This window comes from Paraburkholderia sp. (assembly GCF_036488795.1).
GTDB lineage: Bacteria > Pseudomonadota > Gammaproteobacteria > Burkholderiales > Burkholderiaceae > Paraburkholderia.
In genome coordinates this window covers 1-57,413 of the sequence record NZ_DASXHA010000036.1, presented here as the reverse complement: position 1 = coordinate 57,413, position 57,413 = coordinate 1, and the positions used below count along the sequence as shown (strand labels likewise).

Annotated in this window: 51 protein-coding genes and 2 pseudogenes (1 of these 53 running past the window's edge); 30 read left to right on the top strand and 23 right to left on the bottom strand. The window is 63.7% G+C overall.

Annotated features, from left to right (window positions below):
- On the bottom strand, positions 1-121 hold the start of the coding sequence (locus VGH41_RS04475; protein ID WP_331596133.1) for a PspA/IM30 family protein. Its footprint begins 560 nt before the window's first position; 121 of the gene's 681 nt are visible here — the first part of the coding sequence; it begins with the start codon at positions 119-121; the stop codon falls past the left edge of the window.
- 575 nt (positions 122-696) lie between these two features.
- Positions 697-1,284, bottom strand: coding sequence for a plasmid mobilization protein (locus VGH41_RS04470; RefSeq protein WP_331596132.1), 588 nt, complete (start codon positions 1,282-1,284; stop codon positions 697-699).
- A gap of 483 nt (positions 1,285-1,767) precedes the next feature.
- Between VGH41_RS04470 and VGH41_RS04465 the strand changes: the two genes are divergently transcribed.
- Positions 1,768-4,260, top strand: coding sequence for a penicillin-binding protein 1A (locus tag VGH41_RS04465; RefSeq protein ID WP_331596131.1), 2,493 nt, complete (start codon positions 1,768-1,770; stop codon positions 4,258-4,260).
- A gap of 417 nt (positions 4,261-4,677) precedes the next feature.
- A complete protein-coding gene (locus VGH41_RS04460) occupies positions 4,678-5,556 on the top strand; it encodes a lipid A biosynthesis lauroyl acyltransferase (protein ID WP_331596130.1) in 879 nt (292 codons plus the stop codon).
- A gap of 83 nt (positions 5,557-5,639) precedes the next feature.
- Here the strand turns inward: VGH41_RS04460 and VGH41_RS04455 are convergent, their stop codons facing one another.
- The 3 genes from VGH41_RS04455 to VGH41_RS04445 all read right to left on the bottom strand — a co-directional run bounded on the left by VGH41_RS04455 (position 5,640) and on the right by VGH41_RS04445 (position 11,475).
- Positions 5,640-7,124, bottom strand: coding sequence for an efflux transporter outer membrane subunit (locus VGH41_RS04455; protein WP_331596138.1), 1,485 nt, complete (start codon positions 7,122-7,124; stop codon positions 5,640-5,642).
- Between the two features lie 98 nt (positions 7,125-7,222).
- Complete coding sequence (locus VGH41_RS04450; protein ID WP_331596129.1) at positions 7,223-10,348, bottom strand: efflux RND transporter permease subunit; 3,126 nt, start codon at positions 10,346-10,348, stop codon at positions 7,223-7,225.
- Positions 10,345-11,475 (bottom strand): efflux RND transporter periplasmic adaptor subunit, encoded by a 1,131-nt coding sequence (locus VGH41_RS04445; protein ID WP_331596128.1) that lies wholly within the window; start codon positions 11,473-11,475, stop codon positions 10,345-10,347. The genes VGH41_RS04450 and VGH41_RS04445 overlap by 4 nt, the downstream gene beginning before the upstream one ends.
- Positions 11,476-11,686: 211 nt before the next feature.
- On the opposite strand from VGH41_RS04445, the gene VGH41_RS04440 reads away from it, so the two are divergent.
- Positions 11,687-12,307, top strand: coding sequence for a TetR/AcrR family transcriptional regulator (locus VGH41_RS04440; protein ID WP_331596127.1), 621 nt, complete (start codon positions 11,687-11,689; stop codon positions 12,305-12,307).
- Positions 12,308-12,377: 70 nt separating this feature from the next.
- Here the strand turns inward: VGH41_RS04440 and VGH41_RS04435 are convergent, their stop codons facing one another.
- Complete coding sequence (locus VGH41_RS04435; protein ID WP_331596126.1) at positions 12,378-12,590, bottom strand: hypothetical protein; 213 nt, start codon at positions 12,588-12,590, stop codon at positions 12,378-12,380.
- Between the two features lie 401 nt (positions 12,591-12,991).
- Between VGH41_RS04435 and VGH41_RS04430 the strand changes: the two are divergent.
- Both VGH41_RS04430 and VGH41_RS04425 read left to right on the top strand, forming a co-directional pair.
- Positions 12,992-13,936: pseudogene (locus VGH41_RS04430) on the top strand (LysR family transcriptional regulator); the annotation flags it as partial.
- 294 nt (positions 13,937-14,230) lie between these two features.
- Positions 14,231-14,683 (top strand): GNAT family N-acetyltransferase, encoded by a 453-nt coding sequence (locus VGH41_RS04425; protein WP_331596125.1) that lies wholly within the window; start codon positions 14,231-14,233, stop codon positions 14,681-14,683.
- Positions 14,684-14,728: 45 nt separating this feature from the next.
- On the opposite strand, the gene VGH41_RS04420 is transcribed toward VGH41_RS04425, so the two are convergent.
- The 7 genes from VGH41_RS04420 to VGH41_RS04390 form a co-directional block, all read right to left on the bottom strand.
- Positions 14,729-15,604 carry an AraC family transcriptional regulator gene (locus tag VGH41_RS04420; RefSeq protein ID WP_331596124.1) on the bottom strand — a complete coding sequence of 292 codons (876 nt, stop codon included), beginning with the start codon at positions 15,602-15,604 and terminating at the stop codon, positions 14,729-14,731.
- A 31-nt stretch (positions 15,605-15,635) separates the two neighbouring features.
- Complete coding sequence (locus tag VGH41_RS04415) at positions 15,636-15,866, bottom strand: DUF2795 domain-containing protein (protein ID WP_331596123.1); 231 nt, start codon at positions 15,864-15,866, stop codon at positions 15,636-15,638.
- 83 nt (positions 15,867-15,949) lie between these two features.
- Positions 15,950-16,201 (bottom strand): hypothetical protein, encoded by a 252-nt coding sequence (locus tag VGH41_RS04410; protein ID WP_331596122.1) that lies wholly within the window; start codon positions 16,199-16,201, stop codon positions 15,950-15,952.
- Positions 16,202-16,485: 284 nt separating this feature from the next.
- Complete coding sequence (locus tag VGH41_RS04405; RefSeq protein ID WP_331596121.1) at positions 16,486-17,823, bottom strand: C45 family peptidase; 1,338 nt, start codon at positions 17,821-17,823, stop codon at positions 16,486-16,488.
- A gap of 190 nt (positions 17,824-18,013) precedes the next feature.
- The gene (locus VGH41_RS04400) at positions 18,014-19,750 is read right to left on the bottom strand and encodes a ClcB-like voltage-gated chloride channel protein (RefSeq protein ID WP_331596120.1); all 1,737 of its coding nucleotides are present in this window, start codon (positions 19,748-19,750) and stop codon (positions 18,014-18,016) included.
- A gap of 154 nt (positions 19,751-19,904) precedes the next feature.
- On the bottom strand, positions 19,905-20,642 hold the full coding sequence (locus VGH41_RS04395) for a glutathione S-transferase (protein ID WP_331596119.1): 738 nt from the start codon (positions 20,640-20,642) through the stop codon (positions 19,905-19,907).
- Positions 20,643-20,850: 208 nt separating this feature from the next.
- Entirely contained in the window at positions 20,851-21,924 is a 1,074-nt protein-coding gene (locus VGH41_RS04390) for a YeiH family protein (RefSeq protein WP_331596118.1), read from the bottom strand.
- A 115-nt stretch (positions 21,925-22,039) separates the two neighbouring features.
- Here VGH41_RS04390 and VGH41_RS04385 point away from each other — a divergent pair, with 115 nt between their 5' ends.
- From VGH41_RS04385 to VGH41_RS04360, 6 genes are all read left to right on the top strand, one after another.
- The gene (locus VGH41_RS04385) at positions 22,040-22,963 is read left to right on the top strand and encodes a LysR family transcriptional regulator (RefSeq protein WP_331596117.1); all 924 of its coding nucleotides are present in this window, start codon (positions 22,040-22,042) and stop codon (positions 22,961-22,963) included.
- Between the two features lie 211 nt (positions 22,964-23,174).
- Complete coding sequence (locus VGH41_RS04380; protein WP_331596116.1) at positions 23,175-24,200, top strand: sugar kinase; 1,026 nt, start codon at positions 23,175-23,177, stop codon at positions 24,198-24,200.
- 58 nt (positions 24,201-24,258) lie between these two features.
- Entirely contained in the window at positions 24,259-25,224 is a 966-nt protein-coding gene (locus tag VGH41_RS04375; RefSeq protein ID WP_331596115.1) for a D-glycerate dehydrogenase, read from the top strand.
- Between the two features lie 7 nt (positions 25,225-25,231).
- The gene (locus VGH41_RS04370; protein WP_331596114.1) at positions 25,232-26,299 is read left to right on the top strand and encodes a LacI family DNA-binding transcriptional regulator; all 1,068 of its coding nucleotides are present in this window, start codon (positions 25,232-25,234) and stop codon (positions 26,297-26,299) included.
- A 73-nt stretch (positions 26,300-26,372) separates the two neighbouring features.
- Positions 26,373-27,272, top strand: coding sequence for a YhfC family intramembrane metalloprotease (locus tag VGH41_RS04365; RefSeq protein ID WP_331596113.1), 900 nt, complete (start codon positions 26,373-26,375; stop codon positions 27,270-27,272).
- A 77-nt stretch (positions 27,273-27,349) separates the two neighbouring features.
- On the top strand, positions 27,350-27,715 hold the full coding sequence (locus VGH41_RS04360; protein WP_331596112.1) for a DUF3022 domain-containing protein: 366 nt from the start codon (positions 27,350-27,352) through the stop codon (positions 27,713-27,715).
- A gap of 28 nt (positions 27,716-27,743) precedes the next feature.
- Here VGH41_RS04360 and VGH41_RS04355 read toward each other — a convergent pair whose 3' ends face one another.
- The 3 genes from VGH41_RS04355 to VGH41_RS04345 all read right to left on the bottom strand — a co-directional run bounded on the left by VGH41_RS04355 (position 27,744) and on the right by VGH41_RS04345 (position 29,257).
- The gene (locus VGH41_RS04355; RefSeq protein WP_331596111.1) at positions 27,744-28,181 is read right to left on the bottom strand and encodes a PGDYG domain-containing protein; all 438 of its coding nucleotides are present in this window, start codon (positions 28,179-28,181) and stop codon (positions 27,744-27,746) included.
- A gap of 209 nt (positions 28,182-28,390) precedes the next feature.
- Positions 28,391-28,861, bottom strand: a complete 471-nt coding sequence (locus VGH41_RS04350) for a Spy/CpxP family protein refolding chaperone (protein WP_331596110.1) — start codon at positions 28,859-28,861, stop codon at positions 28,391-28,393.
- Positions 28,862-29,050: 189 nt separating this feature from the next.
- Positions 29,051-29,257: a hypothetical protein gene (locus VGH41_RS04345; RefSeq protein WP_331596109.1), complete on the bottom strand. Its 207-nt coding sequence runs from the start codon at positions 29,255-29,257 to the stop codon at positions 29,051-29,053.
- A gap of 2 nt (positions 29,258-29,259) precedes the next feature.
- Between VGH41_RS04345 and VGH41_RS04340 the strand changes: the two genes are divergently transcribed.
- Both VGH41_RS04340 and VGH41_RS04335 read left to right on the top strand, forming a co-directional pair.
- Positions 29,260-29,724, top strand: coding sequence for an Lrp/AsnC family transcriptional regulator (locus tag VGH41_RS04340; protein ID WP_331596108.1), 465 nt, complete (start codon positions 29,260-29,262; stop codon positions 29,722-29,724).
- Positions 29,725-29,967: 243 nt separating this feature from the next.
- Complete coding sequence (locus VGH41_RS04335) at positions 29,968-31,065, top strand: saccharopine dehydrogenase family protein (RefSeq protein ID WP_331596107.1); 1,098 nt, start codon at positions 29,968-29,970, stop codon at positions 31,063-31,065.
- Between the two features lie 185 nt (positions 31,066-31,250).
- Here the strand turns inward: VGH41_RS04335 and VGH41_RS04330 are convergent, their stop codons facing one another.
- Both VGH41_RS04330 and cydX read right to left on the bottom strand, forming a co-directional pair.
- Positions 31,251-31,871: an ATP-binding protein gene (locus tag VGH41_RS04330; RefSeq protein ID WP_331596106.1), complete on the bottom strand. Its 621-nt coding sequence runs from the start codon at positions 31,869-31,871 to the stop codon at positions 31,251-31,253.
- On the bottom strand, positions 31,871-32,026 hold the full coding sequence (gene cydX / locus VGH41_RS04325) for a cytochrome bd-I oxidase subunit CydX (RefSeq protein ID WP_331596105.1): 156 nt from the start codon (positions 32,024-32,026) through the stop codon (positions 31,871-31,873). Before cydX ends, VGH41_RS04330 begins: the two co-directional genes overlap by 1 nt.
- 358 nt (positions 32,027-32,384) lie before the next feature.
- Here cydX and VGH41_RS04320 point away from each other — a divergent pair, with 358 nt between their 5' ends.
- From VGH41_RS04320 to VGH41_RS04265, 12 genes are all read left to right on the top strand, one after another.
- Positions 32,385-32,825 (top strand): hypothetical protein, encoded by a 441-nt coding sequence (locus VGH41_RS04320; protein ID WP_331596104.1) that lies wholly within the window; start codon positions 32,385-32,387, stop codon positions 32,823-32,825.
- 188 nt (positions 32,826-33,013) lie between these two features.
- A complete protein-coding gene (gene corA / locus VGH41_RS04315; RefSeq protein WP_331596103.1) occupies positions 33,014-33,991 on the top strand; it encodes a magnesium/cobalt transporter CorA in 978 nt (325 codons plus the stop codon).
- A 423-nt stretch (positions 33,992-34,414) separates the two neighbouring features.
- The gene (locus tag VGH41_RS04310; protein WP_331596102.1) at positions 34,415-35,371 is read left to right on the top strand and encodes a sugar ABC transporter substrate-binding protein; all 957 of its coding nucleotides are present in this window, start codon (positions 34,415-34,417) and stop codon (positions 35,369-35,371) included.
- Between the two features lie 315 nt (positions 35,372-35,686).
- Positions 35,687-37,300, top strand: a complete 1,614-nt coding sequence (locus VGH41_RS04305; protein WP_331596101.1) for a sugar ABC transporter ATP-binding protein — start codon at positions 35,687-35,689, stop codon at positions 37,298-37,300.
- Entirely contained in the window at positions 37,297-38,358 is a 1,062-nt protein-coding gene (locus tag VGH41_RS04300) for an ABC transporter permease (RefSeq protein ID WP_331596100.1), read from the top strand. Before VGH41_RS04305 ends, VGH41_RS04300 begins: the two co-directional genes overlap by 4 nt.
- A 158-nt stretch (positions 38,359-38,516) precedes the next feature.
- The gene (locus VGH41_RS04295; RefSeq protein WP_331596099.1) at positions 38,517-39,560 is read left to right on the top strand and encodes a LacI family DNA-binding transcriptional regulator; all 1,044 of its coding nucleotides are present in this window, start codon (positions 38,517-38,519) and stop codon (positions 39,558-39,560) included.
- 279 nt (positions 39,561-39,839) lie between these two features.
- Positions 39,840-40,802, top strand: a complete 963-nt coding sequence (rbsK, locus tag VGH41_RS04290) for a ribokinase (RefSeq protein ID WP_331596098.1) — start codon at positions 39,840-39,842, stop codon at positions 40,800-40,802.
- Between the two features lie 220 nt (positions 40,803-41,022).
- The gene (locus tag VGH41_RS04285; protein WP_331596097.1) at positions 41,023-42,786 is read left to right on the top strand and encodes a methyl-accepting chemotaxis protein; all 1,764 of its coding nucleotides are present in this window, start codon (positions 41,023-41,025) and stop codon (positions 42,784-42,786) included.
- A gap of 250 nt (positions 42,787-43,036) precedes the next feature.
- Complete coding sequence (locus VGH41_RS04280; RefSeq protein WP_331596096.1) at positions 43,037-43,858, top strand: hydratase; 822 nt, start codon at positions 43,037-43,039, stop codon at positions 43,856-43,858.
- A 745-nt stretch (positions 43,859-44,603) separates the two neighbouring features.
- A complete protein-coding gene (locus VGH41_RS04275) occupies positions 44,604-46,526 on the top strand; it encodes a PrkA family serine protein kinase (protein ID WP_331596095.1) in 1,923 nt (640 codons plus the stop codon).
- A 351-nt stretch (positions 46,527-46,877) separates the two neighbouring features.
- Entirely contained in the window at positions 46,878-48,149 is a 1,272-nt protein-coding gene (locus tag VGH41_RS04270; protein ID WP_331596094.1) for a YeaH/YhbH family protein, read from the top strand.
- Positions 48,146-49,867, top strand: a complete 1,722-nt coding sequence (locus tag VGH41_RS04265; RefSeq protein ID WP_331596093.1) for a SpoVR family protein — start codon at positions 48,146-48,148, stop codon at positions 49,865-49,867. The genes VGH41_RS04270 and VGH41_RS04265 overlap by 4 nt, the downstream gene beginning before the upstream one ends.
- Positions 49,868-50,174: 307 nt before the next feature.
- On the opposite strand, the gene VGH41_RS04260 is transcribed toward VGH41_RS04265, so the two are convergent.
- The 3 genes from VGH41_RS04260 to VGH41_RS04250 all read right to left on the bottom strand — a co-directional run bounded on the left by VGH41_RS04260 (position 50,175) and on the right by VGH41_RS04250 (position 51,556).
- Entirely contained in the window at positions 50,175-50,468 is a 294-nt protein-coding gene (locus VGH41_RS04260; protein ID WP_331596092.1) for a DUF4148 domain-containing protein, read from the bottom strand.
- A 70-nt stretch (positions 50,469-50,538) separates the two neighbouring features.
- Positions 50,539-50,808 (bottom strand): hypothetical protein, encoded by a 270-nt coding sequence (locus VGH41_RS04255; protein WP_331596091.1) that lies wholly within the window; start codon positions 50,806-50,808, stop codon positions 50,539-50,541.
- A gap of 526 nt (positions 50,809-51,334) precedes the next feature.
- Positions 51,335-51,556: a hypothetical protein gene (locus VGH41_RS04250; protein WP_331596090.1), complete on the bottom strand. Its 222-nt coding sequence runs from the start codon at positions 51,554-51,556 to the stop codon at positions 51,335-51,337.
- Positions 51,557-51,800: 244 nt separating this feature from the next.
- On the opposite strand from VGH41_RS04250, the gene VGH41_RS04245 reads away from it, so the two are divergent.
- From VGH41_RS04245 to VGH41_RS04235, 3 genes are read left to right on the top strand one after another with little or no spacing between them, the layout of a single operon-like run.
- Entirely contained in the window at positions 51,801-52,613 is an 813-nt protein-coding gene (locus tag VGH41_RS04245) for an ABC transporter substrate-binding protein (protein ID WP_331596089.1), read from the top strand.
- A 43-nt stretch (positions 52,614-52,656) separates the two neighbouring features.
- Positions 52,657-53,382, top strand: coding sequence for an amino acid ABC transporter permease (locus tag VGH41_RS04240; RefSeq protein ID WP_331596088.1), 726 nt, complete (start codon positions 52,657-52,659; stop codon positions 53,380-53,382).
- A 2-nt stretch (positions 53,383-53,384) separates the two neighbouring features.
- Positions 53,385-54,110: an amino acid ABC transporter permease gene (locus VGH41_RS04235; RefSeq protein ID WP_331596137.1), complete on the top strand. Its 726-nt coding sequence runs from the start codon at positions 53,385-53,387 to the stop codon at positions 54,108-54,110.
- Between the two features lie 38 nt (positions 54,111-54,148).
- Here the strand turns inward: VGH41_RS04235 and VGH41_RS04230 are convergent, their stop codons facing one another.
- On the bottom strand, positions 54,149-55,579 hold the full coding sequence (locus VGH41_RS04230) for an ATP-binding protein (protein ID WP_331596087.1): 1,431 nt from the start codon (positions 55,577-55,579) through the stop codon (positions 54,149-54,151).
- Complete coding sequence (locus tag VGH41_RS04225; RefSeq protein WP_331596086.1) at positions 55,579-56,238, bottom strand: response regulator; 660 nt, start codon at positions 56,236-56,238, stop codon at positions 55,579-55,581. Before VGH41_RS04225 ends, VGH41_RS04230 begins: the two co-directional genes overlap by 1 nt.
- Before the next feature lie 262 nt (positions 56,239-56,500).
- Between VGH41_RS04225 and VGH41_RS04220 the strand changes: the two genes are divergently transcribed.
- Both VGH41_RS04220 and VGH41_RS04215 read left to right on the top strand, forming a co-directional pair.
- The gene (locus tag VGH41_RS04220; protein WP_331596085.1) at positions 56,501-56,854 is read left to right on the top strand and encodes a hypothetical protein; all 354 of its coding nucleotides are present in this window, start codon (positions 56,501-56,503) and stop codon (positions 56,852-56,854) included.
- 158 nt (positions 56,855-57,012) lie between these two features.
- Positions 57,013-57,413 (top strand): annotated as a pseudogene (locus tag VGH41_RS04215) (hopanoid biosynthesis associated radical SAM protein HpnJ); the annotation flags it as partial.

Below are 57,413 nucleotides of genomic sequence, written 5' to 3'. Positions count from 1 at the left end.
CGATGCTTTCGTCGAGTTCGCGTACGATCTGGCGCGAGTCGCGCGACGGATCCTGTACCGAATCGGCCGCGTCGTTCAGGAGACCTTTGAGCGTGCGCGAGATGCTGTCAAATAGCGACATGAATACCTCCGTAGAATGAAATCGGCGCTGAGTACCTGGCGCACTTAACCGCGTGTGACCACTAGTTTACGCCGCTGCGTGCTGCATTGCCCAGGTAACCGGTGCGCAAATCGGGGCACGCTTGCCAATTGCAAGAGCGGCGCCGCAAATTGTCCGGCTGCCAGATGACGTTCGGAGGTCCGCGCGCAAAGCGGGCAGCCAGGGCCTCAGTTGCTGGCGGATATTACACCACGGCATCTCTTAAAAACGTCTTAAGGGTGTGCTTCCTGAGCGTTTCAAGCGGCAGGTGTGCCGATTGGCTCGCGCAATATTTCAAGCTTCGTGAACAGCGGCGCGCAATGCGTCCAAGCGGATGAAACTGCGGCGACGAGGCGTGCCTGCGTGCATGTTTCGCAAATGCACGCACGCACCGCGCCGATGGATCGGGAAAGGCACAGGGCCTTCATTGCAGCCGTGCGCGAATGTGTCGCACGCAGCATGTTGCGCGGCCGTTGGTATGCGCGTGACCTTTCAATGCCGAAAGCGTCGTGCGCGGTTGATGCGTGCGCAACCTGTCGCGCGGCTGCTGCACGCCGTCAAGCGAAGCGTCCATCCTCAGCGGTCGGATCGCTGCGCGAGTCGTCTTCATCGCGCGGGGTGTCGATACGCACGCGCCGCCGCAGCACGGGCTGGATGGCGGGCAGTTCTGCATCTTTTGTGGCTTTTGCGTTGCCGGCGTCGGCCGAGCGCGCAAATGTCGCGGCCTCGGCCGCGGTGACGCGCGCGACCACTTCGGCTTCGGCAATCGCTTCCTCTTCTTCGGGCGTGCGCACGAGTGCGGCGAGCACGTCGGCGGGTAGCAGGGGTTCGCTTGCCGGCCGGGCGTCCGCGGGCTTTGCCGCAGCCGCGTTTTTCTTCGCTACGGCGGGAAGTGCGGCCGGGGCATGGCGCGTGCCGTTCGCCACCCGTTGCAGCGCTTCGTTGAGCGCGTCCGGCTCGCGCGGGGCGCGCAGCCGGTCGACGATGCTCGCCGCTTTAACCGGTTCGCTGGTGGCGCCGAAGCTCAGCACCGCGCGCCGCATCAGTTCGCTGACGCTGATGCCGAGTTGTTCCGCGCTCGCGGCAATGGCGCGTTTCTGGGCGGGTGTCACGAAGACGACGATGCGTTCGCTGGGCTTGTTCATTGTCTGCTCGCGTACTTGTTGGCGTCGAACGGCTGATTATGGCGCGCGGCCGCGCCGAATCGCGGCGCGACAGTCCATCATAAGGCGAGTTGCGCCGCTGCGAAACGGGCGCCGCATGAAAATCCCGTGACATCAAAGGCTTGTCGGCTTTACGGGGGGCTTGTCCACAGGCCTTTCAACATCTTCTGTTGATAACTAGGGCACGCCATGTAATGGGGCTTTCGCACCGGTCAGGGAACCATTTCGAGGGAATTCTTACAAAAAAACTGCCTTGGGCCGCGCTTGATTTCTTTAAAATGCGCTGTTACGTTGCGCGGGGCGCCCTTTGTGCGGGGCGCTCTCTGCGCGGGGCATCTTCCCTCTGGCCGGCCCCGTCCAGGCTGCACCCTCCCGGGCGCGCCGAGTGGCCGCCGGGGCGTCGGGCCGCGTGGTGGAATTCGCCGCCTGCAGACAGGCGTGGAGTGATGCGCCAATTATTCGAGTATGCCAATCATCAAACGACCGCAATCCTCAAGTTCTCCGGGTGGTGAAGACCGGGACCCTTATCACCGCAATCCAGGACGCAATGACGCTGCGCGCGAAAGCGCCGGCCGTTCGCTCGGTGCGCGCATTGCGCTCACCTTCGTCGGCCTGATCGCGACCATTCTGGTCGTCGGCGCGCTGATCCTCGGTTATGCGCTGGTCGTGATGGGGCCGCAATTGCCGTCGCTCGACGCGCTCACGGACTACCGTCCGAAGGTGCCGTTGCGCGTTTACACGGCGGATCACGTGCTGATCGGCGAATTCGGCGAAGAGCGCCGCAATCTCGTGCGCTTCCAGGACATTCCGGACCAGATGAAGAAGGCCGTGCTCGCGATCGAAGACTATCGCTTCTATGAGCATGGCGGCGTCGACTTCGTCGGCATTCTGCGGGCCGGCTCGGCCGACCTGCTGCACGGCGGCGCTTCGCAAGGGGCGAGCACCATCACCATGCAGGTGGCGCGCAACTTCTTCCTGTCAAGCGAAAAGACCTACACGCGTAAAGTCTATGAAATGCTACTCGCGTACAAGATCGAACGCGCGCTGACCAAGGATCAGATTCTCGAGCTGTACATGAATCAGATCTATCTGGGCGAGCGCGCGTACGGCTTCTCCGCCGCGGCACGGGTGTATTTCGGCAAGGATCTGAAGGACCTGTCGCTCGCGGAATGCGCGATGCTGGCCGGCTTGCCGAAGGCGCCGTCCGCGTATAACCCGGTCGTCAATCCGAAGCGCGCGAAGATCCGTCAGGAATACATCCTGAAGCGCATGCTCGATCTGAGGTACATCTCGCAGGATCAGTACGACGCGGCCGTCAAGGAAGAGATTCACACCAAGAATCCGGGCAACGAGTACAGCGTGCACGCTGAATACGTCGCGGAAATGGTCCGTCAGATGATGTACGCGCAATACAAGGACGAGACGTATACGCGCGGCCTGAACGTGATCACCACGATCGATTCCGCGGATCAGGACGCCGCGTATCACTCGGTGCGCAAGGGCGTGATGGATTACGAGCGCCGTCACGGCTATCGCGGACCGGAAGGTTTCGTGGAATTGCCGGCGCCCGGCGACGATCGCGACCAGGCCATCGACGACGCGCTGACCGATCACCCGGACAACGGCGAAATCGTCGCGGCGGTGGTGACCTCGGCGAGTCCGAAAGAGGTGCAGGCACAGTTCGTCGACGGCACGCAGGCCACCATCAGCGGCGACGGCTTGCGCTTCGTCGCCACCGCGCTGAGCCCGCGCGCCACCGCGGCGCAGCGCATCAAGCCGGGTTCGATCATCCGCCTTGCGGCCGACGACCAGGGCAACTGGCAGATCACGCAATTGCCGCAGGTGGAGGGCGCGCTGGTGTCGCTCACGCCGCAGGACGGCGCGATTCGCGCGCTGATCGGCGGCTTCGACTTCAACAAGAACAAGTTCAACCACGTGACGCAAGCGTGGCGTCAGCCGGGTTCGAGCTTCAAGCCGTTCATCTATTCGGCCGCGCTCGACAAGGGCCTCGGACCGGCGACGATCATCAACGACGCGCCGCTTTATTTCCCGCCGAGCACGCCGGGCGGCGACGCCTGGGAGCCGAAGGACGACGACCAGCCGGACGGTCCGATGCCGATGCGCCTCGCGCTGCAGAAGTCGAAGAATCTCGTGTCGATCCGGATCCTGTCGTTCATCGGCACCAGATACGCCCAGGATTTCGTGACGCAGCGCTTCGGTTTCGACGCCGATAAGACGCCGCCGTATCTGCCGATGGCGCTGGGTGCGGGACTGGTGACGCCGCTGCAATCGGCCGGGGCGTATTCGGTCTTTGCCAACGGCGGCTACCGGATCAATCCTTACCTGATCAGCGAAGTGACCGACGCGCACGGCCAGCCGATTTCGAAAGCCCAGCCGTTGACGGCGGGGCGCGATGCACCGCGCACCATCGACCCGCGCAACGCCTACATCATGAACAGCCTGTTGCACTCGGTGGCGACGGCGGGCACGGGCGCGGGCACCAACGTGCTGCATCGTTCCGACCTGCAGGGCAAGACGGGTACCACGAACGACGCCAAGGACGGCTGGTTTGCGGGGTATCAGCAGTCGCTCGTGGCGGTCGCGTGGATGGGCTACGACCAGCCGAAGAGCCTCGGCAGCCGTGAATTCGGCGCGCAGCTTGCGTTGCCGATCTGGGTGGACTACATGCAGCGCGCCTTGCGTGGCGTGCCGCAGGCCGAACCCGACATGCCCGACACCGTGACCCAGGTCGACGGCGAGCTGTTTTACAAGGACGTGACGCCGGGTAACGGCTTCGTCGCCAGCATCGGCCTCGACTCGGCCAATCCGCTGGCGGGCGCCAGCGACGCGGTGGGCGGTGTGGGTCCCGCGGGCATGACGCCGCCGGCGCCGCCGCCGAACGTTTCGTCGGGCGAGAAGCAGCAGATCATGGACCTCTTCGAATCGAACAAGCCGTAATGCTGCGGGCGCGTCCCGGGTCGCAACGACCGGGACGCGCCGCTTCTGCTGTTTGAGGCGTTTCTGCCGCGTCTCCCGGTGGTCTTCCATAAGCGCCCGCGCTCGATCCCGCCATCTTCGCGCGCTTCTGTAAAAGCGCGCGCCATCTATTTCACACCGCTTCAGCTTCCCCTCAGTTACGGTGTGATCAAATGTAATGATGTTGCTTTTACCGGTCGGGCCTCATCAGGTAAAAGCGGTATAAGATTCCAGCCGGCCTCACTCACCCCTCCATCTCGCGCGTATCGCGAGCGGGCCTGTTTCCCGTCTTAAGCGCAGCGCGCTACCCGGTTTCGACGCGCGCGCCAGTCACTTCGTCCATCTGTTCATGGGAGCAGCGGCGAAGGATTTGCCACACAGCACTCAACCGGGATTTCCGTGAAAAGTCGAATACTCATCTGTCTGATGACAGGACTGCTGCGCGTCTTCGCATTCCTGCCGTACGGCGTCGTCGCGCGCTTCGGCAGCGGGCTGGGCGCGCTGTTGTACCGCATTCCCAGCTCGCGGCGCCGGGTCGTGCATACCAATCTGAAGCTGTGCTTCCCCGACATGAGCGACGACGATCGCGAGCGGCTCGCGCGCGCGCATTTCTGCCATGTGATTCGTAGCTACGTCGAGCGTGGGCCGCAATGGTTCGGTAATGCAAGTGCGATCTCGCGGCTGGTGGAAGTGGAGAGCGCAATCGATCTCAGCGAGGCCAATACCCAGCCGACGATTTTCGTCGGCTTTCACTTTGTCGGGATCGAAGCCGGCTGCATGATGTATTCGACGCGACATCCGGTTGCGTCGTTGTACACGCCCATGTCGAACGCGTTGATGGATGCGATGGCGCGGCGCCAGCGCGCCCGCTTCGGCACCGAGATGATTCCGCGCGGCGACAGCGTGCGGCGTGCGTTGCGCGTGCTGCGCGACGGCAAGCCGGTGATGCTGGCGGCGGACATGGATTTCGGTTTGCGTGACTCGGTGTTCGTGCCGTTTTTTGGTGTGCCCGCGTGCACGCTTACTTCGGTCTCGCGCCTCGCAAAGGCGAGCAACGCGCGCGTGGTGCCGTTCATCACCGAAGTCCTGCCGGACTATCGTGGCTACAAGCTGACTATCTTCGAACAGCTAAGCAACTTTCCGTCCAACGATGTATCGAGCGACGCACTTCGCATTACCGAATTTCTCGAGGCGCAGGTGCGGCGAATTCCGGCGCAATATTACTGGGTGCATAAGCGCTTCAAGCATCGGCCGGTGGGTGAGCCGGCGGTGTATTGAGGCGGGGGCAGAGCGTCTCGAAGCACCAGCGGGCGCCCGGCTAGTGCGGGCGGGCGCCGTGGTCGCGGCTTCTGGCCTGACTCTCATTGTGCCTGCTGGTCGCGCGTGACGCCGTCTGTCTGCGCAGTGACGGACGACGCAGTGTCAGAAGCTCCAGCCGAACCCGTCGTCTTGTCAGCCACCGGCGGCGTGCCCATGGCCTGAAACAACGCCGCCGTATCCGTAAGCCGCGCACTCGTATAGCGGATCTCGTCGAGCTGCGCATTGCGGAACTGCTGCTCGCTCGAGCGCGCCGCCGAAACCGGCACCGCGCCCAGCCGGTACCGCGCCGCGGTCTCATCCGAAATTCCTTGCGCGGCGCGCGCAGCGACATTCGACGCATCCAGCGCTTGCGCGTCATGTTCGAGGGCCGCGAGCGAATCGGCCACATTCTGAAACGCCGTCAGCACCGTCTGCTTGTACTGCTCGGTGGCGGCATCGTAGGTCGCAAGCGCGGCGCGGCGTTGCGCGAGCAGCGCGCCGCCATGGAAGATCGGCTGCGATAGCGAACCGGCAATCGACCAGATCGCGCCCGCGCCGGAGAGGGCTGCCGGCCAGCTAAAACCGCCTTGCCCCATCGACGCGCTCAGCGACAGGCTCGGATACATCTGCGCCGTCGCCACGCCCACCTCGGCGGCCGCCGCCTTGAGCGCCGCATCAGCGGCCTGGATATCGGGGCGCGCGCGCAGCAGTTCCGACGGCACCACCACCGGCACCTGCTCGGGCACATGAAGTTGCGCCAGATCGAGGTCTGCGGGCGCGGCATCGGGCGTGCGGCCCATCAGGACCGCGAGCGCATGACGCGTGGTGGCCCACTGCTGCCGCAACCCGGGCAGACTGGCTGACAGCGACGCTGCGCTTTGTTGTGCGCTCAACACATCCGCGTGCGAGACCGCACCGAGCTCGAAGCGGCGGGACGTGTCGCGCGCCTGATCGTTGGCCAGCGCGACGAGCCGTTCAGTGGTGTCGATTTGCGCATGCAGCGCCGCCGCCGTGAGCGCCGCCGTGACGATATTCGCCGCCAGCGCGCGGCGCGCCGATTCCAGCTGATACACCTGCACGTTCACGCGCGAGGCGAGCGCCGCATTGGCGAGGCGCGACGCGCCGAACAGGTCGATCGTGTATTGCGCCTGCAGTTGCCCGACGAACGTGTTGTATAGAAACGTGTTCGGCCCGATTTCGGGAATCGCGAGCGCGCGTTGCCGCGCAGCCTGGCCGCCGGCGTCGATGCTGGGCAGCATCGAACTGCCGATCTGCGCCCGCAATTGCTCGCGGGCGGCCGTCAGGCTCTTGTCCGTGGCGGCGAGCGTCGGACTGTTGCGCAATCCTTCGTCAACCAGCGCATTCAGGGCATCGGACTGGTAGAGACGCCACCACGTCGGCACCGGTTGCGCATGCGCCACGAATTGCTGCGTGACGCCCTGCGCGGGCACCGTCTGCGCGGGTTGTGGCTCGGCGCCGTAGTGAGCCGGTTCGGGCATCGCCGGCGGCTTGCCGTTCGGGCCGAATGAGCAGGCAGCGAGCAGCATGGCGGTGCCGCTGATCGTGATGGCCGCGGCAAACCGCTCGCGCCGCGTACGGGGAGCACGCTTCGCGTGTTCGAAGACAGACAAAGAAGTCGCCATGATCAATTCCCCGAATGCGGCGCTTGCAACGCCTGCGCGGGCGGTTCGCGTTCATCGCCGCGCACCCGGAAGGACACTGCGTACAGCGCCGGCAGATAGAACAGCGTCAGCACGGTCGCGCTCGTGATGCCGCCCATCAGCGCGGTCGCCATCGGTCCGAAAAAATTCGAGCGCAACAGCGGAATCAGCGCCAGCACCGCCGCCGCCGCGGTCAGCGTGATAGGGCGAAAGCGCCGCACGGTGGCGCCGACGATCGCATCAAAACGTTTGTGCCCGCCGGCGATGTCCTGCTCGATCTGGTCGACCAGAATCACCGAGTTGCGCATGATGATGCCGAACATCGCGATCACGCCGAGCATCGCGACAAAGCCGAACGGCTGGCCGAAAAGAAGCAACGTGGCCACGACACCGATCAAGCCGAGCGGTGCGGTCAGCACCACCATCAGGACACGCGCAAAGCTTTGCAGCTGGATCATCAGGAGCGTGAGCACGGCGATGACCATGATCGGCATCTGGGCGTTGATCGACGTCTGACCCTTGCCGCTTTCTTCCACGGAACCGCCCACCTCGATCCGGTAGCCGACCGGCAAGCTGGCGCGGATCTGGCTCAATGCCTTGTCGACGCTATGGGTCACGTCGATGCCCTGGGCGTTGGCGGTGACGTCCGACTGCACGGTGATGGTCGGTTGCCGGTCGCGTTCCCAGATCACGCCGTATTCGAGGTCGTAGCGCACATGGCCTAGCGTGCCGAGCGGCACCGGACCGTTCGGCGTGGGCATCGCCAGCGTGATGAGTTGCGCGGGGTCGACGCGTTCCGTTTTCGGCGCGCGCAGATCGACGCTGATCAGTTTGTCGCGCTCGCGGTATTGCGTGACGGTGTAGCCGGACAATGTCATGGCGAGGAAGCTCGACACGTCGTCCGAGCTCACGCCCAGCTCGCGCGCCTTCTTCTGATCGATCTCGAAGCGCACCGAACGTTCGGCGGGCTCGTCCCAATCGAACTGGACATTGGTGGTGCGGCGGTCTGCCCGCATCGTCGCGGCGACACGCTCGGCAATGGAGCGCACGGTGGTGATATCGTCGCCGCTCACGCGAAACTGCACGGGGTAGCCAACCGGCGGCCCGTTTTCGAGGCGTGACAAACGCGTGCGGATCGCCGGGAACTGATTGCGCAATTCCGGCTCGAGCCACTGGGCGAGTTTTTCGCGCTCCTTGACCGACTTCGCGGTGATCACGAACTGCGCGAAATTCGGCTGCTGCAATTGCTGATCCAGCGGCAGGTAAAAGCGCGGCGCGCCGGTGCCGACGAAGTCCACGGAGTGATCGATCTCCGGGCGGCCAAGCAGCGCCTTTTCGAGCCGCTGCACTTGCCGCAGCGTAGCGTCGAACGACGCGCCTTCGGGTAGCCGCACGTCGACCAGCAGCTCAGGCCGGTCCGAGCTCGGAAAGAACTGCTGCGGCACCAGCGTGAAGCCGAGCAGCGACACCACGAAAAGCGCAACGGTGATGGCGAGCACGACGAAGCGCCGCTCGACACACCAGCTGATCCAGCCGCGCAGCCGCTGATAGAAACGCGTGTCGTAGATGTCATGCTCGTAGTCGTGCGCCTCATGTTGCTGGCGCTTGCGCTCGGGGAGCATGTGATAGCCGAGCAGCGGAATCAGCACGACAGCGGCCAGCCACGAGGCGATCAGGGCAATCGCCGACACTTCGAAAATGGAGCGCGTGTATTCGCCGGTGCTCGATTTGGCGAGAGCGATCGGCAGGAAGCCCGACACGGTGACGAGCGTGCCGGTGAGCATCGGAAACGCCGTGCTGGTGTAGGCATAGGCGGCCGCGCGCGTGCGGTTCCAGCCCTGTTCGAGCTTCACCGACATCATCTCGACCGCGATGATCGCGTCGTCCACGAGGAGCCCGAGCGCCAGCACCAGCGTGCCGAGCGACACCTTGTGCAGGCCGATATCGAACAGATACATGCACAGCGCCGTGACCGCGAGCACCACCGGAATCGCAATCACGACCACCATGCCGGTGCGCACGCCCAACGATACGAGGCTCACCACCAGCACGATGGCAATCGCTTCGGCAACCGCTTCGAGAAAGTCGTCGACCGACTTCGCCACCGCATGCGGCATGCTCGAGACTTCGACGAGCTGCAAACCTGCCGGCAAATACGAGCGCAGCACGGCGGACTGCTGGTCGAGGGCCTTGCCGAGCTGGATCACGTCGCCGCCGGGCTGCATGGTCACGCCAATCCCGAGCACCGCCTTGCCGCCGTAGCGCATCTGCGTGGCCACCGGATCGTCGTAGCCACGCCTGATAGTGGCGATATCGCCGAGCCGGAACGAGCGGCCGTTGATGCGGATCAGCGTGTCGGCGAGCGCGTTGACGTCCTTGAACTGGCCGGTCGGGCGCACGAAGACGCGGTCGTCCAGCGTGGTCAGCGTGCCGGCCGGCGACACGCTGTTCTGCGAGTTGATGGCCTGCGCGATCTGCTGCGGCGAGACGTTCAGCCGCGTCAATTGCGTATTGGCAATTTCAATGTAGATGTGCTGGTCGGGGTCGCCGAAATAATCCACCTTGGCCACGCCCGGCACACGCAGCAGCACCGTGCGCAGTTCGTCCGCGTAGTCGTGCAGTTGCGCGGCAGAAAAGCCATCGCCTTCGAGCGTGTAGATGTTGGTGTAGACATCGCCGAACTCGTCGTTGAAGTACGGCCCTTGAATGCCTTGCGGCAAGGTGGCGGTGATGTCGCCCACTTTCTTGCGCACCTGGTACCAGGTTTGCGGCACCTCCTTGACGGGCGCCGAGTCCTTCATCGTAAAGAACATCAGTGATTCGCCGGGCCGTGAATAGCTGCGCACGAAGTCGATGTACGGGGTTTCCTGCAGTTTGCGGCCAATCCGGTCGGTCACCTCCTCCTGCACCTGACGCGCGGTGGCGCCTGGCCAGAAGGTGCGGATCACCATCACGCGGAACGTGAACGGCGGATCTTCGGACTGCGCGAGCTTCGTGTAGGCGAGGATGCCGAACGCGGTCGCGAGAGCGATCAGAAACACCACCAGCGCCTGATGCCGCAGCGCCCACGCGGACAGGTTGAAGCGTCCTTCTTCGTGGGTCGTGCTCATGAAGCGAAATCCTCGGGATGCAGCGGCGCGATGGCGTGCACCTTTTCGCCGTTGGTGACGGTGTGGACGCCTTGCAGCACGACGCGCTCGCCGTCCTTCAGGCCCGCGGAGAGGGCGACCGTCCTTTCGCCGTAGCGGGCGACCTGCACGCGGCGCAGTTCGAGCACGTCGTCGCCGGGACGCACGACCCAGACGGCGGGTTCCGGGCCGTCGTGAAAGAGGGCGGTAGCGGGCAGCGTGAACGACGTCGCGGCTGCAGTCGCCGAATTGCCCGGGGTGAGCGCGACATCCGCGGTCATACCGAGGCGCACGTCGGGGCCGGCATTGAGCAGCGTGAGATTGGCCCGATAGGTGCGGCTCTGCGGATCGGCCGCCGGCGACAGTTCGCGCACGCGGGCGGTGAACGTGCGGCCGGGCAGCGCCGCCATCGTGACCCGGGCAGTCTGGCCGACGCCCAGCGCGGCCAGACTGCTCTCCGGTACGTCGACGACCACGTCGATATCGCCGCTCCACGCGAGGTTGTAGACCGCTTGTCCCGCCGACACGTTCTGCCCGGTCTGCGCCTGTTCGGCGGTGATCACGCCCGCGTGATCGGCGGCCAGGTCGGTGTACTGCAGCTGGTTCTTCGCCAGCGCCAGCTGTTGCACGGCCTGATCGCGCTGTGCCGCGGCGGACGCGTACGTGTTGGTGGTCTGTTCGAGTTGCGCGGCCGAGATCAGATTTTCACGTGCCTGCGCCTGATCGCGATCCAGTTGCTGCTTTGCATAGACGAGACCGTGCTGCACGGCATCGAGTTGTGCCTGGGCGCTGGCGGCGTTCTTTTGCGCGTCGGCCGGGTCGAGACGGGCGACGATCTGGCCGATCTTCACGGTGTCGCCGAGCCGCACGCGCCGCTCGATGATCTTGCCGGCGATCCGGAACGACAGCGGCGTCGAATAGCGCGCCTCCACTTCGCCCGGCAAGCTGGCCGAGAGGGCGTTGCCGTCCGCATGCACGACGCTGGCGACCACTGGACGAGGCGCCGGCGCTGCTGCGGGGTGCTGATGACAGGCAGCCAGCAGCACGCTGCTGGCGAGCGCAACAACGAGTGCCGCGCGGCGCGCACGCTGATGAGACTGTTTGCGCATCACTTGCGATGCGCGACAACCGGGACGATTCACGATGACCCCAATCAGGAAACGGCAAACGATCGTGGCAAGCAACAGCGGCCGGCCGACGCAGGACATGGCAACGAAGACCACAACAGACCGTTGCTTCAAATGATGAGTTGCATTCTAATACACACCTGTATCTGAATGTGTAGTTGTATCAGAATTTCCGGGTGCTAAACTTGCCGCCATGAAACGCCAACGACTGACACGCGAACAGAGCAAAGACCAGACGCGCCTGCGTCTGCTCGATGCCGCGCAAGCGATTTTTATGAAGAAAGGGTTCGTGGCGGCCAGTGTCGAAGACATTGCCGCGGCGGCCGGGTACACGCGCGGCGCGTTCTATTCGAACTTCCGCAGCAAGCCGGAGCTGTTTCTCGAATTGCTGCGCCGCGATCACGAAACCATGCAGGCGGGGCTACAGGCCATCTTCGAAGAGGGAGGTACGCGCGAGGCGATGGAAGCGCGCGTGCTGGCCTACTACAGCCAGTTGCACCGCGAGAACAAATGCTTCCTGCTATGGGTGGAGGCGAAACTGCTGGCGGTGCGCGACGGCCGCTTCCGGGTGCGCTTCAACGCGTTCCTCCACGAGAAGCTGGAACAGCTGGCCGCCTATATTCGCCAGTTTTCGGAGCTGGTGGGCACGCCGCTGCCGCTGCCGGCGGAAACGCTGGCGATGGGTTTGATGGGACTGTGCGACGGCGTGCAGTTCTTTTACACGGTCGATCCGCAGAACGTCTCGAGCGAGGCGGCGGAGTCGGTGCTGGAGGGGTTTTTCGCGCGCGTGGTGTTCGGGCGCGATCCGCGCTAGGCGGGCTGCGTGCGGCTGACCGGCTGGGTCGACAGCCGCCCGGGTATCTGAGCGGGCGGCTGCCAGCCGATCAGTCCATCGGGAAATTGGCGCAGGTATTGGCGGCCGGCGAGGCGCAGGCGAACGAATATTCGCCGCTCCATTGCATGGCGGTCTTGCCGGCTTGCAGCACGATCTTGACGTCGGGGTCACGCTCGTACGCGATAAATCCGGAGCACGCAACTGCGGACATTACGACTAGCGAGAACGCGATTTTTTCGAAAACCTGAAAACGTTGTGGCATGGCGATATCTTCCTTTCGCCTGCAATGATATCTTATATTAGGGTTTTCACCTAGGCCTCCAGGCGCAAAATTGTTGCGTCGCAGCGCGGCAGTTTGCGCGCCATTCATCCGACGTCGTCCCGGCGTCCATCCTCCCGGTCCGGCTTCCATTCCGTCTGAATAGCAAAACTGACCGTTTTGCCATCTTCGGGTCAGGATTGGGCCATGAGCGCTCTATAGAATCGATTCCGTTGGGCAAGCCTTGGTGCGAGCGACTTGCAGCGCGGGTTTCGGGCGCGCAGTCCGTCGTCACTGTGCGATGTCACCCGCTTGTAGTCATTGGCTTGCGTAGTCGCCGGAGTGCGAGGGGTGTTGTCGCGCGGGCGTTCGTTGGCTTAGCAGGAACAGGCAGGAGTGGCTCCATGAATCATTTGCAGTCGATGAGAGTGTTCGTCAAAGTGGCGGACCTCGGCAGCTTCGCCCGCACTGCCGGCGCGATGGGTATTTCCACCGCAGTCGTCACCCGGCACGTTGCCGACCTCGAAGAGCGCCTCGGCACGCGGTTGCTCAACCGGACCACCCGCAGCCAGTCGCTGACGGAGTCGGGCCGCGTCTACCTCGAGCGCGTGCGCCCGATTCTCGACGACCTCGAAGGTGTCGAGCAGATGGTGGTAGCGCGCAATCATGAACCGGTCGGTACCCTGCGCATCGTCGCGCCCGTGGTGTTCGGGCTGCACAATTTCGCGCCGGTGCTGCAATCGTATGCACAGCGGTATCCGAACGTCGTGCCGGACGTCACGCTGGTCGATCGCCATGTCGATCTCGTCGAAGAAGGGTTCGACGTCGGCGTGCTGATTGCACGCCAGATGCGCAGCGCGAGCATCGTCACGCGGCGCCTGACCACCGGCCATATGACGGTGTGCGCCACGCCGGCTTATCTGGCAAGGCACGGCGCGCCCAGCCGCCCCGAACAGTTGCAGGATCATCCGAGTCTGTCGCTGCCGTCCGAATATGGCGGCGACGAGCGCGTGTTCACCGCGCTCGACGGCAAAAGCGAAGTGCGCGTGCGGCCGGTCAACGCGATCGTCGCGAACAATACGGAAATGCTGCGGCAGTTCGCCTTGCTCGGGATGGGCATCGCCATCCTGCCGAGCTATCTGATCAATGGCGACCTGGAGAGCGGCCGGCTGATGCGCCTGCTCGGCGACTACCGTCTGCCGCAGGTCGAAGTCACGATTGCGTATCCGAGCCGGCATCATCTGCCGGCCAAGGTGCGCACTTTCATCGACCATCTGGTCGAGCATTTCAGTCAGCATGCGGGCCCGGGCGCTCCGGACGAGTCGCTGAATCGCCAGGGTGCCGCCCAGGCCAAGCGTGCGATGACCGCGAACGAATCGGCCCCAGCCACCTACGACGAGGTCGAAACGACCACGGCGACGCTGCTGCGCGGCAAACCGTCCGCGTCGAGTTCGCGCAAGGTGACCCGCTCGCGGGTGACGGAACAGCCTTCGGCGGTCTGATGCCGTCGGTGGTTGGCATGGCTGGATGGGCCCCTTGAGTGTGAACAGGCGTTAAGGCGATACTGCGAACCGGCGTGCACGCATCACAGCGCAACGTCGGCTCGCGGGCAAGCCGCCCACACTCTTCGGGAGCATGACACGTTGCAAGTAAGCTTCGCGCCCGCCACCGCTGACGACGTCGAAGCGCTCGTGCAGATACGCATCGAGGCGATGCGCGAGAGCCTGCAGCGCATCGGCCGGTTCGATCCTGCACGCGCCCGTGAGCGCTTTCTCGCGTCGTTCGACGCAAAATTCTGCCGCTATATCCTGGTCGACGGCGCGCCGGCCGGCTTCGTGCTGGTCAGGCCCGCCGCTGACCATCTGCTTCTCGATCATTTGTATGTCGTGCCCGCGCAGCAGGGCAAGGGCGTCGGTGCCGTCACGCTGGCCGCGGTAATCGCCGACGCGGACAGGCAGTCATTGGCGGTGCGGGTCGGCGCGCTGCGCGAGAGCGACTCGAACCGCTTTTATCAGCGCCACGGCTTTGTCAAAACGGCCGAGAGCGAGTGGGACATCTATTACGTCCGTGAGCCGTTCCCTCCGCGCCCGGCGTAGCGAGGTTCCGATCCACGCTCGCTGGGCGCAGTGCGCCCGCTTTGTTCAGCGCCGATGCGCGCCCGGCGACGGGCGCGGGAGTTCCAGCGGCCCGAGCATCTTCAGCCACCTTGCCGGTGACACGCCCCACGTACTGGTGAAGTGCCGCGTCATATGACTCTGGTCGGCGAAACCGGCGGCAGCCGACGCATCCGCGAGCGGCACTCCCTGGGCGGCCAGTTCGCGTACCCGATCCAGCCGGCGCATCGTCATATAGCGATGCGGGCTGGTGCCGAACAAGGCCCTGAAATCGCGCGACAGACTCCATTTGTCGCGGCCGCTGAGTGCAGCCAGTTCGTCGAGCGTCACCGCCTCGTCCGGCGAATCATGGAGGTACTGGCGGGCCTGCTCGGCGGCACGATAGTCGGCAACGCGCACGCGCGAAGCGTGGCCCGCGACGGCATCGAGCGCGAGCGCCAGATCGAAAATGGCGTCGTCCTGTTCGAGCGGATCGAGACGATGATCGACCGTCTGCAAGAGCGACTCGGTTGCGGCAACGAGGCGTGGATCCGTCGACAGTCCGCCTTCGATAAACGGCAGCGGCTTGCCGCCTAGCGCTTGCTGGAACAGCGCCGGTTCGATATACACCATCCGGTAGCGGAAGCCTTCATCGGTGCCGGCCTGACCGTCGTGCGCTTCGTCTGGATGCAGCACCATCGTCATGCCCGGCACACTGTTGCGGATGCCGCGACGGTAGTGAAAGCACTGCACGCCGGCGAGCGTGCGGCCGATCGCATAGGTATCGTGCCGGTGCAGGTCGTATGCGGTGTGATGAAAGAAGGCTTCGATGCGTTCGATGCCGCCCGTTGGCGGCGCGCGCTCGATCCAGTCCGCGTCCGCGCTGCGAGGCGAACGCGCGTGTCCCGTTTCGACGCGGTTCATGCGCATAGATCCGCTGAGCGTTGCAAGCCGCTCAAGCCCCGAGGCCCGGCCCGAAGTTGCTGCCGATCAGCCGCGTCACCGACGCGACATCCGCGTAGTCCTGTTCGGGCAGACCGTCCAGCATGGCGAGAACTTCGTTGCTCGCGCCGGCGTCGCGCGCGGCGTCGACGAGGCCGTCCTTGTTGATCGGATAGGTGACTTCACGCAAGACGTCGGCAATTTGCATGTCGATTGATTCGCCAGGGATAGCCGAGCCGGCCATGCGCGCGCTCCTTGAGGGTCATGTGAAATATTCGCGGCGGTCGCCGGTGCCGTGGCGGCCCGTGCGGCCTTCAGCGCACGGCGTTACGTTTGCAGATGTTCGTTCTGCGCGGTGAAGCCGCGCTCCAGATGTCTCGATTTGGGAAGCGCAATGTGCTCCCAGTGCTGCGGGCGATTTTCGTCGATCACGTGCACTTCAGGCGCCGCGGGCGCCACCGGCGCCGCATTGGCGCGTTCGACGGCGGCCTCGCGCGTGCTGTCGAGCGCGGTATGAACCGGCGCGGCAAAGCACGAAGCGGACAGCGTCACCATGACCATCAGTGTCGAGGTTTTCATCACCCGACCTCCTTTCCTCATGCAGCGCAATGACTGCAGCAAGCGCTATGCCACTCCTGCGGCCGCAGGGCAGGCATACGCCTCGTGCAGCCGCGCTCGCCGCGCGCCGCACTTCTTCCATCTTAGACGGCAAATCTTGCAAGCGCCTGCATAAAAGCGACAAACGCGCGACCAACGGATGCCATCCAGTCACGATCATGGCAGAAAAAAACCATTCGCGTCGCGAACGGTCGTGCCGCAGGACGGTGGGTCTCCGGAGCGCCCGCAAGGCGGTTCCGTGCGCCTTAGCGCAACGCGTCAAAGCGCGTCCATGGCCACGACGGCCGGTCCTGCATATAGCCGTTGAGCCAGTTCCACTGCGGATGGCGCTTCATGAACGCCTGCGCGTCGAACGGGCGTCCGCACGGGTGGCCCCAGCGCGCGCTGAACGCCATGTCGCGGGCCATTTCGCTGTCCACGACCTTGCCGTCGTTGGCGCCCCACGGGTTGAACGGACCGTGGTCCGATCCGCCAAAGCGCGCGTCGTCGAGTTCGAGGTGCCCGCAGATGGTTCGCGAGCATGGGTTGTCGCTGCGGTCCAGATAGACATCGTGATGGTCGGCAATCATCTGACGGGCCAGTTCCACGTCGATCTTGCCGTGATGCAGTTCCGCCAGTTGCATGAAGCGCAGGCGCCGCGCGCCGTTCTTGCGCACATCCGTATAGTCGTCGCCTTCGCCGAGGCATTCCTGGTTGCGAATCTTCAGATCCGTGGCGGTGTTGTAGCCGCTGTAAAAGCCGTCCCTGGTGCTTTCGAAGCCGGAGTAGTGAAGCCCCAGTTCGTAGCGGGCAATCTCGCCGGTCTTGGTGTCGCCGAGCAGCCAGCTATTGGCGTAGCCGCCGTTATTCCCCTGGGCGAACATCTCACACCATTCGCCGATGCTATTGGCGTACTGCGTCGCGCGCCGCGAGCGATAGAACTCTGGCGCGCCGCCCGCGTTGTAGCCGACGAAGCTCGAAATGGTGGTTTCGGTCACCATCAGGCCGGCGGCGGTGATCCAGAAGTCGGTGAGGCTGGAAATGCAGCCGGGCAGCCCTTGCATCAGGATGCGGTGGCCGGTGTCGGGCACGATGTCGAACACGACGTTGAAGGCGTCGCCCGCCGCATAGCGGTCCCACGAGTTGTGCGCCATCACAATGCGGCCGTCGCGCGTCGCATTGCCGGTGGCGATAAAGGCGCTGCAGTGATGGCCGCGCCGGCCGCGCCAGGGTTTGACGCCCAGACGCGGCTGCTGCGTGGCCACATGATTCGGCCACCAGCTTTGCAGCAGATCCATATAGCCGTTCCACGCCAGGACTTCGGCGAACGGCAGTTTGGCGCCGTCGGCGATGCCTTGGATCTCGTCGGCGAATTCGGTGTCGAGTTTGGGTGCGAACTGCGAGACAGCGGCATCGACGAAGGTGTCGAAGTCTTCGCCGGTGTCCCACTTCGCGAGGTAGCGCGCGGTACGGATGGCGTTCTGGATTTCGCTGGCAAGCAACTGTCCGTGCTGTTCACCGCGATCGTACGGCTCGCCTTCGATATGCACGAAAATCCAGCCCGCTTCGTCGCGGCGCATCGCGTCGGTGAAGGGTTCGCTCATTTTCGCTCCGGGTCGAAGGCGCGGGCATCTGTCGACAGCGCCCGGCGCAGCGTGGTGTCAGCGCGCAGCGCGCGCACGGGTGGGCTACGTGCGCCGCGTATGCTGCATTTTCATTGTAATGAGTCTGTGAGGGTTTGCCACGCGCCGTCTGTGCTGTATCGCGCTATCGGTACGCGCGGCGCGCGGTCGTTCAGTGCGACGGATTCATGCGGAAATAGGCGTCGAGCAGCGAGGTCTTATAGACGACCCCGGCGAGCTTCGGACACGCCGCGCTTTCGATGACCGGCAGCCGTTCGCCCTGGAACGCCAGAAAGTGCTGCAGGGCAACGCCCAGCGGCATATCCGGGGTCAGCACGTCGAAGTGCGGCTGCAGATAGTCGGCTGCCGTTCTGGCGGAGGTGTCGCGCCTGTCGAGCAGGTCGGACGTAATGTCCTTCAGCGCGACCACGCCGAGAAAGCAGCCGCTCGCGTCGGCCACGTACAGATACTTGACCGGATATTCGAGGAACACCCGTGTCATCTCCTGCACGGTTGCCTGCGGAGTGACGACGGTTTCAGCGGGACGGATCAGCTCGCGCATCTGGGTGGCGCGCAGGCGTGAGCGTTCCTGTTCCTCGCGGTTGCGGTGCAGGGTGATTTCGTACATCGAGGTCTTGCCGATCGCACGCGCGACGAAATATGCCACCACGCACGAGAGCATCAGCGGCAAGACAACCTGATAGCTGAGCGTCATTTCGAAGATCATCAGGATCGCCATCAGCGGCGCCTGGGTGGCGCCGGCGAGAAAGGCGCCCATGCCCACCATCGCATACGCATACGATGGCGCCGACGTGGCATGCGGCCACAGCGCATGCATACCCTGACCGAACAGCGAACCGACGACCGCGCCGACGAATAGCGTCGGCGTGAAAATACCGCCTACCGCGCCGGAGCCGGTGGTCGCGGCCGTCGCGATCACCTTGAACACCAGCACGAGGACGAGCGCGCTCCACGTCCACGGTGAATGCAGGATGGAGTTGACGACGCTGTAGCCGTTGCCCCATACCTCGGGTGACCACACCGACAGAATACCCACCACGAAGCCGCCCAGCGCGAGCCTCACGGGCAGCGGCACCGGCAGCTTGCGAAAGCCGGCTTTCGACAGGTCGAGCATGCGCAGAAACTGCGGCGCAGCGGCGCCGCACAACACCCCGAGCGCGACGAACAGCAGCACTTCGAGACCCGCCACCGGGGGAAACGCGGGCATTTCGTAAGGCGGCTGATAGCGCGTGAATTCGCGCATGGTGATGTTCGCCACCACGGCGGCCACGACCACCGGCCCGAAGCTGTCCATCGCGATCGAGCCGAGCACGATCTCGGTGACGAAGAACGCGCCGGCAATCGGCGCGCTGTACGCGGAGGTGATGCCGGCCGCCGCGCCGCACGCTACCAGCAGACGCAGGCGTGCCGGATCGAAATGCACCCAGCGTCCGATCAGCGAGCCGCTCAGCGCCGCCAGCTGCACCATCGGACCTTCGCGGCCAATCGAGCCGCCGCTTGCAATCGTGAACAGCGACGACACGCTGCGCCAGAAACTCAGACGCACCGGCACGACGCCGTCGCCGATCGCCACCGCTTCCATGTAGTCGGTATGCGCGTGCTTATCCGCGTGACGCCGCGCGATCAACAGCAGAAAGCCCGCGACCAGACCGCCTGCGGCCGGCATCCAGATGCGCTCGGTCCACGGCATGTGCCGCGCCATTTCGACGAAACTGCCCGAGCCGCCCGAAATGGCCCGTTGCAGCAGCGCGATGCACTCGCGAAATGCAATGGTGGCGAACGCCCCTGCGATACCGACCACCACCGACCACACCAGCATCGTATGGGCTTCCGACAGTCGAAACAGTTTTTGCGCGCGGGTGCGCAGCCTCAGCAGGAATGAAAGCACGTGGGCAGCAGAAGAGTTAAGGAGTGGAAAGGAACCGCGCGCAAGAATAGCACTGCGCCCGCCGCGTGTGAGGCGCGCGACGGGCGGGAGTGCCGCGGATTGACAGCGCGCCGCGAGCGGGTGTCCGGTGCCGCGTGAAGCGGACGCAATGGGCTCATCGCGCGGCCTTGTCGAGTTCGGGGTAGTGTCGGAAGATGCCCGTTTCGTTATACGCAAGGCGCCGCTTCGATGTCAGATAAGCGGCAAGGTTGGGCCGCTCCGCCACCGCGTCGTGCAGCGCCGCGAGTCTCGGGTAGTGCTCGCCGAAACGCTTCATCGCGCGTGGAAACGCGTAGTGCAGGCCGTCGATCAGCTGGAACATCGACAGGTCCACGTAGGTCAGCGCGCCGCTCACCATATGCTGGTCGCCGTCCGGGTTTTGTTTGAGCACGCGCTCGAAGTAACGCATGAACTTTGGGATGCGGTTGTCGATGAAATCGTGCGCGCGGATTTTTGCGGCGTCTTTCTGGTCCTCGTAATAGAGGCCGGTTGCGAGCGGATGATGCGTGTCGTGCACTTCGGTGACCATATCCGCGACGGTCAATTGCAGGCCGTTTGCCACGTAGCGCAAGCCTTCGTCACGCGGTGCGAGACCGAGCTTCGGGCCGAGGTAAAACAGGATGTTGGCGGTTTGCGGAATCAGCAGGTCGCCGTCCCTGAGAAACGGCGGCGCGTAAGGCGGATGCGGCTCGCTCTTGCTGCCCAGCACGTCCATCATCGCGCCGATGCCCAGCCCCGCGCTTTCACTGCCGCGACAGACTTCGACGTAGTCGGCCCGCGCTTCTTCCAGCGCCAGCCGCACAAACTCGCCGCGTCCCTGCAAACCGTCCCAATAGTAGAGTTGATAGCTCATCGATCGATCCTTGTCCGGTTGATCCACACCACGGGTTGACCCGCCCGCACTCGCTTCGATGCTGATTGTTTCGGCATGTGCCGCCCTATACCGAGCTCAGACACCTTGCACAGGCGTAGCAGGCAGTATGCCGCGCGCGGCCGCCGCGTTGTGCCCGCAGATGAGCATAAAACCCCGCGCGCGGGGGGCGAGGCGAAGGCGCGGCACCTTAGCCGGGCAGCCGTTGCACCAGCCACGTGATTCCCAGCCCGCCGGCCGTCAGCCATACATACAGGATCAGCCCGGTGGTCAGCGCGCGCGGACCGGCCTCGCGGATCTGCGAAATGCGGGTTTCGATACCAAGCGCGGTCATGGCCATCGTCAGGGCGAACGTGTCGAGCGTATTGAGGGTTTGGGTGGCCGCGGCAGGCAGCACGTGCAGCGAATTCACCACGACGAAGCCGAGAAAACCGAGCGCGAACCAGGGGATGGCCAGCTTGCGCGGCGCATGCCGGGCGCCGCTTGCGGTTGCGTTGGCCGGGCGGTTGACCCACCAACCGACCACCAGCAGCACCGGCACCAGCAGCATCACGCGCGTCATCTTGACGATGGTGGCAACGTGCGTGGCTTCCGGGCTGACATTGCTGGCCGCGCCGACCACCTGGGCCACTTCGTGAATCGTGCCGCCGAAGAAGAGGCCGGCGCCGACCGTATCGAGATGCAGCCAGCCTGCCTTGAACAGCAGCGGGTAGAGGAACATCGAGAGCGTGCCGAACAGCACCACGCTGCCGACCGCCATTGCGCTCTTGTGCGGCTTCGATTGCAGCGTGGACTCGAAGGCGAGCACGGCGGCGGCACCGCAGATGGCGCTGCCGGCGGCCGTCAGCAGCGCCGTGTCGCGATCCAGTTTCATCAGCTTCATGCCGGCCCACGTGCCGATCACCAGGGTGCTGACCACCACCAGCACCGATTCCGCCAGTCCCGGCAAACCCACCTGAGCGATCTCCTGCAAGCTCACGCGCAAACCGAAGCACGCCACCGCGATGCGCAGCAGCTTGCGCGCCGAGAAGTTGACGCCGGCCGCCCAGCTGGCCGGCATGCCGTCGCGCAGCGCATTCCCGTAGATCGCACCCGCGACGATGCCGACGATCAGCGGGCTCAGGCCCAGTCCCGCGATGGCGGGGACGGCCGCGATGCGCGTGACCGCCGCCGCGAACAGGGCGACGAAGAGAATGCCGTTGAGCTGGCCGCGGGTGGCTGACGCGGCGTGCTCGGGAACGGCGTGGACATGGACGGTGGACATGATGGTTGCCTTCGTGGCGGGCTGATTTTGACGGTCCAATCCTAATTTAGATATATCGATATGAAAAATCGTCATTTGTGACATAAACTATCGCCTCAAACGATAGTTGAGCGCCATGACCCCTGACCAGCTTATAACTTTCGCCGCCGTCGCCGAGCATCGCAACATCAGCCGGGCCGCGGTCGCGTTGCATCTGTCGCAGCCGGCGGTGTCCGGCCAGTTGCGTCAGTTGCAGGACGAATTCGGCGAGCCGCTCTATCAGCGCGACGGGCGCGGCGTGCGCCTCACGCCCGCGGGCGAACAGCTCGCCAGCTATGCGGCGCGTCTGCGCGACACGTGGCGGCAGGCGCACGCCTATCGCGACGCGCTGCGCGGACTGGAGCGCGGCACCCTGCGCATCGGTGCGAGTACGACGCCCGCCAGCTACCTGCTGCCATACCTGATCGCCGAGTTTCACCGGCGCTATCCCGACGTGAGCTTGCATACCGTGGATGGCAACACGGCGGATATCGTCGGCACGCTGGTTTCGCTGGATATTGCGTTGGTCGAAGGGCCGGTCGGCACGGATCTGCCGCCGGACACCGCGGTGCAGCCGTGGCGCGAGGACGAGATCGTCGCCATCATGCCGCGCACCCATCCGCTCGCGCAGGCGGCGGGCGCCGACCCGGCGCGCTATGGGCCCATTGATCTGCAGGCGCTGGGTGCCCATCCGCTGGTGCTGCGCGAAGCCGGTTCGGGCGTACGGCAGATGGTCGAGCGGGCGTTCGCGCGCGCCGCCGTGCCGATGCGGGTGGCGCTGGAGATCGCCGGTGTCGAAGGGGTGAAGGAAGCGGTGCGGGCGGGCATGGGAATCGGCTTTGTCTCGGCCATGTCGATGCGCCACGAGAGCGGCGCGCTGTGCCTGTTCTCGCTTAGTCCGGAGCCGCTGAAGCGGCGCTTCTCCATCCTGATTCCGCATGCGAGCGCGCCGTCGCGGGTGGTGGAGCGGTTTTTGGCTTTGACTATGGGTGAGGGCGACTGGGCGCGCGAAGCGCCATGATCCCGCGCGGGCCGTTTAGGGATTTCCACAATGGTGCGCCTGGACGCTCAAGGCGCACTATCCGGTCCATCAGGCGCCAGGCGCTTTTTTTCGGTGTGCAGATGGAACCGGTTCCATTTATGCAGCCGTCGAGCGTGGCTGAACGGAAGGCCATGGCGCACGAGGCCAGGCGAAACGAAGCAGCACGCTCAGCGATCAGGAGACATCCGCAATGAATCCGAGGCTCGACGTCATCACCTACGGCGAAGCAATGGCGATGTTCGTCGCCGCCGAAACCGGTCCGCTCGCCGGCGTCGGGCAATTCACGAAGCGCATTGCCGGCGCCGATCTGAACGTGGCGATCGGCTTGTCGCGGCTCGGCTTCAAGGTGGGCTGGATGAGCCGCGTCGGCGCCGATTCGTTCGGTCAGTATGTGCGCGACACGTTGAGCCGCGAAGGGATCGACCAGCAATGCGTAACGACCGATCCGCGCTATCCGACGGGTTTTCAGCTCAAGTCGAAAACCGGCGACGGCAGCGATCCTGCGATCGAATACTTCCGCAAAGGTTCGGCCGCGAGTCATCTGTCGACGGCCGACTATGCGTCGTCTTACGTGTTGCCGGCGCGCCATTTGCATCTGACGGGCGTGGCCCCGGCCATCTCCGCGTCGTCGCGTGAACTGGCCTTTCTGCTAGCCCACGAGATGCGCGCAGCGGGCAAGACGATCTCGTTCGATCCGAATTTGCGCCCGACGCTGTGGCCGTCGCGCGAGGCAATGGTGGACGGGTTGAACGCCCTGGCGGAACTCGCTGACTGGGTGCTGCCGGGCATCGGCGAGGGCGAGATTCTCACCGGCTATACGAAACCGGAAGATATCGCGCGTTTCTATCTGGATCGAGGCGCGCGCGGCGTCGTCATCAAGCTCGGCGCACGCGGCGCGTATTTCCGCACGGCGGACGACGCCGGCGTGGTGGCCGCGCAGCGCGTCGAGCAGGTGATCGACACGGTCGGCGCAGGCGATGGTTTCGCGGTCGGCGTGATCAGCGGCTTGCTGGAACGGCTCGAGTTGCCGGAAGCGGTGGCGCGCGGCAATCGGATTGGGGCGCTGGCGATTCAGGTGATCGGCGATTCCGAGGGACTGCCGACCCGCGCCGAACTCGATGCACTGGAACGGGCTACCGGTTGCGTATCCGGTGCTACCGTCAAACACGATGAGCATGGCATTGCTTGTCACGCTACTGTTGACGCGCGCCGTTAAACCGCGGCCGCTGAATCCGCCCGGGCGCGTCGCCCCACACTGCAAGGAAAATAAGCCGATGAAGAAAATTGTCGCCTACAAGCCGTTGCCCGACGACGTGCTCGCCTATCTGCGTCAGCATGCCGAGGTGGTGCAGGTCGACGCCACGCAGCACGAGGCCCTGGCCGCCGCGCTGAAAGACGCGGACGGGGCGATCGGCTCGAGCGTGAAGATCACGCCCCGGATGCTGGAGGGCGCGACGAAGCTGAAGGCGCTGTCGACTGTCTCGGTCGGCTTCGATCAGTTCGACGTCGCCGATCTCACGCGGCGCGGCATCGTGCTCGCGCATACGCCGGACGTGCTGACCGAATCCACTGCCGACACGGTGTTCTCGCTGATGCTCGCCAGTGCGCGCCGGGTGGTCGAACTGGCCGACTGGGTCAGGGCCGGTCAATGGCGCAGCGGCATTGGCCCGGCGCACTATGGCGTCGATGTGCAGGGCAAGATGCTCGGCATCGTGGGCCTGGGGCGGATTGGCGGCGCAGTGGCGCGACGCGCGGCGCTCGGCTTCAACATGAAGGTGCAATACACCAATCGCAGCCCGAATCTGCAAGCGGAGCAGGCATACGGCGCACGGCGCGTGGAACTAGGCGAACTGCTGGCCACCTCGGATTTCGTGTGTCTGCAGGTGCCGCTTACGCCCGAGACCCGGCATCTGATCGGCGCCGACCAGCTGCGCGCGATGAAGAAGAGTGCGATCCTGATTAACGCCTCACGCGGCGCGACCGTCGACGAAGCGGCGCTGATCGAGGCGCTGCAGTCCGGCACGATCCACGCGGCAGGGCTCGACGTGTTCGAAACCGAACCGCTGGCCGCCGACTCGCCGCTCCTGAAGATGCCCAACGTGGTCGCATTGCCGCATATCGGCTCGGCGACGCACGAGACGCGCCACGCCATGGCGCGCAATGCGGCAGAGAATCTCGTGGCCGCGCTGGATGGCACGCTGACCACCCACATCGTCAATCGCGACGTTCTGCACAAGTGAGACTTCGGTGAACCTTCCATACACCGTCGCGCCGCCGCGCCGCGCGACCATCAGCGACGTGGCCCGCGAAGCCGGCACCGGCAAGACCAGCATCTCGCGCTATCTGAACGGCGAGCTGAGCGTGTTGTCGCCCGAACTGCGCGCGCGGATCGAGGCCGCGATCGAACGGCTCGACTATCAGCCCAATCAGATGGCGCGCGGCCTCAAGCGTGGCCGCAATCGCCTCGTCGGCATGCTGGTCGCGGACCTGACGAACCCGTACTCGGTGGAAGTGCTGCAAGGCGTCGAGGCGGCCTGTCACGCGCTCGGCTATATGCCGCTGATCTGCCATGCCGCCAACGAAGTGGAAATGGAGCGGCGCTATCTGCAACTGTTGACCACTTACCGTGTGGAAGGTGTGATCGTCAACGCGGTCGGCGTGCGCGAAGAGACGCTCAGACCGGTGGGCGACGGCGGGATTCCGGCCGTGCTGGTGGACCGAACGGTGGATGGACTGGTCGCGGACCGGGTCGGGCTCGACAACACGGCTGCGGCTGAACTTGGCACGCGTCATCTGCTCGAGCAGGGTTTCGACGACCTCTGGTTTGTCGTGCAGCCGTTCGAGCGCGTCAGTTCGCGGCGCTTACGCGAGGCGGCGTTTCACGCGGTGCTGGGCGGGCAGACCCGTGCACGCGGGCACACGGTGGTGCTGGATCTCGGTGATGCGGCCGTCGTGGAGCAGACCCTGGCGGAACTGGATCAGGCGCTGGACGCCGCGCTGGCCAGGCACGCCGCCCCGGCGAACACCCGCGGCCGCATTGCGTTGTTCGCGGCGAATGCGCCGGTCGCGCTGAGCCTCGCACGGCATCTGAACGCGCGTCATGGTGCGCGCTGGCAGGAGCTCGTCGCGCTGCTGTCCATCGACGACCCCGAATGGGCCGAATTGACCGGCATCACGACGATCCGCCAGCCGACCTATCAGATCGGCTGGCGCGCGGTGGAATTCCTGCATGAGCGCATCGCCGGGGGCGCAGCGGACGCGCGCGACTGCCTGCTGAGAGGCGAGCTGGTCGTGCGCGCTTCAACTTCGCGCTGAACTTCGCGCCGAATCTGCGATCATTCGGGCTGCGGCGCGCAGCGGGTGCGCGCCGGACATCGCAAGGAAACCCATGGTTGTTGCACCGCTGACTCTCACCTGCGTCGCGCTCGCGACGTTGTTCGTTGCTCTTTTGCCCATTGTCCTGTATCGACGCCTGCGCCGCCCGCTGGGCCTGTCCTCGCGCGATGCGATTGCCGGTATCGCCGTGTTCGCGTTGTTCGCGATGGTGATCGAGCGCGCGCTCAACGGCTATGTGCTGCATCAGAACGAGACGACCGCTGGGTGGCTGTCGAACCCGCTGGTGTTCGTGATCTATGGTGCGCTGGCCGCGGGAGTGTGCGAGGAAGGAGGGCGTTTCATCGCCATGAAGCTGATGTGGCGACGGCTGACGACGCGTCACGCGGCCGGTGCGACTCTCGCGACTTCCGAGACTTCCGCGGCAGAGGGCGGTTCCACGGCTGCGACGCAGGTGGTGGCAAAACCTGCGACCCAAACCGCGGTCCCGAGCGGCGACGGCAGCGCGCTCGCTTACGGCCTCGGTCACGGCGGCGCGGAGGCCTGGATGGTCGGCGTGCTGGTGCAGATCCAGTGGATCGTGTTTGCCGTGATCGAAAATCGTGGCGAACTCGACACTTATCTGGGCAACGTGCCGCCCGACTCGCTGATGCGCCTGCATCTGGTCCTCGCCAGTCTGTCACCGCAGTCGGCCGGTATTTTCCTGCTCGAACGGGTCGCGGCGCTGGTGTTCCAGATCGGCATGTCCGTCTTGATGTGGCGCGGCGTGCGTGCTGGCTGGCGCGGTATCCTGCCGTTGGCCATCTTCGCCCATGCGCTCGTCGACGTGCCCGCCACGCTGTTTCAGGCACGGGTGCTGCCGCTGTTCGCGGTGGACGCCATTTATGCGCTGGCGGCGGTGATCGTCACGGGCGTGCTGATGAAGCTGTTCAGGCAGCCGGCGCGCGCCATCTGAATGCCTGATTGAATGTACGAGCGCGCGCCGGTCTGCACGCGGCGCGCCGGCAACTTCGCAACCTTTGGCCTGTAAAAATGGAAGCCTATCAATACGACTGCGCGAGCCCCGACTTCGAAGAACTCGCGCGGGTCATCAGCGACCTGTTCCCGGAACAGACCCAGTTCAGCGAGCGCCCCGCCGAAGACGGCACGCCGACGCTGGTGGTCCATTGGGTCGCCATGCGCTTCGGCGCGGCGGCGCGCCGCATCACGCTCAGTGTGGTGATGACGCCGGTGGTGCTGGCGCGCTATCGCGCATTGCCGGTACGGCTGCGGGGCCGTAGCTTCGCGGTGCTGCGCGCGTATGTCGAGGCGACCATCGGCTCGCTCGAAGAGCAGTATGCAAACGGTGAAGCGGTGCCGCGTGAGGTCACCGTCGAGCTCGACGAACAGTTCGCGTAAGCGCGGCGTTTGCGGTTCGCCGCACGCGCTAATCCGCCGTGCGATAAACCTTGGCAAAACGCGCCGCCTGAACGACGCCATAATCGCCGGGCGCATATTGCATGACCCAGTCGCCGGCGTTGCCGTGCAGCACGTCGCCGCCCGCCGCCGAGCGCGCGAGAGCAAACGGCTCGTTCATCTGCAAGGCCAGCACGATGGCCGGGCGGTTGCGGTAAGCGCCCGCGTCGCCGTGCGCGAGCGCCGCATCGGCGGGGACGTATTTCGCATCGAAACGATCGCGTGAGACGACCCAGCGGTCGCCGGTCGAACCCGTGATGAGCGCGTCGCCGCGTGCATAGCGGTTCGGACCTTCGAGGCTCATCAGTTCGCCAGCGCCGGCGGCAAATTCGACGGTGACGGTTTCTTGCTTGACGACGCGCTGTGCGGCGGCGTCGGAACGCAGGTCGAGGTTCTTGAGTTCGATCATGAAGCAGATGGCCGGTAAGATGAAACGCAGGTAAGCAACAGGAAGCGGGCGAAGCACAGCTAAAACCCACCGGTAACGCGACGCAATGCACGGCGCACGGCAAGCGATCCACACACGCCGTCAGCTCGCGCACCCGCATGATGCCAGAAGCATAAAAGCACAACGCCCGCCGATGAGGGCGGGCGTTGTGTGTTCAACGGCTTTTAGGCTTACTTGGCGGCCTTGCCGTGCTTCTTGCCGCCTTGGGGCGGCTCGTGACGGAAGGTCGTGTCGGCGAGCGTCTTCTGCTCCGCCGAGAAGCTGCTGTATAGCGGCTCGAATGCGTCGACCAGCCGCTTCATGCCGTCGGCGTGGGCCTGGGCGATGGTGGCGTATTGCTTCATGTCGTCGAGCGCGGACAGGTTGGTCGCCGCCCTGCGTTCCTGGAACAGCTGGCTCATGGTCTGGCCGTTGCTGCGCATCACGTCGGCAAAGGCGTTCCATTGCGTTTCCTGCGCGGGCGTGATCTTCAGTTGCGAGTGCAGGTAGGCAATGCGGTCTTCGACATTGCGCTCGTGTTTGCCCCCCGGTGCGGACGCTGCCATGGCGTTTGCAACGGGTGCCGAAGCGGGTGCTGCGGTTTGTGCGAAGGCACCGCTCATGGCGAGCGTGGAGGCGAGGATTACCAGTGCTTTTTTCATCGAAACTCCTGATGGTCGTTCGTATTCGGGTAGCGCGTGTACGGCGCGGGCAGCCTGGATAGCGCGATGGTAGCGCCGGCTGCAAAGCCTGCTTTGCCAAGCCCGCTATTAGTAACACGATATTCCTGCAATGCGACTACGCTGCGACAAACGCTTACAACCGAAACGAACAGGAAATAGCGGCGTGCATCAAGCTGTCGGCATGAAAACCGGGGTGGCCGCGATCGAGGCGGTCAGTCTGACGGCGATAGTCGTCAGTACTGCGACAGTGCCGGCGAATTCTGACGGACGAAGCGGGCGAGCTTCGTCGCCTTCATGATCGAATGCTTCGGCGTTTGACAGCGCGCGGGAGATAATCCGCTGCATCGTGTTCAACCGACTTTCACTGATAACCACCGATGAGACCTCCGCGCCTCGATCAACTCGACGAGCTCGACCGTAATCTGGTCGCGCTGCTGCAAGCCAACGCCCGCGAAAGCGTCGCCGATCTCGCCCGCCAGCTCGGCGTGGCGCGCACCACAGTGATTGCGCGCATCGCGCGGCTCGAACGTACCAATGTGATTGCCGGCTACAGCGTGCGGCTCGGCCAGGATGTGCTCGATGCGAGCATCTACGCTTATGTCGGCATCATCATTGCACCGAAGCACGGGCCGGACGTGCAGAAGCGGCTCGGCAGGATGCCCGAGGTGCAACTGCTGTGCGCGGTGAGCGGCGAGTTCGATTACGTCGCGTGGCTGCGCGCGGATTCGCCCGACCGGCTCAACGACCTGCTGGATCAGATCGGCGCGCTGGAGGGGGTCGAGCGGACCACGACTTCGATCATTCTGGCCCGCAAGATCGATCGGGGCATGATTGGGGGCTGAAGGCGCGAGTCCGGCATGCGCCGCCGTTTACACGATTTTTATACGTTTTCGTCGAATCGTCGTACTTTCTCGTCATAACGTCGAAATAGCTGGTCAGAGCGCAGCATTTTGTGCCTATGATCTGTTTTTGCTTCTCCCTAAACTGTGTTGCAAGGGTTCGGCCCGCAGCGCGCAGCGCCTGAGCGCAGCGCACTTTCGAAGCTGGAAACAGCATACAAGCAGACACAGAACAAGGAGAAGCGCATGAAAGTTGCCATCGTTGGCGCAGGTTTGATCGGCCACACCATTGCCCATATGCTGCGTGAGACCGGCGACTACGAAGTGGTCGCCTTCGACCGCGACCAGCAAGCGCTCGACAAGCTCGCCGAACAGGGTATTCCGACGCGCCGTGTGGACTCCGCCGACGCCTCCGCACTGCGCGCCGCCGTGCAAGGCTTCGATGCGCTCGTCAACGCATTGCCCTACTACCTTGCCGTGAATGTCGCGTCCGCCGCCAAGGGCGCCGGCGTCCATTACTTCGATCTGACCGAAGACGTGCGTGCCACCAGCGCGATCCGCGCGATTGCCGACGACGCCGACCACGCGTTCATGCCGCAGTGCGGCCTCGCGCCTGGCTTTATCGGCATTGCGGCGCACGAACTGGCGAACCGCTTCAGCGAAATCCGTGACGTCAAGATGCGCGTCGGCGCTCTGCCGGAGTTTCCGACCAACGCGCTGAAGTACAACCTGACGTGGAGCGTCGACGGCCTCATCAACGAATATTGCCAGCCTTGCGAAGCGATCCGCGACAGTCGTACGCAGTGGGTGCAGCCGCTCGAAGGCCTCGAACACTTCTCGCTCGACGGTACCGAATATGAAGCCTTCAACACCTCCGGCGGCCTCGGTACGCTGTGCGAGACGCTGTCGGGCCGGGTCGAGACGCTCGACTACAAGTCAGTGCGTTATCCGGGCCATCGCGACCTGATGCAATTCCTGCTGGAGGACCTGCGCCTCGCCACGGATCGCGACACACTGAAGTCGATCATGCGCCGTTCGGTGCCCTCGACGGCACAGGACGTCGTGTTGATCTTCATCACGGTAACGGGCATGCGCGATGGCCAACTGGTGCAAGAGGTCTTCACACGCAAGATCTTCGCGAAGACCGTGTGCGGCGTGCCGATGAGCGCAATCCAGATTACGACCGCGGGCGCGATGTGCGCCGTGCTCGATCTGTTCCGCGAGAAGAAGCTGCCGCAAAGCGGGTTTGTGCGCCAGGAGCAGGTGTCGCTGCGCGAGTTCCTCGGCAATCGCTTCGGTCAGTTGTATGAAGGCAAATCGCTCGACGCAATGGCGACGGTTTGAGCTCAGTCGTCAGATAGCCCGAAAGCGGCTTGCCGAGGGCCGTGAGCAGGCGTTGCAGCACAAGGTGACAGGCCACTCAGAGGGCCGTTTCAGCGCCCCCGGTTACCTGGGGGCGTTGTGCTGTCTGGACCTGCCAGCTTGACTGTTTCCGGGTAACCGCACACGGGTGGCACGCGTCTTTGCCGCTATGCGGGAACCGGCGGCATGATCACCGGCGACGCCGGCCGGCCACCGACAATCCGCGCGAGCAGCGCCTCGTAGTCCGCCGCCGCGGGCGCGGTATTGTCGAACATCAGCAGTTCTGCACAGGTCGCCTCGTCCGGCGTGAAGCGGCGCTGCCGGTATTCATCCCAATGCGCGAGCTTGTAGGCGTCGTTCGGGTCCGCCCGTGCGACGATCCGCTGCCGCGCCGTCTCCTCCGACGTGTGCACCCACACGACGTGAATCTCGACGTCGTCGCCCACCCCAAGCCACGCCCGATCGAACAGGCGCCGCTCGCGCACTTCACGCGAAAGCGGGCCGACCACCAGCGCACCGATACCAAGCTCGAGATTCTCCCGGGCAGTGCCGATCAGGCCGCGATATTCCGGATCGCGCAGATGCTGCAGAAAAAGCGGGCTGTCGCGATCGTTGGGGTCGTTGTTCAGCAGCGCCATTGCGGCGGCACTGTAGCCGCCGTAGAGCGTGTCCTTGTCGAGCAGGCAGAAGCCATGACGGGTGGTTCGCATCAGCGGGCCGATCAACCTTTTGGCGAGCGTCGTCTTACCGGTGCCTGCATGACCGCAGAAGAAAACCAGATGGGCCACTACGATTCGTCCTGCGCAAAGGCGGCTGGGTCGTCTTGCGCTTCGCCCGGTGCCGGGTCGCGCGCGAACTTGCCATTGGCTTCGAGCCACATCACGTTGATGATGCCAAAACCTAGTGCCACGCCGATACCGAGAATCCAGCTGAAATACCACATGGCGGTCTCCTTGATCGAAGTCGCTGGGCGGCCGTTGTGGGAGCACAAGGCCGCCATGCCGTTCGTCTCTGCAGATCATGACCAAGTAGCGCGCGCCGCGCAAGAGGCGAACCATAGGCCGTTCGGCCAGATGGCGAAACGGCCTTGCATTGCTATCATGCATGGCAGTGTGAATATGTGTCGGGGCAAGACATGGCAGATCATTCGTTCGTGATGTTGACTAAAAGCGGGTGAGCGCCTCGCCGCGGGAGCGGCAGCTCGTGTGCGCCGGCGAGGAGAGTTCGCGGCCCGGGCCAATTCTATTGACACCAACTGCGCCCGCAGCATCACACCACAACAACGACTTCGGAGACCGTTCATGCCAACCCGCCCGCTGCTGCACTGGAAGGCCGCGCTGCTTGCAGCGGTGTTGTTATGCCTGGCGGCCTGCGCGTCTACGCCGGCCGAGCCCGTGTCATTCAAACCGGTGCCCCCGGCGCGCATCGTCAAGGCGGGCTACACCGCGCCTGGCGAGGGGCTCGTTGCTGTGGACGTGCGGCGGGAGCGCTCGCGCGACCTGATCGTCCGCTTTCGCGACGCACTCGTGTACGTGGATGGCATGCAGGTCACGGACCTGATGAACGGCGAACACGTGGTCTTTTATCTGAGTCCCGGCATGCACCGCATCGGCGTATCGACGCAGTTCGATCCGGTCGTCGAACTGGGCTTCATCGTGACCGCCGACACCCGTTATTCGAACCGCGCGTCGGTGAGCTTCAATGCGGACCACCGCATCGAGCTGCACCGGGTCGTTCAGTGATTCACGCCTGCTGTTCAGCATGCTGTCACGACGCCGTCCGGCTGAAGCCGTGACAATTGCTGGACACCTGGAATCCGCAAAGCCCGTAACATGGCAGCTCACATTGGTTCGAACGCGCAGGTTCGGTGCCGCCCTAACGTAGTGCGGCCCTGGCGCTGCCTGCCTCCGCATTCAAGGTAATTCACATCATGCTGATCAATTGCGCGGCTTACCAGGATGGCCGCAAGCTTGCCGACATCCCGATCGAAGACATCAGCGAGTATGTCGCGCGCCCCGAATGCTTCGTCTGGGTCGCGCTCAAAGACGCGAGCCCCGACGAACTCGCGGTGATGAAGGCGGAATTCAGTCTGCATGAACTGGCCATCGAGGACGCCCAGCAGGGGCATCAACGGCCCAAGATCGAAGAGTACGGCGAGTCGCTGTTCGCGGTGATGCACACGGTGGAGATGGACGACGACAACGAGCTGCTGATCGGCGAGGTGGACGTGTTCGTCGGCACGAATTACGTACTCTCCGTACGTCATCGCACCCGGTTCGGCTTCAGCGACGTGCGGGCCCGCTGCGAGCGCGAACCGAAGCTGCTCAGGGAGGGCGCCGCCTTCGTGCTGTACGCGCTGGCTGACGATATTGTCGATCGCTATTTCCCGGTCATCGAGGCGCTCAGCGCCGAAATCGAAGAGGTCGAAGACCGCATCTTCAACAAGAACAATCTGGCGGCTTCGCGCGCCATCATTGAAGACCTGTATTCGCTGAAGCGCCGCCTCGTCACGCTGCAGCATCATATTGCGCCGCTGCAGGAGGCGATCAGCAAGCTGAGCGGCGGCCGCGTTCCGCAAATCTGCGCGGGCATGGAAGCGTATTTCCGCGACGTGTACGACCATCTCGAACGGATCGTGCACATCATCGACGGGCGCCGCGAATTGATCGTCACCGCCATCCAGGTGAATCTCGGCATGATCTCTCTGGCCGAGAGCGAAGTGACCAAACGGCTCGGCTCGTTTGCAGCGCTGTTCGCCGTGCCGACCATGATTGCCGGCATCTACGGCATGAACTTCCAGTCCATCCCCGAGCTGCATTACAAGTATGGCTACCCCATCTGCCTGAGCGTCATGCTCGCCGTGGACCTGTTCCTGTGGTGGCGTTTCCGCAAGGCCGGCTGGCTCTGAACGTGGCCGTTGAAAGTGCCCGTTGAAAGTGGCCGTTGATCCCGGTCGTTCAGCGGCGTGCAAATCGCACCGCGCACAGGCCGGCCAGGCGGCCACTTTCTCGCGCCCATGGCCGCCCCTGAAGGTTCTCCCGGCTTGCGCCGCACGCAATAACGGTACAGCATAGGCGGCCACTCCCACGTAAAAGCATGCGGGGGAGCGACAAAGCCGCACGCGTAAGCCGAGCGGGGGACCCTTTCCATCAATCCGTTTCGACGACGGCCCGCAGGCCCGCCACACGAAACGCAGCGCCTGTGCAGTGCAACATTGCAATTCGTTGACACTTTGCACGGGCTCTGGTGAAAATGGACCTCGCAAACGTTTGCGTGTAGTCAAAAACACGGCTCTCCCTGAGTCGAATAAACCATAAATCTGGAGATATGCATGAACCACCGCATTCGCCGCCGCGTTCTGGCGGCCGCTGTCATGCTCACTGCTTCTGTTGCGCTGCCTTTTTCTTCCGCTCATGCGCAGGCTGCCAAAAAGCCCAAGGTGGCGCTCGTCATGAAGTCGCTCGCCAATGAGTTTTTCCTCACCATGGAAAACGGCGCGAAGGACTACCAGAAACACAACCCGAGCCAGTTCGATCTGATCACCAACGGCATCAAGAATGAAACGGATACCACGGCGCAGATCCAGATCGTCGAGCAGATGATCGTCTCGAAGGTCGATGCAATCGTGCTGGCGCCGGCCGATTCGAAGGCGCTGGTACCCGTCGTCAAGAAGGCGGTGGATGCGGGCATCATCGTCGTGAACATCGACAACCGGCTCGATCCGGACGTGCTCAAGTCGAAGGACCTGAACGTACCGTTCGTCGGCCCTGACAACGCCAAGGGCGCGGAGAAGGTGGGCGACTACCTGGCCAGGAAGCTCAAGGCCGGGGACGAGGTCGGCATCATCGAAGGCGTGTCGACCACCACCAATGCCCAGCAGCGCACGGCGGGCTTCAAGACGGCCATGCAGAAGGTCCCGGCGAAGATCGACTCGGTGCAGTCGGGCGAGTGGGAAATCGACAAGGGCAATGCCGTCGCCTCCGCGATGCTCAATGAATATCCCAACCTGAAGGCGCTGCTCGCCGGTAACGACAACATGGCGATCGGCGCCGTGTCCGCGGTGCGTGCGGCCGGCAAGCAAGGCAAGGTGTACGTGGTCGGCTACGACAACATCGACGCCATCAAGCCCATGCTGAAAGATGGCCGGGTACTCGCCACAGCGGACCAGTACGCGGCCAAGCAGGCTGTGTTCGGAATCGACACTGCGTTGAAGGCCTTGAGCGAGCACAAGAAGCAGTCTGAACTGTCCGGCGTGGTCGAAACGCCGGTGGATCTGGTGACGAAATAAACCGGGGCGGCGCCCGGCAAACGGCGCGCGGGCGGCTCAAACGCCGCATGACGGTTTCCGGCCTGGTTTCAGAGTCCGGAGCCGTTTCCCGCCGCCGCGCCGGGTCAATTCAATAAACGCTCAAGAAAGCTGTAGCGGCGCCGTTATTCCAGAGACAAGCGTGATGTCGGCGGATGCGCGGCGGGAGAGGAGTGCGGGAAACTTAGCGCACTGCGCGCCTTGAGCCGACATGACACGTGGTTGCCCGTCGCGGGCTCGAGCCGGTTCGCCATCCGGTTGAAGCCCGCGCGCGGCGGCCCCGGAACCAGGATCGCGATGGATTTGACCGCCCACGACGCATTGCCTGCCGTACTGTCCGTGACCGGAATCGGTAAGACGTATGCCGAACCGGTGCTCGCCGACGTCGCTCTCTCGCTCTTTGCGGGCGAGGTGTTGGCGCTGACCGGCGAAAACGGCGCGGGCAAGAGCACGCTTTCGAAGATCATCGGCGGCCTGGTCGAGCCGACGGCCGGCTCGATGCGTCTCGCCGACGCGCCTTACGCGCCCGCGAGCCGCACCGCGGCCGAGGCGCTCGGCGTGCGCATGGTGATGCAGGAGCTGAATCTGCTGCCTACCTTGTCGGTGGCGGAGAACCTGTTTCTCAATCACCTGCCGCAGGCCGGTCCGCTGCGCCTCGGCTGGATCGACCGGCGGCGCTTGCGTGAGGATGCGCGCGCGGCGATGGCGCAGGTGGGGCTGGAGGCGATCGACCCGGACACGCTGGTGGGCGAACTCGGCATCGGCCATCAGCAGATGGTCGAGATCGCGCGCAACCTGATTGGCGATTGCCGGGTGCTGATCCTCGACGAGCCGACCGCGATGCTGACCGCGCGCGAAGTCGACCTGCTGTTCGAGCAGATCGAACGGCTCAAGTCGCGCGGCGTCGCGCTGGTCTACATCTCGCACCGGCTCGAGGAACTGGCGAAGGTCGCCGAGCGCATCGCGGTACTGCGCGACGGGCGGCTGGTACGGGTCGACGCCATGAACGCGCTGACCAGCGACCAGATTGTCACGCTGATGGTGGGCCGCGAGCTGGGCGAGCGGATCGATCTGGGCGTGCGCAAGATTGGTGCGCCGCTGCTGAAGGTCGAAGGCCTGACGCGCGGCAAGATTGTGAATGACGTGTCGTTCGAAGTGCGGGCCGGCGAGATTTTCGGCATCAGCGGCCTGATCGGCGCGGGCCGCACGGAACTGATGCGCCTGATTTACGGCGCCGATCAGAGCGAGAGCGGCACGGTGTCGCTGGCGCAAACGCCGGGTGCGGCGCCTACGCCGGTGCGGATTACCTCGCCGGCCGACGCGGTGCGCGAAGGGATTGCGCTGATCACCGAAGATCGCAAGGGCGAGGGGCTGCTGCTGCCGCAGCCGATTGCGGCCAACGTGTCGCTCGGCAACCTCGGCAGCGTGGCGCGCTACGGTCTCATCGACGCGAAGCGGGAAAACGCGCTTGCGCAGGAGCAGATCGCGGCGATGCGGATTCGCAGCTCGGGGCCGGCGCAGATTGTCGGCGAGCTGTCGGGCGGCAATCAGCAGAAGGTCGTGATCGGCCGGTGGCTGGCGCGCGATTGCCGCGTGCTGTTATTCGACGAACCTACGCGCGGCATCGATGTCGGCGCGAAGTTCGATATTTATGGCTTGATGGGCGCACTGGCTCGCGAGGGCCGCGCGCTCGTCGTGGTGTCGAGTGACCTGCGTGAACTGATGCTGATCTGCGACCGGATCGGCGTGATGTCGGCGGGGCGCATGACGGGCATGTTCGAGCGCGATGACTGGTCGCAGGACGCGTTGCTGGCCGCCGCGTTCGCCGGCTACCGCGCCCGCGAAACGTTGCTGCACGCTCCGGCTACGCCCGACACCCACGACACGCACGAAACAGGGAGTCTGTCATGACGAATCGACCGGTGGCGGACGGTGGCGCGCAAGGCGGGACCCAGAGCGGTGCCAGTGCGGGCGCGGGGGCCGCGCCCACGGCCGACCCGTCCGCGCCGCTCGCAAGCGGCAAGCCGGTTGGTACACGGCTCGGCTTTTCGAACTACCTGGGTCTGGCTGGCGCGTTGCTGGCGATGATCGTGCTGTTTTCGCTGCTCAGTTCGCACTTTCTGACGTACGACACGTTCAGCACGATTGCCAACCAGATTCCGGATCTGGTCGTGATGGCGGTGGGCATGACCTTCGTGCTGATCATCGCCGGGATCGATCTGTCGGTGGGCTCGGTGCTGGCGCTCGGCGCGTCGGTGGTCAGCGTGGCGGCCCTGAAGTGGCACTGGCCGCCGCTGCCGGCCGCGGTGCTCGGCGTGGCCGCGGCGGCGCTGACCGGCACGGTGACGGGCGCGGTGACGGTGGGCTGGCGGATTCCGTCGTTCATCGTGTCGCTGGGCGTGCTCGAGGCGGCGCGGGGCCTCGCGTATCAGATGACGAATTCGCGCACGGCGTATATCGGCGACGCCTTCGACGTGCTGTCGAACCCGATCGCGTTCGGCATTTCGCCGGCGTTCCTGATCGCGGTGGCGGTGATGGTGATCGCGCACCTGGTGCTCACGCGTACGGTGTTCGGCCGTTACCTGGTCGGCATCGGCACGAATGAAGAGGCGGTGCGGCTCGCGGGCGTCAATCCGCGACCCTACAAGGTGATCGTGTTCGCGCTGATGGGCGCGTTTGCCGGGCTGGCTGCGCTGTTCCAGATCTCGCGGCTCGAAGCGGCAGACCCGAACGCGGGCGTCGGCCTGGAACTGCAGGTGATTGCCGCCGTGGTGATTGGCGGAACCAGCCTGATGGGTGGACGCGGTTCGGTGATCAGCACGTTCTTTGGCGTGTTGATCATCTCGGTGCTGGCGGCCGGCCTCGCGCAGATCGGCGCGAACGAGCCGACCAAACGCATCATCACCGGCGCGGTGATCGTCGTCGCAGTCGTGCTGGATACGTATCGCAGCCGGCGCAGGCGGGTCTGAACGGCAACAGGTAAAGAAGGTGTCAGGCGTCTCAGGTATCAGTGGTGGGAGTGAGGGGAATTCAAGACTCGTGGAGTCGATCTGTCATTGATGCAAACGCCCGGCCGGCCGCAACTGGCGTCGGCCGGCGGGAAAAACAGGCAGGAGAGCAAGAAGTTATGGCGACCATCAAGGATGTAGCGGCCGTGGCAGGCGTGTCGTTCACGACGGTTTCACACGTCGTGAACAATTCGCGTCCGGTGTCGGCCGATGTGCGCGCAAAAGTCGAGCATGCGATCCGGCAACTCCACTATGTGCCGTCCGCGGTCGCACGCTCGCTCAAGGCGCGCGCGACGGCGACGATCGGTCTGGTGGTACCCAACAGTACGAATCCGTATTTCGCGGAACTGGCGCGCGGCATCGAGGACGGTTGCGCCCGCAACGGTTACTGCGTGTTTTTCTGCAACTCGGACGACGATCCCGCCAAGCAGCGCAACTACCTGCGGGTGCTGCAGGAAAAGCGTATCGACGGCCTGATCGTGGCCTCGGCCGGCGACGATGCGGTGCTCGCCCAGGCGCTCGCCGATGCGCACGAGCCGCTGGTGGTGGTGGACCGCAATATCGAGGGTCTCGCCGCCGATCTGGTGCAGATCGACCATGAAAAAGGCGCGTACCTGGCGACGCGCCATCTGCTCGAACTCGGGCATGTGAAGATTGGCTGCATCACCGGGCCGGTGGCGACTGCCGTGAGCGCCATGCGCGTGCACGGCTTCATTCGCGCGATGGCCGAGCGCGGCATCGAGATTTCGCCGGGCGCGATCGTCGAAAGCGATTTTTCCGGCACGGGCGGCTATCGGGCGGCCAGCCAGCTGTTCGATACGGTGATGCCGTCGGCCATCTTTGCCTGCAACGACATGATGGGCATCGGTGCCTTGCGGGCCGCCGCGGAGCGCAACATCAGCGTGCCGCGCGACTGCTCGGTGATCGGTTTCGACGATATCGAGCTGGGCCGCTTTACGTATCCGGCGCTCTCCACGGTCGGCCAGTCGGTGCGCGCGCTCGGCGAGATGGCGGCGCAGACGCTGATCGAGCGGATCGCCGGCACCGCGCGCGGTGCGCAAGGCGCGGCGGCGCGCCGCCGCGTGCTGGCGCCGCGGCTGATCGTGCGCGAATCGACTGCCACCTGGCTCGGCGCGGCTGACCAGGACGGGTTGGCAGCGTAAGCTGGGCAGCACGGCGGAACTGGATGGCTTCGGTTGAGCCGCCAGGCAGGTCAGGCCGAGGCCGGTCGTGCCTGAGGCGGTTGTGCGTGAGGTGGCCGCGTCCCAGACCGGACGCGCCCAAAACCGGGCGTGTTCAAGGACGGCCTCACCTGTAGCCGACCTCACTTATAGCCGGCCCATCTATAGCCGACCCATCTATAGCCGGCCGCGCCGCACATCCAACACGGCTGTCGGCACAAGTCCCGTGGTCGGGCGCGAGCGGTTCGAAGGAGTGTTGACATGACAGGCAACGCGGCAACCCAGGCGAACGACTTCGTACCCGCTCACGAACCGCACGGCCGCGTGGCCGTGGTCGGCAGCCTGAACATGGACCTGGTGGCCCGCGCGCCGCGTCTGCCGCATCCCGGCGAGACCTTGGCCGGCAGCAGCTTCGCCCAGGTGGCGGGCGGCAAGGGCGGCAATCAGGCGGTCGCGGCCGCGCGTCTCGGGGCCCACGTGGCAATGCTCGGCTGCGTCGGCACGGATGCCAACGGCGCGCAATTGCGCGCCGGCCTTGCGGCCGAGGGGATCGACTGCGCCGCGCTCGAAACCAGTCCGTCGGCTCCAACGGGCGTCGCGCTCATCGTGGTCGACGACGGCAGCCAGAATGCCATCGTGATTGTCGCCGGCAGCAACGGCGAGGTGAGCGCCGAGACGATCGCGCGTCACGAAACGGTGCTGGCCGCCGCCGACGTGGTGGTCTGCCAGCTCGAAACGCCGCCCGACGCCGTGTACGCGACGCTTGCCACGGCTGCGCGGCTCGGCAAGACCGTGATCCTCAATCCCGCTCCGGTAACCGGCCCGCTGCCTGCCGAGTGGTTCGGGCTGATCGACTATCTGATTCCCAACGAACTGGAAGCGGCGACGCTCACCGGCTTGCCGGTCGAGTCGCCCGCGGATGCCGCCGTGGCCGCTGCCGCGTTGCGCCGTGCCGGCGCACGCAACGTGCTCGTGACGCTCGGGGCGCGCGGCGTGCATGCCGCCCTCGAAGGCGCCGACGCGGTTCTGTACGACGCGCCCAAAGTTGCCGCCGTGGACACGACCGCTGCGGGTGACACCTTCATTGGCGGCCTTGCCGCGCAACTCGCGCAAGGTGAGCCGCTCGATGCCGCGATCCGCTTCGCACAACGGGCAGCAGCCCTGTCGGTCACCCGCGCGGGTGCGCAGACCTCGATCCCGAGACGGGCTGAACTCGCCTCCTAAGCACTCGCGCAACGGCGAGGCTCGTGTTCATGCGTCGCTTGTAATTATTACCAGTTGGCGAAAAGACAATCCTCAGACCATATAAAAGCTTTAAGTATGCTGCCCGGGTGCCGTAAACAATAGTTAGAGCGGCGGACCTGAAACGTTTCGCGCAAACGATAGCGTTTCGCTAAATGCGCATAACGCGCGCTCTTTTATTCGATACGACACGGGACGGAGCATGTTGAACAAGGGCATCACGATCAAGGCGCGGGTCGGCCTGACGATGGCGTTTCTCGCCGCATTGCTGTTGATCATCGGGATCCTCGGTCTGACCGGCATGAGCCGCGCCAACGACGCTCACCACGAAACCTTCACCAACGCGATGCCGAGCGCGGTAGATATCGGCAATGCGGAGATCTATGCCGCACGTGAACGCCTTGCGCTCGACCGTGCCGCATTCCTGTTCGGAACCCCTGAAGTGGCCGCCACGGTGGATCGCGCGAAGGCGATGCGCGCGACCTCGGACGCCTGGTGGAAGAAATATTCCGACCTGCCGCGCGGTGCGGAAGAGGACCGCCTCGCACAGGAGGTGACCGCGAAGCGTGACACGCTGCATCAGGCCATGGATGCATTTGCCGCAGTCGTGCTCGGCAACGACCAGACGAAGATCGTGGCCGGTGCGAAGGATCTGCAGGCGAAATACAACGAACTGTCGACGGCCGACGACGCGTTGCGCAAGCTCCAGTTCACGATGGGCCAGGACAGTTTCGATACGGCCGAAGCGAGCTTCAACACGTTTCGCATGGTGAGTATCGGCGCGATGGTGATCGGGCTGATCGCGGCATTGCTCTCGTATCTGACCTTGAGCCGCGCGATCGGCCGGCCCCTGAACGAGGCACTCGGTCATTTTGACGCGATCGCTGCGGGCGACCTGCGCCGCCCGGTCGTGATCCAGTCGCGCGATGAAATGGGGCAACTGCTGGAAGGCATCGCGAAGATGCAGCGCAGCCTGACGGAGACGGTTCGTTCGGTGCGCGGCGGCAGCGAATCGATTGCCACGGCGACGCGCCAGATCGCAGCCGGCAACCTCGATCTGTCCTCGCGCACGGAAGAACAGGCGTCGGCGCTGCAGGAAACCGCGTCGAGCATGGAACAATTGACCGGCACGGTGAAGCAGAACGCCGACAACGCCCGTCAGGCGAGCGCGCTCGCGGCGAATGCATCGGAGATCGCCAACAAGGGTAGCGCGGTGGTCGGGCAGGTGGTCGGCACGATGGGCGACATCAACCAGAGCTCCGCGAGGATCGCGGACATCATTTCGATCATCGAAGGCATCGCCTTTCAGACTAACATTCTGGCGCTCAATGCGGCGGTCGAAGCGGCCCGCGCAGGCGAGGAAGGACGCGGCTTTGCGGTGGTAGCGGGCGAAGTGCGCAGCCTCGCGCAGCGTTCGTCCGCAGCGGCCAAGGAAATCAAGGAACTGATCGATACCTCGGTGGAGCGTGTGCAGTCCGGCTCGGCTCTGGTCGATCAGGCCGGCCGCACGATGACCGAAATTATTGGCGCAGTGCAGCGCGTGACGGACATCATGGGTGAAATTGCCGCGGCCTCGGAAGAGCAGAGCAGCGGCATCGATCAGGTCGCGCGCGCCGTCACGCAGATGGACGAGGTGACGCAGCAAAACGCGGCGCTGGTCGAGGAGGCCGCCGCGGCGGCCCAGTCGCTCGAAGACCAGGCCGGCAAACTGCGTACCGCCGTGGCCGTGTTCCAGGTCGAAGACGCCGGCAATGTTCATCACGCAGCACAGACAACCCAAATAGTGCGACGTCCGGCGCCGGCAAAGACCGCGCGCAAGACGCCCGCAGCGACGCCGGCACGCACCGCGCCGGCCGCCCCGGCGCGAGCTCCGGCGGCGGCTGCAATGGCGGCAGTTGCGCCGCCAAAGGCGGCGGCGCCGGTGGCCGTCGCCGCGGGCAGCGACAAGGACTGGGAGACCTTCTAGGCGCCTTTGCAATCTCCATACGGCATTCAGGACCACGGTTGTGCGCGCAACCGTGGTCTTTTTTCATTGTCAGCACACTAAGCGACCCGATTCGAGCTGTGTTCCGGTACATTGACGGTCGCGACTATGGGTTGTATCCGTGGCGGCCGGGCAGGTCTGGGTCGTGCTGACGAGCCGGCGCGGCGCCGCGTCGCACACATTCGTCCATGCCATTGCGAACCATTCAACGCGCCAGCCAGAAAGGACCGACATGACGCAATACGACCTCGCGCACCGCCTTGTTGAAGCGCGCCGGCAGCACCGCCTGACCGATGCGCCGCCGCCGGACAGCCTGCCGCCTGATGCTGCGACCGCCTATGCCATCCAGCAGGCCGTGCTTGCCGGTCTTGGCGAGTCGACCGGGGCCTGGAAGATCGGCGCCAAGGCACCGGGCGCGGCGGCCTCCGGCGCGCCGATTCCCGCTTCCCTCGTGCTGGCGTCCGCCACGCGGGTCGCCCGGGCGGGGTTCTTTCGTGTGCTGCTGGAACTGGAGATTGCATTTCGCTTCGCCGAGGCGATCGAGCCGCGCCGCGAGGCGTATGCCCGCGACGAGGTGCTGGCACGCGTGGGCGTGGTGCTGCCAACCCTTGAAATCGTCGATAGCCGCTTTAGCGAGTGGCCGAACGTCGCACCGCTCGCGCAACTCGCGGATGCGCAAAACAATGGCGCGCTCGTCACCGGTCATTCGGTCCCGTATGCGGGATTCGCGCGCGGGTTCGATTTTGTCTCGCCGGAACTGGAGTTTACATTCGACGGCAAGTCGCTGATGCGCCAAGCGCCGGGCAATCCGGTGGCCGGCAATCCGGTGGCCGGCATCCCGGTGGCCGGCATCCCGCTGGCCGGCAACCCGGTCGGCGATCCGCGTGAACTGCTCGTCTGGTTTGTCAATCACTGCGCGGCAATGGGCATCACGATCGAACCCGAGTGGACCATTACCACCGGTTCGTACGTGGGCGCACACCGGATCGACCATCCGGGCATCGTACATGGCCGTTTCGACGGTCTCGGCGACGTCGAAATCGAACTGACGTAGCCGCGTCGGCGTCACCCCATTCTTCCGCACAGCGCCGCTCCTGATCGGCGCTCAGCATGCCCGGCGCATCCGGGTACTCCGCCTCGCCGTATACACCTATGAATCGCCGCCGTATGCCGCCGTCATACAGGCATATGAGCGGCGCACGCATGGCACACGCGAAGCACGAACCTGCCTGACCATGATGCCGAAGTGGATTTCTGGCGTAACGGCATTCAGGTGTAAAACACCAGTTGGCCGCACGTGCGATGAGCGCAACTGACGCGGCACCTTGTGCGATGGTCAACACAATGCCGGACAAAAACATGTAACACGCCGTCACATGTGTAGACGAAAACGGAGCGCAGTACGTTGAGGAAGAAAGTAGCCGGAAACGGTGCGAAAAAACGGTGCGAAAAATGGCGTGGGCAGAGGAACGAGGGGAGCGGACCGATGTCATGCGAATGGGTAGTGCGTGCACGCAGTGCAGCGCGAGCATTCGCATCGTCCGGTAGCCAGCATGTTTTGCGCATTACAGCAGTGACGGGTGCTGCAATCTGAACAGTGGCAAGCAACCTGGCCGGAAGATTGTAGGTGACCGAATCTGCGTTTCCAAGTGAGGTTTGTGGGGATCACACCACGGCACGATTTTCATCACGTAGTCCGTGAAAAAAAATTTAAAAGGGTTTAGGATGAATTCGAGCGATGTCGTTTCCGATTAGCGCGCCGCGCACGACATCGGTCTAGACTTTGGCGAGGAGGTAGCATGGATATCTACAGCAGTTTCGCGACCCGCTTCGAGAAAACGCGAGAAGATGAACTCTCGCTCGAGGAGTATCTCGCGCTCTGCAAAGACAATCCCGCCGCGTACGCTACAGCAGGCGAACGCATGTTGACGGCAATCGGAGAACCCGAACAGATCGACACTCGCAACGACCCGCGCACCTCGCGGATCTTCGCGAACAAGGTCATCAAGGTATACCCCGCATTCCGCGAGTTCTACGGAATGGAAGACGTGATCGAGCAGGTGGTTGCGTACTTCCGGCACTCGGCCCAGGGGCTCGAAGAAAAGAAGCAGATCCTGTATCTGTTGGGCCCGGTCGGCGGCGGCAAATCGTCGATCGCAGAACGTCTGAAGCAACTCATGGAGCGCGTACCGTTCTATGCCATCAAAGGCTCGCCGGTCAACGAATCGCCGCTAGGGCTGTTCGATTACGACGAAGACGGTCCCATCCTCGAAGAACAGTACGGCATACCACGCCGCTATCTGAAGAACATCCTCAGTCCGTGGGCGGTCAAACGACTGCACGAGTACAACGGCGACATCCGCAAGTTCCGCGTGGTGCGCCGCTACCCGTCTATCCTCCGGCAGATCGGTATCGCCAAGACCGAACCGGGTGACGAAAACAATCAGGACATTTCGTCGCTCGTCGGCAAGGTGGACATTCGCAAGCTCGAGCAATACGCACAAGATGACGCGGACGCGTACAGCTACTCCGGTGGCCTGTGCCTCGCGAATCAGGGCCTGCTCGAATTCGTCGAAATGTTCAAGGCGCCAATCAAGGTTCTGCACCCGCTGCTGACCGCCACCCAGGAAGGCAACTTCAAGGGCACGGAAGGTTTCGGCGCTATCCCGTTCGACGGTGTGATCCTCGCTCACTCGAACGAATCGGAATGGAAGGCATTCCGCAATAACCGCAACAATGAAGCACTGCTCGACCGTATCTTCGTCGTGAAGGTGCCGTATTGCCTGCGTTATTCGGAAGAGGTCAAGATCTACGAAAAGCTGATCCGCAACTCTTCACTGGCCAGCGCGGTATGTGCGCCCGGCACCTTGAAGATGATGGCGCAGATGTCGGTGCTGACGCGCTTGCAGGAGCCGGAGAATTCCAGCCTCTTCTCGAAGATGCAGGTCTATGACGGCGAGAACCTGAAAGACACCGATCCGAAGGCCAAGTCGTATCAGGAGTATCGCGACTTTGCGGGTGTAGATGAAGGCATGACCGGCGTGTCGACCCGCTTCGCGTTCAAGATCCTGTCGCGCGTTTTCAACTTCGATTCAACCGAGGTTGCCGCGAACCCGGTGCATCTGATGTACGTGCTCGAACAGCAGATCGAACGCGAGCAGTTCCCACCGGAAACCGAGCAGAAATACCTGTCCTTCATCAAGGACGTGCTCGCGTCGCGTTACGCGGAGTTTATCGGCAAGGAGATTCAGACCGCTTATCTGGAGTCGTATTCGGAGTACGGGCAAAACATCTTCGACCGCTACGTGACGTACGCCGACTTCTGGATTCAGGATCAGGAATTCCGCGACCATGACACCGGTGAGAGTTTCGACCGTGCGTCGCTGAATGCGGAACTGGAGAAGATCGAGAAGCCGGCAGGCATCAGCAATCCGAAGGACTTCCGCAACGAGATCGTCAACTTCGTACTGCGTGCGCGGGCTGCGAACGCAGGCAAGAATCCGGCGTGGATCAGCTATGAAAAGCTGCGCGTCGTGATCGAGAAGAAGATGTTCTCCAATACCGAAGAACTTTTGCCGGTGATTTCGTTCAACGCTAAAGGATCGGCGGAGGAGCAGCGCAAGCACGAAGACTTCGTCAACCGGATGGTCGCGAAGGGGTACACGCCCAAGCAGGTGCGACTGCTGTGCGACTGGTATCTGCGCGTGCGCAAGTCTTCATGAGACGCTCATGATTTGCACAGCGTGCCGCCCACGCGGGAAGACCGCGTGGGCACCTGGCGAGGCGCAAATTGCGTGGATATGACGTTGCTCATGCAGTTCTGCGCATGCAGTGTGCGTCTCGCACACCCGAGATTGGCGCTGCCGCGTGGGATCGGAGTAGGAACTAAAGCGCCAACTCCGATCGACTCGCTGCTGCATGGGATCGGAGTAAGAGCTTTGCATGGGATCGGCGTAACGCGCTGAAGCGCGAACTCCGATCGACAGCTAAAGCGCTAACTCCGATCGACTCGCTGCTGCATGGGATCGGAGTAAGCGCTAAAGCGCTAACTCCGATCGACAGGGAGACCGGATGTGCTTCATCAAATCATCGACCGCAGGCTGGCTGGCAAGAACAAAAGTATTGCAAACCGCGAACGCTTCTTGCGTCGTGTAAAGAACTATATTCGTCGCGCCGTCTCGGAAGCGGTACGCGATCGCAGTATCAAGGACATTCAGAATACCCAGAGCATCACGATTCCGCGTAAGGACATCGCGGAGCCGTCGTTCCGGCATGGTCCCGGCGGCAAGCGTGAAATGGTGCACCCGGGTAACGCGGATTACATCCGCGGCGACAAGATCCCGCGTCCGCAAGGCGGTGGCGGCGGAGGCGGCGGCAACCAGGCCAGTAACGAAGGCGAGGGTCAGGATGACTTCGTGTTCGAATTGAGCCGCGAAGAATTCATGCAGTACTTCTTCGACGACCTCGAATTGCCGCGGCTCGTCAAAACCCATCTGCTGGCGGTCCCCACGTGGAAGAGCATTCGCGCGGGCTGGGCGGCCGAAGGGACGCCGAATAACATCGACGTGGTCCGTTCGTTGCGCAGCGCACTGGGCCGGCGCATTGCGCTGGGCGCGCCGCTCGTCAACGAGTTGCATGAACTCGAACGGCAGCTCGAAGAAATGAAGGCCGACCACGACGATCGCCGCGACGATATCAAGGTGCTCGAAGAGGAAATCCATCATCTGCGCGGGCGCATCTGGCGCATTCCGTTTATCGATCCATTCGATCTGCGCTACGTGAACCGCGTGAAGCAGCCGCAGCCGTCGAGCCAGGCGGTGATGTTCTGCCTGATGGACGTATCCGGCTCAATGGACGAGCAACGCAAGGATCTGGCCAAGCGCTTTTTCATCCTGCTGTATCTGTTCCTGAAACGGAACTACGAACGCATCGAAGTGGTATTCATTCGGCACCACACGCGTGCCGAGGAAGTGGATGAAGACACCTTCTTTCATTCGACCGAAAGCGGCGGCACGGTGGTGTCGAGTGCACTGGAGCTGATGAAGAAGGTCCAGGAGGAACGTTATTCGCCCACTGAATGGAACATTTACGGCGCGCAGGCTTCGGACGGCGACAACTGGACTGACGATTCGCCCAAATGCCGCAAGATCCTCAGTGATGACATTCTCGAAAAGGTGCGCTATTTTGCGTATATTCAGGTAACGCCCGAAGAGCAGAACCTGTGGCTCGAATACGCGCAACTCGCGCTGTCGCAGCCGCATATGGCGATGAAGAAGGTCGAGACGGCCGCCGACATCTATCCAGTGTTCCGGGAGTTGTTTGAAAAGCAGGTGGCGTCATCATGAGCACCAAACATCTGCACAATGAGGCGCGCGGCTATCAGCCGGAGCGCAAAAAAGGCGTGCCGAAGCAGCATTCCGGGCATGCCGAAGCCGCGACGGCTGATGTGGGGGCCGTCGACGCGGGAGCGGGTCTGGATGAAGCTGCTGCAGCACGGGGACACACCGGAACGCCCACGCAAGGGCAAAGGGAAGTCCGTATGAACGTAGCCGATAGACGGCCTCTGCCGTGCCCGTCCGACTGGACCTTCGAACTGATCGAGGAGTACGACACGCATATTGCGCATGTTGCAGAGCAATATGAGCTTGACGTCTACCCGATTCAGCTGGAACTCATCAGCGCTGAACAGATGATGGATGCGTACGCATCCGTCGGCATGCCGGTGAACTACCGGCACTGGTCGTTCGGCAAACACTTTCTCTCAACCGAAAAAAGCTACCGTCGCGGGCAGATGGGGCTGGCGTATGAGATCGTGATCAATTCGAATCCCTGCATCGCGTATCTGATGGAAGAAAACACGATGACGATGCAGGCCCTCGTCATCGCGCATGCAGCCTACGGGCACAACTCGTTCTTCAAGGGCAACTACCTGTTCAAGCTGTGGACGGATGCGCACGCCATCATCGATTATCTCGTCTACGGCAGGAACTACATTGCCGAGTGCGAGGAGCGTTTCGGCGTGGACCGGGTGGAAGAACTGCTCGACTCGTGTCATGCACTGCAGAATTACGGTGTGGACCGTTACAAACGGCCGCAAAAGCTCTCGTTGCAGAAGGAATCGGCGGCGCGACGCGAACGCGAGGCGTACCTGCAATCGCAGGTGAACGAGTTGTGGCGCACGCTGCCGAACCGGCACGCACCGGAGCCGGAAGAAACCGACGACCGCTATCCGCCCGAGCCGCAGGAAAACCTGCTGTATTTCGCGGAAAAAAATGCACCGCTTCTGGAGCCGTGGGAGCGCGAAGTGATTCGCATCGTGCGCAAGATCGGTCAGTACTTTTATCCGCAACGTCAGACCCAGGTGATGAATGAAGGCTGGGCCACGTTCTGGCATTACACGTTGCTCAATACGCTCTATAACCAGGGCAAGCTGGAAGACGGTTTCATGATGGAGTTCCTCCATTCGCATAGCAACGTCGTCTATCAGCCGCCCGTCACGAAGCCGTACTACAGCGGGATCAATCCGTACGCGCTCGGTTTTTCGATGATGAGCGATATCCGGCGCATCTGCGAAAACCCGACCGAAGAAGACCGTAAGTGGTTTCCGGAGCTGGCCGGCAGTCCGTGGCTGCAGTCCTTGCATTACGCCATGCGCAATTTCAAGGACGAGAGTTTTGTGGCGCAATACCTGTCGCCGCATCTGATCCGCGAAATGCGGCTCTTCTCGGTGCTGGACGATGACATGCGCGACGCGCTCGAAGTCTCGGCCATCCACGACGATAGCGGCTATCAGTACGTGCGGCAGGCGTTGTCCCGACAGTACGACATGCATCACCGCGAGCCGAATATTCAGGTGTGGTCGGTCAATACGCGCGGTGACCGCAGTCTGACGCTGCGCCATTTCATGAGCGACAACCGGCATCTGTCCGGCGACAGCGACGAAGTGCTCAAGCACATGGCGCGGCTGTGGCAGTTCGACGTGTATCTGGAAAGCGTCGACGAGAACGGCACGGTCAGGAAGCGTTACGAATGCCGGTATGTGCCGCCGTCGGTGCGGGTTTGATGAAGTACCGGTGAGCGCGGCGGCGCTGTTGCTGTAGTCGGGAAGCGGTGCCGGAAATTGAAAAGCCAGCCTTCGGGGCTGGCTTTTTCATTGATGTGCGGGCTTTTCCGAAAGGCGCTTCCTAACGAAAAACGCCCAGCCGATCCGGCTGAGCGAAGCCACCAGGCATCTGGCGGCGGAGGAGTCTTATGTCTGGCAACCAGGCCCGCGTCGGATGCCGACCCGGGCCTGTTTCATTTTCGGTTTCGTCTGCTGGAACCGGAAACCCCGGCTCGGATCTTCAACCCATGTGCAGCCGACCACGTGCTCACTGCGATTGCGTGCGCTGGCCAGCCTGCGAGCTGCCGCCGGCAGCCGGTCCGTAGCCGCTGGTCCCAGCTTGCGCGCCGGCGCTTTGCGCCGCGACGCGGGCTTCGGCCGCCTGGATATCGTCAGGGTAGTACGGGTCGCGACCACGCGCCGGGCTGTAGCCGGCCTTTTCCAGTTGCACCAGCTGGGCGCGCACTTCGGCACGGGTCAGCGGCTGGTTCGACTGTGCGAACGACGCCACCGGAGCAGCCAGAACAGCAGCAATAGCAACAGCTTGAATGAGCAATTTCATGATCAATACCTCCGAAGATTATTTTTTCGAGTACTACAGGCCACGCTTTCGAACCGGTGCAGTGCTGTGCCTAGTGGGCGAAATACACCGAACGCGGGCCAGTAGCCGGTGCACGCGAACCGGTTTGCGAAGCTTGTTCGTTCACACCGCCGTACGAGGTGTTGCTTGCTTCGCTGGCACGCTCAGCCGCAACGGTTTGTGCGCTCGGTCCTTGTTGCGACGCGGGTGCGCCGACGCTCGGACGGTAAAACGGTGACGGGCCATAGCCGCTGGCAAATGCAGGCGCGGCGAGGGTGGCAGAGGCGGCAACCAGCAGGGCAGCAAGAATCTTGGTCTTCATGATGAGCTCCAGTAACGTTTTGACTTCAGTTCAGGAATGCGTCGCGACAGGGCCAACTGGGTATGTCTGCTTCGTCAATGAAATGCAGTGTATACCCCTACTATGGATAGTTTGTGCCGATAGGACGAAATGACTATTTCGGAATGACGGCTAATCCGGTCAGGCTTGCCGGCCGGGGAGGACAGTGGGGACACATCGCGGGGAGAGGCCAAAAAAATATTTCGGCGGGGCGCGGCTGCGGACGCGGCTGTGATGCGTCGGTTAGCCAGGTGAAAGGCTGCGGACGGCCGGCACGTGCCGGCGCACGCCTCTTTTGATGCGAATGGTGCGGTAGCGCACGCACGGGCATTGATGCGCGGCTTGTTACGGTTCTTTTGGCACCGTACCGTTAGGTTGCTCTTGATAAGTGTGTGAATTGAGGCTCCGCCGAGGACCGGTCGGTGGAGCTGCTTTTTGTGCCCTCGAGCCTCCACATCCGCCCAGCTACCTCAGGCAGAACTGCCGCGCCGTTAGCTGGACACCCGCGTCACGACACGACGATGTCCGTGCCCAGCTCATGCAACAGATCGCGCAGCGCTTCGGCCTGAGCCATGCACGCGTCGCTGCGCAGATGGATCTGCAATGCGCGCCCGGCAATGCCGTCGACTGGACGCGCCAGCCATAACTCCACCGCAAGCCCGAGACCTTCGGGTTGATTGATGGCCACGGGTTCGATCACCCGTGGCTTGAAACAGGCACGCTCGGACATGGAAGATTTCCTCAAGGTCTGACGTCAGCTTCGATCCTAGTCAGCACCCGGGAACTCGGCAAACGACAAATCCACGTTTGCAAATCAGCGTCGCGCTTAGCAGAAAAGCCGCTATTCACAGGAACATTTGTTGGTTCTGCTGCGCTGGCGTGACTGCTAATGTGGCGTCCGTGCATCGCCGCAAGGATGCCGCCGTTTCCGAAACAGCGCTTACGCCGCCATAGACAAAAGAAGGTCCATAAAAATGAAATCCAGAACTCTCGCCGCATGGCTCCTCGGGCTGATGGTGACGGTGTCGGGCGTGGCACACGCCGACCGCCTCGACGACATCAGGAAGGCGGGCGTGCTGCGCGTCGCCACATTCGACAGCAATCCGCCGTTTGGCTTCGTCGATCCCGTCACGAACCACATCGTCGGTCTCGACGTGGACTATGCGAAGGCGATCGCCGACAAGCTGGGCGTGAAACTCGAACTGCAGCCCACCAATCCCGCGAATCGGATTCCGTTCCTGACGTCGAAGAAGGTCGATCTGGTGCTCGCCAACTTTACGATCACCGATGAGCGCGCGAAGCAGGTCGATTTCAGCATTCCTTACTTTTCTTCGGGGCAGCAGTTTCTGGCGAAGAAGGGCGTGCTGAAGTCACCTGATCAGATCAACGGCCTGCGTGTGGGCGCCGACAAGGGCACCACCAACGAGATCACGCTGCGCGAGAAATTCCCGCAGGCAACGATCGTCGCCTACGACGACACGCCGTTCGCGTTTGCAGCCTTGCGCGCCGGCAACGTCCAGGCGATTACGCAGGACGGTCCGAAGCTGGTCGGCCTGCTCGCCAACGTGCCCGACAAGCAGAACTACGAGATCCCTCCGTTCACGATCTCAAACGACTATATGGGTGTCGGTATTCCGAAGGGCGAGACGCGTTTGACCGCGTTTGTCAACGACACGCTGAAGGGGCTCGAAGCCGACGGTTCCGCCAGCACGATCTACAACCGCTGGTTCGGTCCGCAGACGAAGACGCCGCTTGCGCGCATCTTCAGGATTGGCGAGAAGACCTGAGCATCGCGTTGATCTCGACACATTGAATCTGGCAGGTAGACGCATGCAGGCGTGGCTCGCTCCAAAGTACATGATGTGGCTGTGGCAGGGTTTTGGCGTGACGCTGGGACTCGCGTTATCGGCCGCTGTCGCGGCGACTGTCGCGGGTTTCGTGCTGGCCATCGCGCGTCACGCGAGGCTCGGCTGGGTACGTCACGCGGCCACCACGTATGTCGTGGTGTTTCGCAACACACCGTTGCTCGTGCAACTACTGTTCTGGTACTTCGGCGTGGCCACGCTGTTGCCCGCGTCCATCATGCAATGGCTCAATACGCCGCACATCGCGCACATTGGGTCGTTGGCAGCGCATTGGCCATCGTTTGAATTCGTTGCAGGCTGGTCCGGCCTCACGTGCTATTCGACGGCATTCATCGCCGAGGAATTTCAGGCTGGACTGCGCGGCGTGCCGGCGGCCCAGCATCACGCGGCCGCGGCGCTCGGCCTCACGCCGCTGCAGGCGTTTCGCTTCGTCGTGCTGCCGCAGGCCGCGCGTATTTCGCTGCCGCCGCTTTTCGGGCAGTACATGAATCTCGTGAAAAACTCTTCGCTGACGATGGCCATCGGCCTCGCCGAGCTCTCCTATGCGACGCGTCAGGTGGAGACTGAAACGTTCCAGACCTTCGCGGCATTCGGCGTCGCGACGCTCCTGTACGTGGCAGCCGTGGCGCTGATCGAAGCGGTGTCGCACGCTGTCGCACACGGGCGCAACGCTTCCTGGGCGAGGCGCTGATGATGACCTGGCCGGTGTTCGCCAACAACCTGCCGTATCTGCTGGTAGGCGCGTTTCCCGAAGGACCGTTGGGCGGTGCGGCGCTGACGCTGTTGCTGGCGGTCATCTCCGCGCTGGCTTCGGCGGTGCTCGGCATGGCGGGCGGCATCGCACTCGCCATGGCGGGTCCGGTGATGCGCGTGCCGCTGCTGCTCGTGATCGGCTTTTTCCGCGCGATCCCCGTGCTGATGCTGATCTTCTGGACCTTCTTCCTGTTGCCGATCGTATTTCATGTCGACGTGCCGGGACTCGCGGCGGTGGTCTGCGCATTGTCGCTGATCAGCGGCGCGTATCTGGCCCATTCGGTGCATGCCGGCATCCTCGCGGTCGGCGCGGGGCAGTGGCAGGCGGGGCTGTCGCTCGGACTCACGCGCATGCAGACGTTGCGTCATGTACTGCTGCCGCAGGCGCTCCGCATCATGGCGCCGTCGTTTGTGAACCAATGGGTGACGCAGGTGAAGGACACGTCGCTTGCGTATATCGTCGGCGTGGGCGAATTGTCGTTCGTCGCGACCCAGATCAACAACCGCCTGATGGTGTATCCGGTGCAGATCTTCCTGTTCGTCGGGCTGATCTATCTCGTACTGTGCACCGCGCTTGATCGCATCGCCACCTATTGGCTGACGCGCGCGCGCCGCGTGCCACTCACGATGGTGCGCGCGACCGCCCGGCCGCTCGCAGGCGAGTAGCGTAGTTCGGGCGCCGCGCTGTGGTGCGCCGCGCGGCGCTAGATTTCGACGGTCGACGCAACCTCGTCCGGGGTCGAAATGGCACGCGAGAACCGGATCTCCACCGCGAGCCCGCGTCCTTCGATACCCGTGCCAAAGTGCAGTTGCGCGCCGAAGTGTTCGGCGATGCGCGCGACGATCGAAAGGCCCAGTCCGCTGCCACTGGCAGGTGCGTCCGCCGCGCGAAAGAACCGGTCGGTCAGGCGGGCCAGATCTTTAGCCGCGACGCCCGGGCCGTCGTCTCTCACGGCCAACACGACCGCGCGGCCTTCACGCCGCACTTCGACTTCGACCCGGCCACCTTCGTCGGCATACTTGATCGCGTTGTCGATCAGATTGTCGAGCAGTACATCCAGCAGCGCCGAGGCGGCGATCACTTCCACCTGCGCGTCGGCGGCCAGCGCAATACGAATATCTTTGCGTCGCGCGTCCTGTTCATGCGTCGCGATCGCGTCGCCCGCGAGCACCGCCGGAGCAACCGGGCCAGCGGGAATCCGGTCGTGCTCGTCGAGCCGCGCAAGCAGCAGCAATTGCTCTGCAAGACGCGCGCTGCGGTCGACACCCTGCACGACACGCTGCATGGCGAGCCGCTGTTGCACGATGTCCTCGGCGACGAGCGCGACCTGCGCCTGGACCTTGATGGCCGCGAGCGGGGTTTTCAGTTCGTGCGCCGCGTCCGACGTAAAGGCACGCTCGCGGCTGATCGACAGCCGCAGTCGCGCCAGCAACTGATTGATCGCTTCGACGAGCGGGCGTACTTCGAGTGGCGTCGGCCCGAGTTCGATTGGGGCGAGCTTGCTTGCATCGCGGGTACGGATTACGCGTGACAACGCTTGCAGCGGCGACAGACTGTGCCCGATGCTGACCCACACCAGGAGTGCAAGAACCGGCAGCGCAACGGCGAGCGGTCTGGCAATGCGGCGCGCCACATCCGAGGTCAGATCGCTGCGGGTGTTAGCCGACTCCAGCACGCGCACGGTGCGCCCGCTCGTGCTCTCGTGCAATGTGTAGGTGTGCCAAAGCTGGCCGTCGAACCTCAGGTTGTGCGCGCCGGTCACCCCGTCGGCGCCGGACGCGGGCTCCCATGCGCCGAGCGGCACGAGCGCCGCGCTACCGGCAATGACGTGGCCGCTCGCATCGCGGACCTGAAACAGCGCGTCGCGCGGCGACTCGTCGCCGTCGTCGTCATCCGCTACGCGTCCGTCGTGCGGATATTCGTCGCGCGCGTCGAGGTGGGTTCGCGCGAGCAGCACGAGGTCGTTCTGATCCAGCCGCACCAGCAACTGGGCGAGCTGCACGAGTCGAGCGTCGTCCCATTCGGCAACTTCGCGGGTCGCCTGCATGTAACTCAATCCGAGCGCCGCACTCCATACGACACCGATGCTTGCCAGCACAAGCAGTGCGAGACGGCGGCGGATCGAGACGGGCATCAGGCTTTCTCCACCACGTAGCCGATGCCGCGCACGGTCCGGATCAGATCCGCCCCGAGCTTTTTGCGCAGGTTGGAGACGTGCACTTCGATCGCGTTGCTTTCAATTTCTTCCTGCCACCCGTACAGGCTTTCCTCGAGCCGCGCGCGCGATTGCGGCACCCCTTGATGGGTGATCAATTGCAGCAGAACAGCCCACTCGCGCGCCGTCAGGGCGACCCGCACCTCGTCGCGCAACACGCTTTGCGCGCCCGGGTCGATGGCCAGATTGCGATAGCGGATCTGCTCGGCGCCGCGTCCTTGCGAGCGGCGCAGCAGCGCACGGCAGCGCGCGAGCAACTCGATGAGATCGAAGGGCTTGCCGAGGTAGTCGTCGGCGCCGGCCTCCAGACCATCCACCCGGTCTGCGACGGTGCCGCGCGCGGTCAGCACGAGCACTGGCACGTCATTGCCGCCGCTGCGTAATGCCCTCAATACCTCCGTGCCGGACATACCGGGTAAACCAAGGTCCAGTACCACGAGTGCATAGGCGGTGGTAGCGAGTGCGAGGTTCGCCTTGCGGCCGTCGCGAGCCCAGTCCACTGCAAAGCCCGCCTGACGAAGCCCCGCTTCGACGCCGCTGCCAATCAGATCGTCGTCTTCAACCAGGAGAATGCGCATATCGATGATGAGCCGCTGTTTATATCCGTCAGTGTAACCATCTCGCGGAAAGGTTCGAAAGAGAGAAGTGAATGACCCCACAGCAAGGCTCACGACATGCTCGCTTAAGGTTTCCTTCAGCTTGGCTGGGTAGCATCCGCACTTATCTCTGCCATGCGCGAATGTGCACACGTACGACCTCTGCACATCGGCTCATTGATGAATGCAGGGCAAACGAAAGCGTCTTCGTTATCCCCATCCTTTCATATCGTCGGGGAGCCTGATGAAACCTGCCACGATCGACATGTTGCGCGCCTATCTGATGACGACGTCGCTCGCGGCCGTGTTCATTCAAGCGGTCGTGCTGCTCGCGTTGTTTGGCTTCGGCATGCCGGAATACGAGGTGCATTCCGTCGCATTTCGCGTGGGCGTGCTCGTCGCAGTGGCGGGCATCGTGCTGGCCACGCGGCAAGTCGCGCAAGCGGCGTATCGTTCGGCGGTTTCGAATTGCTATGCCACGTTTAGCGGGGCAGGCTCACGGATCATTTCCGTTTCACCCCGGTGCCCTGTGCGACAGCTCGTCATTCTTCATCTTCGCTTCATTCGCAGACGCGCCGATCTGGTGGAAAGCTGGTAGTCGGTGATTCGAAAGTAAATTGTCAAAGTTGCGTCTGGTGTTATCAAGGATTCCAAAATTAACTGACGTCAACGAATCCGTTTCCGTCTGCAGGGCACTCCGGCGGATCATGCCGTGATGCCGCATCACGTTCGACGTTGCGACATCGGAGTAACCGATTCATGAAAACGCTGTACGTGTCGATCTACACGGGCCGCGGCTGCCGTTCGAAGTGCACGTTCTGCCTGTGGCCGCAGACGGTGGGCGGGCACCGCTACCGCACGCACCCGGTGGAAAACATGCTGGCAGAAGTGAAGTGGACTCGCGACAACATGCCTGAAGTCAAGGAGATCATGTTCGACGACGACACCTTCAAGAAGGGGCTGCGCACGGACATCGCGCGACGCTTCAGCGAAGACTGCCGCAAGCTCGACATCAAGATTCACGGCACGTTCATTCTGGGGCTGCCGGGCGAGACGCAGGAAACGATCGAAAAGACGATCGAGTACGCGAAGGAAATCAACCCGCACACGATCCAGGTGTCGCTCGCCGCGCCGTATCCGGGCACGCGGCTCTACGA

Coding starts and splice junctions, on each gene's coding strand:
- VGH41_RS04350 (WP_331596110.1), bottom strand. CDS start 28,861: ATGAAAAAAGCACTGGTAATCCTCGCCTCCACGCTCGCCATGAGCGGT.
- VGH41_RS04295 (WP_331596099.1), top strand. CDS start 38,517: ATGGCGACCATCAAGGATGTAGCGGCCGTGGCAGGCGTGTCGTTCACG.
- VGH41_RS04240 (WP_331596088.1), top strand. CDS start 52,657: ATGCAGGCGTGGCTCGCTCCAAAGTACATGATGTGGCTGTGGCAGGGT.
- VGH41_RS04225 (WP_331596086.1), bottom strand. CDS start 56,238: ATGCGCATTCTCCTGGTTGAAGACGACGATCTGATTGGCAGCGGCGTC.
- VGH41_RS04395 (WP_331596119.1), bottom strand. CDS start 20,642: ATGAGCTATCAACTCTACTATTGGGACGGTTTGCAGGGACGCGGCGAG.
- VGH41_RS04470 (WP_331596132.1), bottom strand. CDS start 1,284: ATGAACAAGCCCAGCGAACGCATCGTCGTCTTCGTGACACCCGCCCAG.
- VGH41_RS04305 (WP_331596101.1), top strand. CDS start 35,687: ATGGATTTGACCGCCCACGACGCATTGCCTGCCGTACTGTCCGTGACC.
- VGH41_RS04365 (WP_331596113.1), top strand. CDS start 26,373: ATGGTTGTTGCACCGCTGACTCTCACCTGCGTCGCGCTCGCGACGTTG.
- VGH41_RS04250 (WP_331596090.1), bottom strand. CDS start 51,556: ATGTCCGAGCGTGCCTGTTTCAAGCCACGGGTGATCGAACCCGTGGCC.
- cydX (WP_331596105.1), bottom strand. CDS start 32,026: ATGTGGTATTTCAGCTGGATTCTCGGTATCGGCGTGGCACTAGGTTTT.
- VGH41_RS04435 (WP_331596126.1), bottom strand. CDS start 12,590: ATGCCACAACGTTTTCAGGTTTTCGAAAAAATCGCGTTCTCGCTAGTC.
- VGH41_RS04320 (WP_331596104.1), top strand. CDS start 32,385: ATGCCAACCCGCCCGCTGCTGCACTGGAAGGCCGCGCTGCTTGCAGCG.
- VGH41_RS04390 (WP_331596118.1), bottom strand. CDS start 21,924: ATGTCCACCGTCCATGTCCACGCCGTTCCCGAGCACGCCGCGTCAGCC.
- VGH41_RS04310 (WP_331596102.1), top strand. CDS start 34,415: ATGAACCACCGCATTCGCCGCCGCGTTCTGGCGGCCGCTGTCATGCTC.
- VGH41_RS04260 (WP_331596092.1), bottom strand. CDS start 50,468: ATGAAATTGCTCATTCAAGCTGTTGCTATTGCTGCTGTTCTGGCTGCT.
- VGH41_RS04455 (WP_331596138.1), bottom strand. CDS start 7,124: ATGCTGCTCGCTGCCTGCTCATTCGGCCCGAACGGCAAGCCGCCGGCG.
- VGH41_RS04235 (WP_331596137.1), top strand. CDS start 53,385: ATGACCTGGCCGGTGTTCGCCAACAACCTGCCGTATCTGCTGGTAGGC.
- VGH41_RS04420 (WP_331596124.1), bottom strand. CDS start 15,604: ATGAACCGCGTCGAAACGGGACACGCGCGTTCGCCTCGCAGCGCGGAC.
- VGH41_RS04375 (WP_331596115.1), top strand. CDS start 24,259: ATGAAGAAAATTGTCGCCTACAAGCCGTTGCCCGACGACGTGCTCGCC.
- VGH41_RS04275 (WP_331596095.1), top strand. CDS start 44,604: ATGGATATCTACAGCAGTTTCGCGACCCGCTTCGAGAAAACGCGAGAA.
- VGH41_RS04415 (WP_331596123.1), bottom strand. CDS start 15,866: ATGGCCGGCTCGGCTATCCCTGGCGAATCAATCGACATGCAAATTGCC.
- VGH41_RS04405 (WP_331596121.1), bottom strand. CDS start 17,823: ATGAGCGAACCCTTCACCGACGCGATGCGCCGCGACGAAGCGGGCTGG.
- VGH41_RS04385 (WP_331596117.1), top strand. CDS start 22,040: ATGACCCCTGACCAGCTTATAACTTTCGCCGCCGTCGCCGAGCATCGC.
- VGH41_RS04465 (WP_331596131.1), top strand. CDS start 1,768: ATGCCAATCATCAAACGACCGCAATCCTCAAGTTCTCCGGGTGGTGAA.
- rbsK (WP_331596098.1), top strand. CDS start 39,840: ATGACAGGCAACGCGGCAACCCAGGCGAACGACTTCGTACCCGCTCAC.
- VGH41_RS04445 (WP_331596128.1), bottom strand. CDS start 11,475: ATGCGCAAACAGTCTCATCAGCGTGCGCGCCGCGCGGCACTCGTTGTT.
- VGH41_RS04285 (WP_331596097.1), top strand. CDS start 41,023: ATGTTGAACAAGGGCATCACGATCAAGGCGCGGGTCGGCCTGACGATG.
- VGH41_RS04220 (WP_331596085.1), top strand. CDS start 56,501: ATGAAACCTGCCACGATCGACATGTTGCGCGCCTATCTGATGACGACG.
- VGH41_RS04255 (WP_331596091.1), bottom strand. CDS start 50,808: ATGAAGACCAAGATTCTTGCTGCCCTGCTGGTTGCCGCCTCTGCCACC.
- VGH41_RS04380 (WP_331596116.1), top strand. CDS start 23,175: ATGAATCCGAGGCTCGACGTCATCACCTACGGCGAAGCAATGGCGATG.
- VGH41_RS04335 (WP_331596107.1), top strand. CDS start 29,968: ATGAAAGTTGCCATCGTTGGCGCAGGTTTGATCGGCCACACCATTGCC.
- VGH41_RS04410 (WP_331596122.1), bottom strand. CDS start 16,201: ATGAAAACCTCGACACTGATGGTCATGGTGACGCTGTCCGCTTCGTGC.
- VGH41_RS04340 (WP_331596108.1), top strand. CDS start 29,260: ATGAGACCTCCGCGCCTCGATCAACTCGACGAGCTCGACCGTAATCTG.
- VGH41_RS04450 (WP_331596129.1), bottom strand. CDS start 10,348: ATGAGCACGACCCACGAAGAAGGACGCTTCAACCTGTCCGCGTGGGCG.
- corA (WP_331596103.1), top strand. CDS start 33,014: ATGCTGATCAATTGCGCGGCTTACCAGGATGGCCGCAAGCTTGCCGAC.
- VGH41_RS04440 (WP_331596127.1), top strand. CDS start 11,687: ATGAAACGCCAACGACTGACACGCGAACAGAGCAAAGACCAGACGCGC.
- VGH41_RS04245 (WP_331596089.1), top strand. CDS start 51,801: ATGAAATCCAGAACTCTCGCCGCATGGCTCCTCGGGCTGATGGTGACG.
- VGH41_RS04265 (WP_331596093.1), top strand. CDS start 48,146: ATGAGCACCAAACATCTGCACAATGAGGCGCGCGGCTATCAGCCGGAG.
- VGH41_RS04280 (WP_331596096.1), top strand. CDS start 43,037: ATGACGCAATACGACCTCGCGCACCGCCTTGTTGAAGCGCGCCGGCAG.
- VGH41_RS04355 (WP_331596111.1), bottom strand. CDS start 28,181: ATGATCGAACTCAAGAACCTCGACCTGCGTTCCGACGCCGCCGCACAG.
- VGH41_RS04230 (WP_331596087.1), bottom strand. CDS start 55,579: ATGCCCGTCTCGATCCGCCGCCGTCTCGCACTGCTTGTGCTGGCAAGC.
- VGH41_RS04300 (WP_331596100.1), top strand. CDS start 37,297: ATGACGAATCGACCGGTGGCGGACGGTGGCGCGCAAGGCGGGACCCAG.
- VGH41_RS04360 (WP_331596112.1), top strand. CDS start 27,350: ATGGAAGCCTATCAATACGACTGCGCGAGCCCCGACTTCGAAGAACTC.